The organism is Microbulbifer bruguierae (assembly GCF_029869925.1).
Lineage (GTDB): Bacteria > Pseudomonadota > Gammaproteobacteria > Pseudomonadales > Cellvibrionaceae > Microbulbifer > Microbulbifer bruguierae.
In genome coordinates this window covers 2030686-2088356 of the sequence record NZ_CP118605.1, presented here as the reverse complement: position 1 = coordinate 2088356, position 57671 = coordinate 2030686, and the positions used below count along the sequence as shown (strand labels likewise).

At 58.7% G+C, this 57671-nt stretch carries 30 protein-coding genes (2 of these 30 only partly in view); 4 read left to right on the top strand and 26 right to left on the bottom strand.

The annotated features are described in order from the left end of the window. The 16 genes from PVT68_RS08840 to PVT68_RS08765 form a co-directional block, all read right to left on the bottom strand. Positions 1 to 975, bottom strand: partial view of a sialate O-acetylesterase gene (locus PVT68_RS08840; RefSeq protein WP_280322372.1) — the 5' portion only. The gene continues 933 nt to the left of window position 1, outside the view; only the first 975 of its 1908 coding nucleotides appear in the window; it begins with the start codon at positions 973 to 975; the stop codon falls past the left edge of the window. Positions 976 to 1004: 29 nt separating this feature from the next. Further along, positions 1005 to 2549 carry a tryptophan 7-halogenase gene (locus PVT68_RS08835; RefSeq protein WP_280322371.1) on the bottom strand — a complete coding sequence of 515 codons (1545 nt, stop codon included), beginning with the start codon at positions 2547 to 2549 and terminating at the stop codon, positions 1005 to 1007. Then, positions 2546 to 4105 carry a tryptophan halogenase family protein gene (locus PVT68_RS08830; RefSeq protein WP_280322370.1) on the bottom strand — a complete coding sequence of 520 codons (1560 nt, stop codon included), beginning with the start codon at positions 4103 to 4105 and terminating at the stop codon, positions 2546 to 2548. Before PVT68_RS08830 ends, PVT68_RS08835 begins: the two co-directional genes overlap by 4 nt. A 125-nt stretch (positions 4106 to 4230) precedes the next feature. Then, complete coding sequence (locus PVT68_RS08825) at positions 4231 to 7554, bottom strand: TonB-dependent receptor (RefSeq protein WP_280322369.1); 3324 nt, start codon at positions 7552 to 7554, stop codon at positions 4231 to 4233. Positions 7555 to 8182: 628 nt separating this feature from the next. Continuing rightward, positions 8183 to 9937, bottom strand: coding sequence for a glycoside hydrolase family 43 protein (locus PVT68_RS08820; protein WP_280322368.1), 1755 nt, complete (start codon positions 9935 to 9937; stop codon positions 8183 to 8185). Positions 9938 to 9949: 12 nt separating this feature from the next. Further along, positions 9950 to 11923, bottom strand: coding sequence for a glycoside hydrolase family 9 protein (locus tag PVT68_RS08815; RefSeq protein ID WP_280322367.1), 1974 nt, complete (start codon positions 11921 to 11923; stop codon positions 9950 to 9952). A 60-nt stretch (positions 11924 to 11983) separates the two neighbouring features. Beyond that, positions 11984 to 12994 carry a DUF4380 domain-containing protein gene (locus tag PVT68_RS08810; protein WP_280322366.1) on the bottom strand — a complete coding sequence of 337 codons (1011 nt, stop codon included), beginning with the start codon at positions 12992 to 12994 and terminating at the stop codon, positions 11984 to 11986. 4 nt (positions 12995 to 12998) lie between these two features. After that, positions 12999 to 14579 carry a sodium/sugar symporter gene (locus PVT68_RS08805; RefSeq protein WP_280322365.1) on the bottom strand — a complete coding sequence of 527 codons (1581 nt, stop codon included), beginning with the start codon at positions 14577 to 14579 and terminating at the stop codon, positions 12999 to 13001. Between the two features lie 137 nt (positions 14580 to 14716). Beyond that, on the bottom strand, positions 14717 to 15673 hold the full coding sequence (locus PVT68_RS08800) for a 2-dehydro-3-deoxygalactonokinase (RefSeq protein WP_280322364.1): 957 nt from the start codon (positions 15671 to 15673) through the stop codon (positions 14717 to 14719). Further along, the gene (locus tag PVT68_RS08795; RefSeq protein ID WP_280322363.1) at positions 15673 to 15798 is read right to left on the bottom strand and encodes a hypothetical protein; all 126 of its coding nucleotides are present in this window, start codon (positions 15796 to 15798) and stop codon (positions 15673 to 15675) included. The genes PVT68_RS08800 and PVT68_RS08795 overlap by 1 nt, the downstream gene beginning before the upstream one ends. Before the next feature lie 12 nt (positions 15799 to 15810). Beyond that, positions 15811 to 17358 carry a tryptophan halogenase family protein gene (locus PVT68_RS08790; protein WP_280322362.1) on the bottom strand — a complete coding sequence of 516 codons (1548 nt, stop codon included), beginning with the start codon at positions 17356 to 17358 and terminating at the stop codon, positions 15811 to 15813. Positions 17359 to 17361: 3 nt separating this feature from the next. Beyond that, positions 17362 to 19326: a glycoside hydrolase family 97 protein gene (locus PVT68_RS08785; protein WP_280322361.1), complete on the bottom strand. Its 1965-nt coding sequence runs from the start codon at positions 19324 to 19326 to the stop codon at positions 17362 to 17364. A gap of 99 nt (positions 19327 to 19425) precedes the next feature. Next, positions 19426 to 22323, bottom strand: coding sequence for a TIM-barrel domain-containing protein (locus tag PVT68_RS08780; RefSeq protein ID WP_280322360.1), 2898 nt, complete (start codon positions 22321 to 22323; stop codon positions 19426 to 19428). Positions 22324 to 22533: 210 nt separating this feature from the next. After that, complete coding sequence (locus PVT68_RS08775) at positions 22534 to 24225, bottom strand: GH35 family beta-galactosidase (protein ID WP_280322359.1); 1692 nt, start codon at positions 24223 to 24225, stop codon at positions 22534 to 22536. Between the two features lie 65 nt (positions 24226 to 24290). Further along, complete coding sequence (locus PVT68_RS08770) at positions 24291 to 27290, bottom strand: TonB-dependent receptor (protein ID WP_280322358.1); 3000 nt, start codon at positions 27288 to 27290, stop codon at positions 24291 to 24293. A gap of 70 nt (positions 27291 to 27360) precedes the next feature. Then, entirely contained in the window at positions 27361 to 29925 is a 2565-nt protein-coding gene (locus PVT68_RS08765; RefSeq protein ID WP_280322357.1) for a glycoside hydrolase family 95 protein, read from the bottom strand. A gap of 435 nt (positions 29926 to 30360) precedes the next feature. Here PVT68_RS08765 and PVT68_RS08760 point away from each other — a divergent pair, with 435 nt between their 5' ends. Further along, the gene (locus PVT68_RS08760; RefSeq protein WP_280322356.1) at positions 30361 to 31095 is read left to right on the top strand and encodes a FadR/GntR family transcriptional regulator; all 735 of its coding nucleotides are present in this window, start codon (positions 30361 to 30363) and stop codon (positions 31093 to 31095) included. A gap of 138 nt (positions 31096 to 31233) precedes the next feature. Beyond that, positions 31234 to 32613 carry an alanine/glycine:cation symporter family protein gene (locus tag PVT68_RS08755; RefSeq protein WP_280322355.1) on the top strand — a complete coding sequence of 460 codons (1380 nt, stop codon included), beginning with the start codon at positions 31234 to 31236 and terminating at the stop codon, positions 32611 to 32613. Between the two features lie 81 nt (positions 32614 to 32694). Here PVT68_RS08755 and PVT68_RS08750 read toward each other — a convergent pair whose 3' ends face one another. From PVT68_RS08750 to PVT68_RS08705, 10 genes are all read right to left on the bottom strand, one after another. Then, positions 32695 to 33288 carry a L,D-transpeptidase family protein gene (locus PVT68_RS08750; RefSeq protein ID WP_280322354.1) on the bottom strand — a complete coding sequence of 198 codons (594 nt, stop codon included), beginning with the start codon at positions 33286 to 33288 and terminating at the stop codon, positions 32695 to 32697. Positions 33289 to 33872: 584 nt separating this feature from the next. After that, the gene (locus PVT68_RS08745; RefSeq protein WP_280322353.1) at positions 33873 to 35525 is read right to left on the bottom strand and encodes an alpha-amylase family glycosyl hydrolase; all 1653 of its coding nucleotides are present in this window, start codon (positions 35523 to 35525) and stop codon (positions 33873 to 33875) included. Positions 35526 to 35683: 158 nt separating this feature from the next. Then, the gene (malT, locus tag PVT68_RS08740) at positions 35684 to 38410 is read right to left on the bottom strand and encodes an HTH-type transcriptional regulator MalT (protein WP_280322352.1); all 2727 of its coding nucleotides are present in this window, start codon (positions 38408 to 38410) and stop codon (positions 35684 to 35686) included. Positions 38411 to 38522: 112 nt separating this feature from the next. Continuing rightward, positions 38523 to 40253 (bottom strand): glycoside hydrolase family 43 protein, encoded by a 1731-nt coding sequence (locus tag PVT68_RS08735; RefSeq protein ID WP_280322351.1) that lies wholly within the window; start codon positions 40251 to 40253, stop codon positions 38523 to 38525. A 114-nt stretch (positions 40254 to 40367) separates the two neighbouring features. Further along, on the bottom strand, positions 40368 to 41972 hold the full coding sequence (locus PVT68_RS08730) for a GH35 family beta-galactosidase (RefSeq protein ID WP_280322350.1): 1605 nt from the start codon (positions 41970 to 41972) through the stop codon (positions 40368 to 40370). Continuing rightward, positions 41965 to 43755, bottom strand: a complete 1791-nt coding sequence (locus PVT68_RS08725) for a glycoside hydrolase family 9 protein (protein ID WP_280322349.1) — start codon at positions 43753 to 43755, stop codon at positions 41965 to 41967. The genes PVT68_RS08730 and PVT68_RS08725 overlap by 8 nt, the downstream gene beginning before the upstream one ends. Before the next feature lie 45 nt (positions 43756 to 43800). Further along, positions 43801 to 44790 (bottom strand): aldo/keto reductase, encoded by a 990-nt coding sequence (locus tag PVT68_RS08720; RefSeq protein ID WP_280322348.1) that lies wholly within the window; start codon positions 44788 to 44790, stop codon positions 43801 to 43803. 29 nt (positions 44791 to 44819) lie between these two features. After that, entirely contained in the window at positions 44820 to 46850 is a 2031-nt protein-coding gene (locus PVT68_RS08715) for a sialate O-acetylesterase (RefSeq protein WP_280322347.1), read from the bottom strand. Further along, entirely contained in the window at positions 46847 to 49759 is a 2913-nt protein-coding gene (locus PVT68_RS08710) for a glycosyl hydrolase 115 family protein (RefSeq protein WP_280322346.1), read from the bottom strand. The genes PVT68_RS08715 and PVT68_RS08710 overlap by 4 nt, the downstream gene beginning before the upstream one ends. A gap of 164 nt (positions 49760 to 49923) precedes the next feature. Beyond that, a complete protein-coding gene (locus tag PVT68_RS08705; protein WP_280322345.1) occupies positions 49924 to 52542 on the bottom strand; it encodes an endo-1,4-beta-xylanase in 2619 nt (872 codons plus the stop codon). A gap of 525 nt (positions 52543 to 53067) precedes the next feature. On the opposite strand from PVT68_RS08705, the gene PVT68_RS08700 reads away from it, so the two are divergent. Beyond that, complete coding sequence (locus tag PVT68_RS08700) at positions 53068 to 56274, top strand: TonB-dependent receptor (protein WP_280322344.1); 3207 nt, start codon at positions 53068 to 53070, stop codon at positions 56272 to 56274. A gap of 213 nt (positions 56275 to 56487) precedes the next feature. Then, a protein-coding gene (locus PVT68_RS08695) for a tryptophan halogenase family protein (protein ID WP_280322343.1) crosses the window boundary here: on the top strand, positions 56488 to 57671 show its 5' portion. 325 nt of this gene lie beyond the right edge of the window; only the first 1184 of its 1509 coding nucleotides appear in the window; its start codon is at positions 56488 to 56490; its stop codon lies beyond the right edge, outside the window.

The following is a 57671-nucleotide window of genomic DNA, read 5'->3' as shown; positions in this document are numbered from 1 at the left end:
CTCCGCCAGTAAATGTTCATTGATCCAGACGAACGCCTCCTGCTGCAGGTCGCCGAGCTCCAGTACGGCCTTGCTGGGTATTTCATTGAGATCGAATTCATGGCGCAACCAGGCCAGATGCTCGAATTCCGCAGGCAGTGTCTGTTCGCTCCAGCTGGCGGTGGAGTAGTCGAAACGGTAGGCGCCCGCCTTCAGCGCATCTTGTTTGCTGGTGAGCCGCTGGTATTTTTCTTCGGCGTTGCGCTGGTTGCGGTTAAAACGCGCGGGCCAGTCGGTACCCGGCTGAAACAGTGCCTCGGTGCGTTCGCGATAGGCGGGCAACTGCAACAGTGCCTCTTTGCTCATCCAGGCTTCCGCCGGTGTGCCGCCCCAGTTGTTGTCAATGATACCGACCGCAACGTCTTTCTCCAGATGATTTTTCTGTGCGAACAGGTAGGCGACCGCGGAAAATTCCGCGGCGTTTTCCGGGGTGGCTTTTTTCCATTCGCCGCCATTCAACGTCGCTTGCGGTGTCGCGGCGATTTCACTGGGCACATCGAAGAACCGGATTAGAGGATAATCGGCGGAAGCAATGATCTTGTCGGAATCATTGATCTTCCAGCTCAGTTTCCACTCCATATTGGACTGGCCGCCGGCGAGCCACACATCGCCGAAGTAGACATCGCGAATCGCCGCCTCGCCGTCGCCACTCAGGGAGAGCGTATAGGGGCCGCCGGCCTTTTGCGCGGGAATGGTTATCCGCCACTGGCCATCGCTGTCGCTGCGTACGGTATAGCGGTGGTCGTTCAGCGCCAGATGAATATCGGTATCCGCATAGGCGGTTCCCCAGATGGCAACCGGCTGATTCCGTTGCAGTACCATGTGGTCGGAGAAAATTTTGGCCGGCTGGATCTCGGCGATTGCACCGAAGCTGAGGATCAGCAGCACAAAAGCTGTCAATGCGGAAACGGCGATGGAGGGGCGGGCTGTTGTCACGGTTGGTTTTTTCCGGTGAGTTTGAGTTATCACACCTGAGCGGCGCCATTCTGTGTGCGTTCCAGATCCGGCATCCGCTCCGCCTGTGCGGCAACGAAGCGCAAAATATCCTGGAAGAATTCGATCTGCTGTGTATCCGGCACCAGGTCGGCCAGTGGATGGTAGCTCTCGGGCATCAATCCACAGCCGGCAAACAGTGCCTGCCAGGCGGGTTCGTCGAAAGGTTCGTGTTCCTCCAGCGGAATATTTCCACGGGTTTTGAACAGATCGATCTTGTCGGCGAGGGGTTGCGGAATTGGTGCCCCGGCGCAGTGGCGCCAGAAGGGTTCGGGGCGCTGGTTCAGCAGATAGCCCGCCAGCTGGAAATCCCGCAGTCGCTCCACATGGCTGTAGAGCCGGGAGTTGTAGAGTTCGCGTTCGATTTCATAATCCTGATTGCCATGGGCCGGGAACAGGGAGAGCAGATAGGAAAGCGAAGTGTGCAGCACCTGCATCTGCAATCCCTGTAGCGGGTCCAGACTCGCTGCCGATGTGCCCACCGCGACACAATTGCCACGCCACGGCTTTGATCGCACACCGATGTTGAGTGTGCGTATCTGCGGTTGGATTAATTTTCTGGCGGTCATGCGTTGAACGGTCTGCAATATCTGCTCGGAACTCGCGGATTGTGAGTCGAATGGCACCAGTACTCCGGTGCGCGCAGCGAGCGGATAGAGTCCCATCCAGCCACAGGAAAGCGCGACAATCTGGTTGAGCGCCGGTTGGGGGCGCAGGCGCGGCATGGAGGCGACCAGTGCGCGGTCACAGGGAAACCAGTTATTCCAGGATTCGAAATTGTCCTGGTCCAGGCTGCCCTTGCTCAATCTGTCGATCAGCTCGCCAGTTCCGCTGGCATCGATAAACAGGTCGGCGTGTATCGATTCCCCGTTGTCGAGTAGCACGGATTGAATGCCGCCATCGCCGATACTGGCGGTCTTCACCTCAGAGATCCGGTGCGTCACGCCGGCATCCAGTGCGAGCCGCGCGATTCCTTTTACGTAGGCCGGTGCTGACAGGTTGTAGGCGTAAGTGGTGCCACTGAACGCGCCACCGGCAAAGTGGTGGATATCGTTGTTCAGTCGCAGCATCTTGCCCCTTCGCGCAGCGGCAGCGGCGAGCGAAAACTCGTCCAGATCGGTATTGAGCCCGCGCTGGCGCGCGCGATTCCAGTAGTGAAAAAAGGGCAGGCGATCGATACTGGCACCGGTATTGTCGTACAGCTGGAAACGGCCGGAATTGTGATCTCTCCAGCCGGCATAGAAGTAGCCCAGAGAGGGGGTTCCGCCGCTACTTTCAACAACATTGCTTTCTGACAAACCCAGTAATTGATGCAGCAATCGTTGCGTGGGCAGGGTAGTGATGACGTCCTGGGGCAGGGTATGGGAGGGCAGTTCCACCAGTGTTATCGTCAGTGGTTGCTCGCCGTTTTCCAGGTACTGTTTTCCCAGCGCTTTTCGCAATAGCAGCGCAGTTAGCCAGGCATCGCTGTCGCGGCCGATGATGGCAACGGATCGGATAGGGGAGGACTGGCTCATGCGTGCATCTCCTCCGCCGGCATCGAATTCAATTGCTGCACAAATTCTGCGCTTGATGGCATGGCCGCGATCTGTCGGCGAATGGTCTGCTCCAGCGAGCTCAGGGTCTGCGCGGCTTTGTGCGGATCGACCTGGTTGGCGAGTGGTTCGACCTGCCGGGGTTTAAGGCCCTGGCCCATGAATACACTCAGCCAGCTCGGTGGCGCAAACAGACCGTGCCGGTACTGTTCGATAAAGCCGCGCTTGCGGAAGGCTTCGATGCGCAGGCGCAGCTCATCGGGTATCGACATCGACTGGCAATGGCGCCACAGTTCCGAGTCTGTACGCGGGTTTAAATGATAATGGAGAATAATAAAATCCCGCGCGCGCTCGTATTCCAGATTCAGCAAGCGGTTGAATTCACGCGCCAGTTGCGGCTGTAGCGATTTTCCTGGCAAAAGTTTCAGGAAATTCACGATCGCTGCCTGAATTAAATAAATACTGGTGGATTCCAGTGGTTCCAGAAAACCCGCAGCAAGCCCGACGGCGATACAGTTTTTATGCCAGGAACAGGCGCGCTTGCCCGCCTCGAAACGGATAATGCGCGGGTCGCCAATGGCCGGTGTCTTTAGGCTGGAAGCCAGGGAGTCCGCCGCCTCGTCGTCGCCAATCAGGCTGCTCTGGTACACAAAGCCGTTGCCGCAGCGGTGTTGCAGCGGAATACGCCACTGCCAGCCCGCGGGCTGCGCGGTGGAGCGGGTCACCGGCGGCAGGTCTGCGTCGCGTGCGCTGGGCATGGCGACGGCGCTGTCGCAGGGCAGCCAGTGCTTCCAGCTCTGATAGGCGACGCCGAGTGTCTGTCCAAGCAGCAGGGAGCGGAAGCCGGAGCAGTCGATAAAATAATCGGCGCTGATCTGCTGGCCGGACTCGAGGTGCAGCGTCTGTATATCACCGCTGTGCGGATCTTGACTGACGTTGTGAATACGCCCCTCGATACGCCGTACGCCACGCTGCTCGGCATAGTCGCGCAGATAGCGCGCATAGAGCCCGGCGTCGAAATGATAGGCGTAGGCGTAACTGGATTCGATGGGATCAAGCGCAGATCCGGCACTGGCCTTTGGATAGTCAAATTTTCCCGCGCGGCACATCTGCACCGCCAGGGAGTACGCTTCCAGCGGGGGTAATTGCTGCGACAACCCCGCATTTTCCCGCAACGCAGAATCGGAAAAAAATCGCAGCCACTGCTGATGGAAGTCCGTGCCGGCGATGGGCTGACCGAAGGTGCCGAACGGATGAATGTAGGAGGTACCTGGTTTGCCCCAGCCCTGAAACTCGATACCGAGTTTGAAGGTCGCCCGGGTCTGTTGCAGCATTTCCGTTTCCGGGATGCCGAGCCGATCGTTGAATTCCTTGATGGCCGGAATCGTGGCTTCACCGACACCCACGGTACCGATGGCTTCCGATTCCACAAGGATCAGTTCACAGATTTTATCTGTGGCGATGCCCGCCAGTGCAGCGGCGGTCATCCAGCCGGCGGTACCGCCGCCGACAATGGCTATTTTTATTTTGTCTGCCATTTTTTCGTTTCGTGTTTTATTTACTGCGTTTTTATCACAAAAAATACTGAGCCGCGAAAACGCCACAGCTCAGCATTTTTATGTCCGGGCGCGGCAGCGGAACGGCCTGCCTGCGGTGCCGGTGATCAGAACTGGAAGCGCAGTCCCAGCGTATAGCGGCGGTCGTTGATGAACCAGGAGTTCGGCATCCGGGTACCGCCATCCTCCACATTGGAAACCTGCTGGGTCATCACGGTTTCCTCGTTCAGGAGGTTGCTGGCCTGGAAGGCAATATCCAGGTTGTCGGTAAGGCTGTACGCGACGGAACCGTCCAGTGATCCGAAGGCTTCCGTCCATACCGGGTAGGCCACACAGCAATCGATGGCAGTGACCATATACTCGTCGCGCCAGCTGTAAGCCAAACGCGCCTGCCAGTCGCCATATTCGTACATGCCCACCAGGTTGTACGCATTGTCACTGAGCCCTTCCAGGCGGTTGACGCTGATGGTATCCGGAGCCTGGGCGGTAACCGTGGTGCTTTCCGCACCCTGCGCCTGCACACCGGTATTGGTGATACCCTGGTTGTCGATAAAGGTATAGTTGGCCTGTACGCCGAGACCATTAAACGGTTCCGGCAGGAAGTCGAAGAAACGCTGGAAGGCAAATTCGAAGCCTTTGATCTCAGCGCCATCGCCGTTCAGTGGTCGGTTGACTTCTACCGTGCGGGTTACCCCGTTGTTGGTGAATTCGACATTCTGATTGCCGATCTGGATGTAGTTGTCGAACTGTTTGTGGAACAGGGTAAGGGTCATGGAACCCACGTCGGCAAAGTAGTACTCCAGCGCCAGGTCAAACTGGGTCGCCTCGATGGGGGAAAGATACGGATTCTGCGCGCCGCTGGTGTAGCGCACATTGGCACCGACAATTTCTCCTTCGGCATTTTTCACCCACAGAGGGTCACCGGGATTATCGGTATCCGGCAGGGTTTCACCGATGCCGGTGTAGTAGCGCAGGTTGCCGATATCCGGCCGCGCCATGGCTTTGGAGGCGGCGAAGCGCAGCAGGACTTCTTCCGTCAGGTCGAACTTGATATTGAAGCTCGGCAGCAGATTGTGGTGGGTTTTCTTGCTGCTACCGGTCTGGCTGGCGCCATTCATGAAGGCGACATCGTCCATGGACAGGTAACAACCCAACGTGAAGGGAATTGGCGGTTGTGGCTGTCCCTCAGGTGCGGTTACCGGGGCGCAGCCCAGGTTCTGGCGAGTCGGGTCGGAAATGCGCTCGCCGGTTTCTGGATCGAGGGTGAAAAAGTATTCATCACCCAGGCGCGCATAGTCGGTACCACCGTCTGCACTATTGATGGTTTTCACGTAGCGCAGACCAAAGTTACCGGAGACCGGTACGCCAAACAGCTCGGCGTCTGAGCCACCAAAGTTGAACTGGATATAGGCGGCCTGGGTTTCCTCGTTGACGTCAGCAATTTCCGAGGGGGTAAAGCAGGTTCCCTCGACTTCGCCGCTGCGATCGCCGGTATTGGAACAGATCGGGTCCCAGCCGACGCCGCCGGTCAGACCGAGCGCGCCGGCACCGAGCGCATTGGCCATGGCCTGTCGATTGGAGATCAGATCCATATTGGCAAAAACGAACTGGTTGAAATTGATATCGTGATAATTCGACGTGCCCAGAGAGCGTACGCCGTAGAAGTCCAGCGGATAGCCGGTGAAACCAGGTTGACCGCCGGCACCATTGGCGGGTTCGTGCCGGTCGAGGTTGTAATAGGCCGACTGGTTGTTGGTCCAGTCGTTGGCAACGTTCTGCCAGTTATACCCACTCCAGCGCACCTGCTGGTCGCGCTCCGCCCAGCGCACGCCGGTTTTGATGGATTCCATCCAGCCGTTGTCGATATCAAACTCAAAGTCACCGCGCAGCGCGAGCTGGTCGCCCTCGCTGTCTTCCACATGGTCCATGATGGAGTGGATACGGTAGTTGTTGGGATTGGCCCAGTTGCCCTCGGAAAGATTGACGTTGGTGGGATCGAGCAGCTGTATCGCCGGGCGTTTGCCGGTCAGGTCCAGGGCGAGATCCGCGTAAGACGCAAAGCCGGTTTCGATATCGTAGTTTTCTACCTTGGAGTCCACGTACTGTATGTCGAATTGCGAGCGCACGCGGTCGGTGATGGCCCATTTGACGTTGGTGGCAAAGTCCTGGGTCATGTTCTTGTTAATGCTGTAGCGCGTGCCGGTATTCATGTTGATGCCCCGCTGGTCGGCGGGCGTACAGCCGGCCCAGTCGTAGCAGGGGTTCACCAATGGTTGCCCGGCTGCGTTGGTGGCATAACCCATGGCCTCGGCATCATTGCCGCCCCACCAGCCGAGGCCGGTAACCATGGTGCCCTGCTGGAACAGACCATTTGAATCGAAGGTGAATGCTTCGGTACCCGGCGCAGGCCGCGGTATACCGCTATTGCCGGCGTCGACTTCGAACAGCACACTCTGGGAATAGGACAAATCCGCCGGTGAAGCCTGGACGATATATTCCTCCATGGCATTTTCATACTCGGAGCGGTTGTACTGGGTGGTGACCACCACGGTCTCATCGAGATTCTGGAACTGGAATGCCAGTGCGCCGCCTTGACGTTCGCGGTCGTAACTGGTTTCCCGCATGTTGATACCGGCAGGGATGTAGTAGAGGCTGTCCTCTTCGTAGACATCGCGGAAGCGGTTCATGCGGAACAGCTGGTTGCCCTCGGTATTGGTGTGGACGTCAGAATAGGCAACATTGGCGAGAACACCAAATTCCCCAACTCCGGTCTGCCAGCGGGTGCTGTACAGGCCCGAGGCCTCGGGAGTCACATCGCCGGAGAGGTCGCCGTAGTTGCTGCTTACGGTAAACGCAACCAGGTCGTCGTCCTGGTCGAAGGGGACCCGGGTGCGCAAATTCACGGTGCCGGCAATACCACCTTCGACCAGTTCCGCCATCTGGTTTTTATAGGTGTCCACGCCGCCCATCAGTTCCGGTGATACATCGCCCCAACTGAGACCGCGCGAGGAGTTGGCGCTGAAAGAGTCGCGCCCGTTCAATTCGTTGCGCACCTGGTTCAGTCCGCGCACCACCACGCCAGAAGGTTCCGCGGAGAAGTGTGCGGTATCCGAAGAGGCGGCAAATCGGTTCACGGTAATACCGGCCACCCGCTGCAGCGCTTCCGCCACGGATTTATCCGGGAAGGAGCCCAGGTCCTTGGCGGTGATAGAGTCCACCACCGTCGGGGCGTGGCGCTTGATGTCCTGGGCGTTTTCCAGGGACATGCGCATGCCCTGAACCACCACTTCCTCAATGGCTGCGTTTTCCTCTTCCGGTTTTTCTGTCGACTGACTTTCCTGTGCACTCGCCATTACGCTACTCAACACCAGTAGTGGGGAGGCGAATGAAATAAGTCCGGCCCTTGTGCCGGGCAAACGGATACGTTTCATGTTATTGATCCTCTCATCTTATTGTTGGTACTACCCGGTTTTCCCACCCGGGTTGCGAAACAACCGTGTGGAAGTCGTTGTTGCTGACCGCAACGAAATTTGAACGAGCGCGGATTCGCGTAATTAACGGATATCGGGAAAAGACACAGGAAAAGGCGCGGGAAAGAATGCAGGGATGATATGGGTGCGGCCGCACCGAAGCGGTTGTGGGGCACGTCGGTGCACACGCGGCTGCGCGCAGGATGCACGGCTGCTGGCTGGGTGGCATTCATCGCTAAACGGCTCGTTATTGTTATTGGTGTTGTTCATCAACGTGTTGTAGTAGCAAGCGTTAGAACGATTGTTACTACAACACGTTTTTATCTCGTCGCTGGCTTCGCCTTACCCTGAACCGGGATTTTCTTTACGGAGCCGGAGGGCCCAGCGAGCACTTGTTATGTTGTTTTTGCAAATGTAACCGGTTTCAATTTTAATTGACAAGGCCCCGAAGAAGTTTTGGCATCAATATAATCGGGCGTTCAGGGCAGTTTTTTCTGTATTTGCAGTAAAGTCCGCATGTGAGCGGATTTGAGGCCATTGCCGGTAAGGGCGCGCTCACAAGTGATTTTTTTCAGCTCGCTGTAACCCGTTACATTTGCTGTCGTTCCTGTATCCGGATTTTTTCTCCGGACTCGGCATACATCCCGACAACTGCTCCAACAAAGCCACCGGCCGCCGCTGTGGTCAGCACCCGGGCATCGTTATTTTCCACCAGGGGGGTGTAGTGTTCGGCATCCAGGCTGTAGGAGAAATCCAGTTCGGATTTGTCGATCTTCATACGCAGGTAAACCGGTTGCCCCTGTAGCAGTGGTATCGGCGTCTCGGCAATCACCTGACCCTGAATTTCGCCACCGTTCCCCGCTTTCCGGCGTACCCGCAGTACCGCCTTACCGGCGCTGTTACGCCCGAGGCCCAAGGCGTAGAAAAAGTCATCGCTCTGCAGTGCCAGTAATCCGGCCTCGTCGTCTGTTGCTTGTGGTGTGAATTTCAGCGCGGTAGTCATTTCCGCACGCATATGGGCGAGGCGGCGGCCGACAAAGGATGGCTGGCCGTCGCGGTCGCCGATGGCAACCGGGCGGGCCTGTAAAGACAGTCCTTCGTCGCCGGTTGCCCACCAGGGACTGTCCGGGGTACGGATAAACAGCCAGTGGGGGGCGAGCTTATCGGAGACAAATACTTCGCGCTCGGAAAAGTTACCGGTAGTGTGCCGCGGCGCGGGCTGGTCCTCTGGAAGGCGTGGCCGGTTCACCGCGTAAGGCAAAGCGCGGCCCGCTTCCAGAATGATTGGCCAACCGTCTTTCCACTGTACCGGGAGCATGAAGGTCTCGCGGCCAGTGTGAAAATTGCCGGGGTCCTGCGGGGCGGTGGCCAGATCGTAAACCCGGGTACCGAGAAACACCGCCCACCAGTCGCCGTTGCTGTCTTCAAACAGATCCGCATGGCCGGTGGCGGTAACCGGGTTGGGGCGGTCGTCCGGCAGCCCGAATTGGGTCAGTACCGGATTGTTCGGGTTGGCGGTATAGGGGCCGAATACGTTGTCCGCCCTGAACAGCAGCTGCTGGTGAAAATAGCCGGTACCGCCACCGGGGGCGGAGAGGTAGTAGGTACCGTCGACGTTGTAGAGGTGCGGGCCTTCCAGATAGTCGGTATTCCACTGGGGCACTGCACCGCCGTCCACCAGCAGTACATCGTCTGATTTTGCTTGAAACGTTTCCGGATCCACTTCCATCACGCGGATAGCGGTGTGTGCCGGGTAGCGTTTTTTATCCGGTTCGGCGTGGTGCACGATGTAGGTTTTGCCGTTGTCGTCGAAAAAAATCGACGGATCTATACCGTCGAGTTCGGGCAGCCAGATGGGATCAGACCAGGGCCCCGCGGGATTTTTCGCCGTGACCACAAAGTTGCCGCCGCAGCCGATGCAGGTATTGATCACATAAAAAGTGCCATCGCGATATTCGATGGCCGGCGCATAGACGCCGGCATTGGTCAGTGGCAGGCCGTTGAAGTTCACCTGGCCGGGCCTGTGCAGGGCATTGCCGATCTGGGTCCAGTTCACCAGATCGCGGCTGTGGAAAACGGGAATGCCGGGAAAGAAACCGAAGGTGGAGTTGACCAGATAATAGTCCTTGTCGACGCGCACGATACTCGGATCCGGATGAAACCCGGCGAGGATCGGATTGCGATACTCGTTTTCTTTCAGCGGCAGGTTGAATACTTCGTCATTGCCGTTGTATTCGAACCAGGAAAAGCGGGCAATTTTTTCTGAGGCGTCAGCGGGTGAAATCGCGGTCACCAAGGCAATCCCCAGAGCACTTATCTGTTGTTTGATTTTCACCGAATGCATATCGCCTCTGTTTTATTTGACGTAGCGCGCGAGCAAGCGAATGTACGCGGTCTGGTAGCCGTTGGAATTCTCGGTTACCGACCAGGAGTTGAGCGGCCAGCTGTTATTGAAATCCGTATAGGATTTCTGTGCCGGCTGGCCGTAAGGCGGCTGCGGTTGCGCGCTGCCGCACAGACTGGATACACCGGGGCAGCGCTCATCCCAGTCGTAGGATGGGTTGGGCCCGCCGACGAGAAATCCCGGAGGCGGGCCGTAGGCTGAGTTACTGACACTGTCCCAGAGCGCGCTGCCGTGGGCAAACCAGGTGTGGTAGAACTGGTCCACGGAGTTTTCCGCACCGAAGTCTCCCATATTCGACAGGTACACTTTGCCGAGCGGATTGACCCCATGCAGGTAATGCAGGTAGCCGGCAGCGGCGTTGCGGATTTGTGCCGTATCGCGCTGCCCCAGGTTGTAGGTTTGCTGGTCTGCGAACATACCGCCGGCGAGAGACGTCACCGCGTTGCTGCCCCAGGTGTAATCGCTGATAAAGGCTCCGTAGGGATCGCGGCGGTTGGTGGCTGCACCCCAGCCATCGTCGCCTTCCCACAATTCCACATAGCGATTGCGAATAGCGTCGGCGGTGGCGGCAGTGGCATCGTCCAGCGCGGTGTAATACAGCAGCGGGCGTTGAATACTGGCGCGGAACGGCGACAGCCACCAATTGGCAAACATTGGTGCAGTCTGGTAATTGGCATCGACGTAATCGCGATAGCTGATGTCACCAGTGAGATCGTAGAGATAGATCGCGGCAACCAAGCGCTTGAAACCGCGCTCGGTGTCGTCCACTTCCTGCTGGCCTGCCCCCAGTCCGGCGGTGCCCGCCGCTTCGTCGTTGTTGCGGAAAATCACCGCCGGGTTGGCGTTGGCCCAGTTCCAGGCCCGCAGCGCGCGCGTCCTGAGGTCAGCGGCATAGCTGTTGAATTCGGGTGTACTCAGGGCAGCAAAAACCTTTGCACCATAGGCAAACGCTGCGGCACTGGAGAGCGTGGCAGAAGTGCTGGCATCGCCGTAGAGACTCGCTCCGGTGGCGCTGGACGGCGGGCTGGCGGAAGCGAGGCCGACGATGGACAGCACTGAGCCATCGGCGTTTTGCATCCGTATCAGGGAATCCAGTCCCCATTTCACTTCGTCCAGCAGGTCCGGTACGCCGTTGCCGGACTCCGGAATATTGAAGTCATCGGTCCACACATGCGTATTTTCACGGTACGCATGTAACAGGTCGACGATATAACTCGCGGTCCAGTTGGTGTATTTGTTGTAGTCGCCGGCGTCGTACCAGCCACCGTGCAAATCCCGTTCACTGCCTTCGTCGTCGGGGCTATTGTAGCGCCGCGCGTTGGCATCCTGCAGTGGTCCCATATGACTTGCATCATCGGCCCAGCTGGCACCGGCAAATTGTTCCGTCTTGGTGTGGCCGGCGCGCTGGTAAAAAAACGTGCGCACCGCCTGTACCAGTACTTCACGGTAGACGTTGTCGTTAATCGCAAAGGCGGGGGAGCGAAGGTCCTGTTCGGTGTCGACGATCTGATAGTTGCCGGTGGCGGTTACGCTGCTGAAGTCAAACAGCCAGATGCGATCGCCGGAGGTGGCCGCGATTTCGCCATCCAGCCACGGCGTTGCGGAACCGGAAAACACCACGGAATTATCCAGCGTGTTCACCACCTGCAGACTGGCGCCCGGGGTGTAGGTATCTTCGCTGTCGAAGCCGGTAACCGGATCGCGCAACACCGCGATTTTTTTTGCATCCGGCAGGTAGCCGAACTGATCCACCACAATAAATGGCCCCTCACCGACGACGGTTACCGGTGGTTCTGGTTCGGGCTCGGGTTGCGGTTGTGGTATTGGTGTCGGAGCGGTATTTGAGCTGCCTCCACCGCCCCCGCAGGACACTAGTCCGGTAAGAATCAACAGGCACATGGCTGTGCGAAAGAAACCGGCAAACATTGCAAAACTCCATTTGTCTTTCTTGTTTTCCCCGCAAACCCGCGAGATGTGTTTGTGCTTTTATCGCCCGTATCCCAGGCGCTGCAGGAACGCGACTTTCGCCTGCAGGTTGTTTTCACCGCTATAGGCGATAGCCCGCCATTGCTCACTCGCGGACATCGTCTCGCCCGGTGCGAGTTGTACGTAAGGGCCGTGCACCTCCAGCTCCAACAGGCCGGCGGCGGGATTTTCTGGGTCGTAATCCAGATACAGTTCTACCTGTCCCTGCGCCGGGTGGATGGCGCTGCGCGGCTGCAGGGGAAATTCGATGATGAAAACCTGGTCCGCAGCAAACGCCGCGAGCCAGCCCGCCGCCGGTTGAATAAAAGCCTTGGCCTTGCTTTTACCGGTGCGCTTAAAATCGAAAAAGCCCATTTTCTGGACCTGCTGATCAGGCGCGGGGTTGCCGTCGAACTGTGCGATTCGCACATCGCCGCTGAAGTCTTTTACCGGAACCAGAACCTGTGTATTCGAGGCGACCCGGGAGTTGAACCAGATATCCCAGGCTACGGAGTTGTCGCGGGTATTGCTGGCGGTGACGGTATGCACAAGCCTGTCACCATCGAGCTTTGCATGCCGGGTCAGCTGCAGCCCGGTAACCGGGCTGGGGGTGGATGACAAAACCGCATGGGAGGGCGACTCCCAGTGCAGCGTATTTTCACCCAGCACGGTGTAGGGATCCGGTGGCCAGTCCGCGCGGCTGTCGCGGCGCGATGTATTTACCGATTGAAAACGCCACCAGTTTTGTTGCGGGCCTATCCAGACGATATGACCGAGGTAGCCAAAATTCTCACCCTCTGCAGTAACCGGCGGAATGGGCTGTGCCAAAAGCTGTTCATCCACTTTCAGCAGGTTGGGATACCCGGGTATCGAGAACGCGAGGCCGCGGCCGCCGATATCCGCGGTAAATTCGTAGCGCAGATAATCATTGGCGAGCCGCTGGCGCGCGGGCAGGTCGGCGGCAGCACAGTTGGTACTGTATGCACTGCTGCATAACAACAGCGCCGCCATCAAGGCACGGTAATCGCGCACGGGATTACCACCAGGTGGCGTAGAGCGCGATCAGAATGAGGGTGACACCGACCGCTGCGAGGTTGAAAGAACTCCCGGTGGCGAAATTAATTTCACCGAGCGAGACCACCTCACCACCGGGCAGGGCTTCCCGATTGCGCTGTTCCCACAGGGAAATGATCACCGCAACACTCAGGCAGACCAGGAATACAATGCCGACGCGATCCATAAACGGCAACTCCGGCCACCAGAGTTTTAAAACCAGTGACAGCACCGCAGAACCGATCGCCGCGACCAGTGCGGAATTGGCGGTGGCCAGTGGCCAGAATACACCGAGCAGGAACAGAACAGTAATACCGGGAGTGAAGAAGCCGGTAAATTCCTGAATGTACTGGAACGCCTGATCAAACTGGCCTAGTAGCGGTTGTGCGCAGACCATACCCAGCACCAGCGAGACCAGCGCCACAACACGACCCACCCGCACATAGTGTTTTTCACTGCGTCCGGGCTGGTAGCGGGAGTAGATGTCCATGGTGAAGATGGTGGAAATACTGTTGGTCATCGATGCCAGCGAAGACACGATGGCGGCTACCAGTGCTGCGAAAATCAGTCCCTTGAAGCCGACCGGCATCAGGTTCATGAGTTGCGGATAGGCTTGGTCCGGGCGTTCCAGCTGGGGCAGTAATACCACCGCGGCGATGCCCGGCAGAACCACAATCACTGGCATCAGCAGCTTGAGGTAGGCGGCGAAGGCGATGCCCTTCTGGCCTTCCTCGATACTCTTGGCCCCCAGAGCGCGCTGGATGATGTACTGGTTGAAGCCCCAGTAGGCGAAATTCACCACCCACATGCCGCCAAGCAATACGGAAAGTCCCGGCAGGCTCATATAGTGGGGGTTGTCCTTCGAAAGGATCATGTCGAATTTTTCCGGTGCGACCCGGGTCAGCTCGCTGAAACCGGCCAGCACGCCGCCGCCATTCTGTTTACCGATCAGGTCTAGCGCCAGATACGACAGCATCAGGCCGCCAATGACCAGCAAAACGACCTGAATGATATCTGTCAGCGCCACCGCCTTGAGGCCTCCATACAGGGAGTAAGCCGCCGAGAAAATACCCAGGAACAGGAGGCCGAACAGCAGCTCTACCCCGGCAATCGCGTTGATGGCGAGAGCACCCAGCCACAGCACCGACGTCAGGTTTACAAATACATAAACCCCCAGCCAGAAAATGGCGAGCACGATTTTCACCCGGCTGTCGTAACGCTGCTCAAGAAACTGCGGCATGGTGTAGATGCCCTTGCGTACGAATACCGGCAGAAAATATTTGCCGACCAAAATGAGCGTGATGGCCGCCATCCATTCATAGGAGGCGATTGCGAGGCCGATGGCGTAACCGGAACCGGACATGCCGATGATCTGTTCTGCGGAGATATTCGCCGCGATCAGCGATGCGCCCACCGCCCACCAGGGCAGTCCCTTGCCGGCGAGAAAATAATCGCTGGTATTCTTTTCATGCCCTGCTTTTTCCCGTGATACCAGGTATCCAATGGTGATCAGCATGGCTACATAAGCAATGAAGATTGCCAGGTCGGTCGCTGCCAGTTGCATGGTGTTTGCCTCTCATCTGCTGTTTTTTATTGGTCTTAAGGTTGGTCTTTAGGTCAGTTTTGATTGTCGTTGTCGTATTGGTAATTGGCTGTTTATTTGATCCAGCGTTTTGTGTATTTTCCTCGGCTGTCGAAAATCTAAGAACTGGGTTGTGGTATCGGTGACATGGGACGATCGCTACAGGTGAAATCCCGGGATTCCTTCTCATCGGCACTCGCACAGATTTTTGCCACACCGTGTACGACCGCATACGCTGCGTCCAGGGCGCGCTGTTCCAGGCCGAAATGTGCGGCGGCCTGTTGATACAGCGTTACAAGCTGCTTGTCGCCCACTAGCAGGATTTCCCCCTCTGCGGCAAACAGCTGCTGGCCGTGGATAAACTCACTGCCGATCAGGATGCCGGACAGGTACGCTGACATGGACTGGCCAGTGACGTCTTCGCACAGGGTGCGGGAGCGTGCGGTAAATACCTGATTCAGCAAACCACCGAGACCGATGCTCTCCGTAAGGCCCCGCTGAAAGCTTGCCCGGTTGTGACCTTCCTGTTTTAGTACCGCACCAATCGAGCTGTGGCTGTGCAATAACGCGTACATCTCACCGGTAAAGAATGTGGCGAAGTCGTAGATCCTGCCGTCTCTCACCCGCACCCATTTACTGTGGGTTCCGGGGAGAATGACCAGCGCATTTTGGATATTGCCCTGGGCGATCACACCCAGTACCTGAGATTCCTCCCCGCGCATGACGTCGGGACTTCCCGCCGGCGTGATGCAGCGAACGCCGGGAACTACGAATACGTTGTTTTCTCCGGGCACCGGTACCAACCCGCGATACAGCGCTTCGGGGCGCGCGGGGCTGCCTACATAGGGCGCTTCAACCCACCCGGTACGGCTGCCAATCATGCCGCAGAGATATACCGGAATGCCCGGCCAGCGGATTTGCCAATCGCCGCAGTATTCCCGCAGTACGTCACTGAAGTTGCCATCGCAGTTGTGTACCCCGCGCGGTGCGTTGCGGCTTCCGGCGATGCCGCCATCGCTATCAACGAGGTGGGCGCGGATATTGGTTGTGCCCCAGTCCACTACGATCCGCTGCATCAACGACGCTCCCTGCCAATCAACTGCGCCCTGGCGAGACCGGTAGGCTCATTATCGGCAACGTTAATGAACTCGTTGTGGTGCAGGTATAGGAAACTCGCGGTATTCACGTTTTTGGCTCTCATAGGTTTTCCGCTTCACTCCGTTTCCGCGCAGGCTTCCTGCGGTTGCAAAAATGCTTGTCGCAGGAAGGTGTGATGCGGCGGCGCGTGGGTTGCCGCTGTGGCAATGGCATGGCGCATATTTTCCATCGCCCGAATTACTTGTTTGTTGTCCAGCTTGTCGACCTCCGCCAGGTAATTCCGTGGACGGAATTGAAAACCGTCGTAAATGGCCAGCCAGCTCGCCTCCTGAAAGGACTCCTGCTCGAAACTGAGCAGGCGACCATCCTCGGTAAACGCATCCATCTTCTGCTGCAAGGTGTCCGGTACTGCCATGTCGCGCATATCGCGCCAGAACTGTGTGTCATCGCGGCCGTTGAGTTTGTAGTGCAGGATGATGAAGTCGCGCACCCGTTCGTATTCCTGGCGGTTCAGACGGTTCGCCTCGTCGATATTTTTTTGTTCTGGTATCAGGTCCGGTAAAAATTTCAGAATTTTTTCGACACCTGTCTGGATCAGGGAAATACTGGTACTTTCCAGTGGCTCGATAAAACCGGATGCGAGCCCCAGGGCCACGCAGTTCCTGTTCCAGAATTTTTTGCGCATGCCAGCGGCAAACCGGATGACCCTCTGTTCGCCCAGTGCACTGCCTTCGAGATTTTTCAGAAGCTCAGTACTCGCCTGTTCGGTGGTCATATGCGCACTGGAAAAAACATGGCCATTGCCATTGCGGTGCTGCAGGGGAATGCGCCAGCGCCATCCGGCAGCGGTCGCCGTCGCGCGGGTATAGGGCGGCGCAGGGCCAGCGCGTTCGCTCTGTACTGCTACAGCGGTATCTACCGGTAACCAGTGACGCCAATCTTCATAGCCGGTAGCCAGCGCCTGCTCGATCAACAGGCCGCGGAAACCGGAACAGTCGATATACAGATCTCCGTGCAGGATCTCACCGCTTTGCAGGTGCAGGCTGCGGATATCGCCGTTACTGCTATCGAGTCTGACCTCAACGATTTTCCCCTCGATGCGCCGCACGCCGTGTGACTCTGCTATGCGTCGCAACAAGGCGGCATAGCGGCTGGCGTCGAAGTGATAGGCGTAGTTGTAGAGTGCGAGAGGATTTTGGGTATCCGGGTCCGGCTGTGCGAAGCGTCCACCTTTCGCAAGTGCGGTAGCGAGGCTGTACTCCGAAAGCGGCGCGGCGTTACCGAGTTTGTACTGCTTCAGCCAACAGGGATAAAAAGGTATCCCGCCCAGGGGGGCGCCAAAGTCTGCAAATGGATGGAAGAAGCTCTCCCCGGCGGTGTACCAGTCGGAAAATTCAATGCCGAGTTTAAAGGTGGCACCGGTAGCGGCGATAAAGTCCCGTTCACGGATGCCGAGGTAGCGGTTCAGGTTGAGAATGCTCGGTACCGTGGCTTCGCCCACACCGATGGTGCCGATCTGCTCGGATTCCACCAGCCGGATCGACAGGTCGTGACCGCGAAAGTGGCGGGCCAGTGTGGCCGCCGCCATCCAGCCCGCAGTACCGCCGCCGACAATATTGATGACTTTGATCGGGCTTTTAGGGTCTTTAGCTCCTTGCTGCATGGGTTAAAACCTCAGTACCACGCCGCCGTTGGCGGCCATGGTAATAGTGAGCGACTCGCTGGATTCCAGTTTCAGCTTGCGCGCAGCAAATGGTTCGTGGCTGTCGTCGTGCAGCATTAGCGCACTGTCGGCGAGGCCGCCGAGTTGGCTGATATTCAGCTGCAGGGTTTTTGCTTCCGCCTCACCATTGATACCGGCGATATACCAGCGCCTGCCACTACGCCGGGCAATGACCGCGTGCTCGCCGGGATAACCTGCGAGCAGGTGGGTTTCATCCCAGGTGCTGGGCAGGTGGCGCAGGTAGTCGCGGTAGTCATCGGGCAGATTCAACAGGCTTTCGGTACTGTCGCCGATATGCTGGATACCAGTTTCAAACAGCACTAGCAGCGCCGCTTCATGGGCGCTGGTGGTCTTGCGTCCCGCCAGAGGCTGGGAGAAATATCCGGGGGTGTAATCCATCGGGCCGATGACATTGCGGGCGAAGGGCAGGATGCTGTTTTGCCGCGGCGCCTGATCGTCGTAGTCGGTCTCCGCCTGGAAGGTGTAGAACTCGCCTCCGCGCACTGCTTCCATGGAAATCAGGTTTGGCCAGGTGCGGCGCCAGCCGCGGGGAATGGTACTGCCGTGAAAGTTGACCAGCAGCTGGAAGTCCGCGGCGTCCGCGAGAATTTCCTGGTACAGGCGAATAATGTCCTGTTTGTCGCTCTGAAAGAAATCCACCTTGATACCGGCGACGCCGAGCCTGTGCAGGCGGGCGAACTCCGCGCGACGTTTCTCGCGCTCGGTAATGCGGTTGCGCGGTTGCTCGGTGATAAAGTTGTGGCGACCGCCAGAGTTGTACCAGAACAGCAGCCGCACATTTTTCTTTTCGGCGTGGGCCAGCAGCTGCTCCATGGCGTCGTCGGCAATGGTGTTCCAGTTGGCGTCGATCAGGGAATAGCGCCAGCCCATTGCCGCGGCGGTGTCGATAAACTTCTTCAGGGTGTCGAGGTTGCGGCTGCTGTCGTGATCCGACAACCAGCTCCACGACGAAATGCCAGGCTCAATCCAGTCGGTGTTTTCGATGCGGGCGGGTGGTGCGAGGTGGGTGGTGAGGTTGCTTTCAACCACCTCGGCCAGCGCCTCACCGGTAATCACAAATCGCCAGGGCATCTGCCAGGGCAGCGTGGAAGCGGCGATGTTCATCCCGTGACCGAGTGCGGTGCCGGCAGAGGGTGGCGCTATCCGGTAGTTGCCGCCTTCTGCCTCGGGCTGCAGGTGCGAGCCGTGAAAACTTTCATCCAGGCCTGCCTCATGCAGCAGCGCCCAGGCGCCATCTTTTTCGATCAGAGAGGGGAATCCCCAGCCGACACCGAGATTTTGCGGTGCCGCGCTGCCGCTTGGAAGTTGCAGCCAGGCGGTTTCGTAAGAGGGGTGGAAGGCGGTGGTGAAGTCGTAGGGTTGTCCCCAGAAGGTCGCGCCCTGTCCCACATTGAACGCGGTTGTTTCGGAAACCATCTGGTAGTGGCGATCGCTTGTTTCCGGCAAAACATAACGGAAGGCGAGACCATCGTTGTAGGCGCGCAGTTCCAGATCAAGATGCATTGCAGTTTCCATATCACTGAAGGACAGGGTCAATGCGCGATACGCAGCGATGTTATGTTTGCGTTTGCCGGTTGTCAGGGTGTACTCGTCTTTACCCTGTGCGTTTTTTTCGCCGAGAAATTTTACCGTAGTGGAAAAATCGCTGATTTCCGCTTCGAGCGGATTCTGGCTTAGCTGGAAGCCCTGGATTACCGGGCCAAGGTGTGACCAGCCGAGAATTTCCCGTTGGTTTTTGCCATGTAGAAGAATGCGGTATTCGAGGCCTTTGGTGCTGTTCTGGCGTACCTGAATTTCGCGGGTAGCGTCGGGCGACATTACTGACCAGTTGGCAAGGGCCGGGCTGGCAATGAACAGTAGCAGGGCTGTGGCTATGGGGCGTTTCATGGTTGGCCTTTTTATTTTGTATTTTTATTTATTATTTTATGGGCACCGGCAAGGCGGGCGTCGCCGAGCTGGGGCTCGGCGTTCCCGCGGGTACCGGCGTCAGCCGCGTTTCAGGGTGATCGGGGTACCACTGTATTGCAGGGATAGATCCGCGGTGCCGTTCAGGTCCGCAGGTTTGTCGCCCTGGTCAATCCAGCGCACACTGATTGCCCGCTGTTTGGCCATGCCATCGAAACTACCAGTGCGTTCACCGATGGTGAGTTCGCCGCTGGCTTCGTTGTAGCTGACCGGAATTCGCGACCACTGGCCTTTTTCATAGCCGTAGCTTTTGCCATCGTCCTCGTAGATTTCGAAACGGCCGTCGGCGCCGGTAAATACGTTCAGGGTCAGCGGGGTGTTGATGCTTTCCGCGGTGCTCTGGATTTCCGGGCCGGTGGGCAGGATGCTGCCGGCTTTTACGAACAATGGCATCTGCGTATAGGGTGCCGCTGCGTCGATGGTCTGTCCGCCGCTGTATTTCTCGCCGCTGTTAAAGTCGTACCAGTCGGTACCTGCGGGCAGGTAGACATCTCTTGAACGTGCGCCGAACTCGGTGATCGGATTCACTAGGAGCGAGGGGCCGAACATGTACTGGGTATTGATATCGCGTACTTTCGGGTCCGCGCCAAAATCCATCGCCAGGCCGCGCATCATGGTGCCATCCTTGTGGTGGGCGTCTCCGGCCAGAGTGTAGATATAGGGCATTAATCGGTAACGCAGCTTGGTGTAGTCCACCATGCTGTTGTAGGTGTCGCTGCCCTCGTCCGCCAGATTGTAAATCTCGCGGTAGGGGTTCTGGCCGTGGGCGCGGAACAGTGGCGTGAAGGCGCCGAACTGGAACCAGCGCAGGTTCAGTTCCTGCCACTCCTGCTGTTCGCTTTGGGCCATTTCCTTGTAGTTACCCACCACCACATCGCCGTTGTAGCGGTAGCGGTCCTCGGGAGTAAAACCGCCGATATCGAAGGTCCAGTAAGGCATGCCCGCCATACCCACGCCAATACCCGCGGCAATCTGCTCTTCCAGGTTGGACCAGCGGGACACCACATCGCCACTCCAGATCGCCGACGCGGTGCGCTGGATGCCACCGAAACCGGAACGGGTGAGGATAAATGCGCGCTTGTCACCATCGGTTTTGCGCTCGCCCTGGTACACGGTTTCCGCGTGGGGCAGGGCATAGGCGTTGAACACTTCCGCACCGGTTCCCATGGCGTTCGGAGTAATCAGATCCTTGCGGTGTTTGAAACTCAGGTTGGAGTGGATGTCCGGTTCCACCGCGTCCAGCCACCAGGCATCAAAGCCGACGGTGTTGAGCTTGTCGCGGATCTGGCTCCAGTAAATTTCCCGGCACTCGGGGTTATAGGCATCGTAGAAGGCATTCAGGTAACCGGCGCCGATCCAGTCCAGATTCTTCTCTTCGATGTTCTTGTTGAACATACAGCCCTTGGCATTGAGCTCGGCGTAGTTGTCGGTGGTGGGATAAAACTTCGGCCACACCGAAATCATGATGTTGGCATCCAGTTCGTGTACCCGCTCCACCATGGCTTTGGCATCGGGGAAGTGGGCTTTGTCAAAGTCGTGGCTGCCCCAGGCGTCTTGCGGCCAGTAGGACCAGTCCAGCACGATATTGTCGATGGGAATTTTGCGCTCGCGATACTCCTCAAGCGCGCCCAGCAGTTCGTCCTGGGACTTGTAGCGCTCGCGGCTCTGCCAGAAACCGAAGGCCCACTTGGGCAGCATGGTGGCCTTGCCGGTGAGTTCGCGGTAACCGGCGACCACGTCGTCCTGGTTGTCGCCGGCGACGAAGTAGTAATCCACCGCCTTGCCGGTGTCCGCGGTAAAGGACAGTTGCTGTTGCTCAATCGCCGGTAGCGGACCGTGTTGCAACAGTCGCATATAACCGCCCTGGGGTTGCCAGTCGAGGCTCAGCGCGTATTTTTCACCGGCTTTCAGATCCACTTCCGCATTGTGGTACCAGGGGTTCCAGTTCATGCGCCAGCGGTTCAGCAGCTCTTCGCCGTCAAGGGAGAGGCTGGCATAGCCGCTGGAATACATTTTGAATTCGTGTTCACCGGAAACTGTGGGTTCGATGCTGCCGATCCACTGGATGCGCAGGTCCTGGGCATTCGCGACTTCTTCCGGCAGCGGGATTTCACGCACGCTGGCGTGGGACAGGAACTGGTAATTCAGGTCTGCTTCGGAGCGCTCCAGTTTCAGTTCATCGCCGTCGTAATAGCGCGCGGTGAGGCCGCCGGGTTCCCCGTTGGCATCGTACAGTTTGAAGCCTTCCGGCAGCGGCTGCGGCGGCAGCGGGTCGCCGAGGCGGCTGACCCCGGCGTTGTTCCACAACAGGCCGTAGTTGTGGCTGGAAACCAGGTAGGGAATGGTGATTTCCATGTTGTAGGTGGTGAGCTCGATATTTTCACCGCGGTAGTTGACCCGCCCGTCCTGTTGCTGGCCGAGGCCATAAAACGCTTCATCGGATTGCGGCTGAAAGCGCTGGCGGAACGAGTGGGAGTCCGCATCGATGGGACCCGGTTCATCCATCACGCGCGCCATGCTGCGGTCCGCCTCGCTGAGCAAAACCTGGCCCGCCGCGTTTTTGAATTCCACCACGCCACTGGCTAGAGAAATTTCTGCAGATATTTCCGCGGTTTTGACGATCAGTTCGCCGTTCTCTTCGGTGATGGAAAAAGCGACGTCCTGTGGTTGCGCGGTGACCATCAGGGTATCCGGAAGATTGCTGAAATCCTCCTGCGGCGTGGCGGTGACACGGATAATATCTTCATCGATTACCTGCACGCGGACTTTCTTGAAATCGCTGTTCTGCAGGGAGACAACCGCACCGTGGGCTGTTTTTTGCCAGCTCGTAGTCTGGGTATTCTGCTGTCCATCGCAGGCGTAGAGTGTCGGAAAGAGGGCAAGTGCCAGGAGCGTGCTTTGGGGCTTGAAGTTTTTCATGGTCTTGTCCGTATTTATTGTGTGTTATGCCGATCGTGATTCTTATTTTTGTAGGTTGGGCAAAGGCGCGTAGTGCCGTGCCCAACGGAGGTTTGTTGGGCACGCTGCGCTTTGCCCAACCTACCGTGCTACCGTACCTGTAGGAGCCTGCCTGCAGGCGAATGGCCCGAAGTGCAGTAATGTTCGCCTGCAGGCAGGCTCCTACAGGGGTCAATTGGTTTTGTAGGTGGCCAGTTTTACCTTGAGCACATGGGGGCGATAGATAAAATTTAGTCCCCAGTCCGTCTGGTCGCCATTCCACACCCGCTCAAATACCCACTCGCCATTTTCAAAATGTCCTTCCTCTACCCGCTCGAAGGTGAACTGCTCGTCTTGCAATTCCTTGCTGGGTGAAAAGCTGACTCGCGCGTGATAGCCCACAACAAGAAATTCATCCCTGCTCAATTCCGCGATGACTGCGCCACCGGACGCCGGGTTGTTGCCCTTGGGGGGATCTATCCAGAACGCCGGGCGGCCGTAGGTGATTTCTGCGGTCCAGTCGCCGAGGTCCTGGCGCTGGGTAAAGTCTTCCGGCCCCCTCTGCTCCTTCACCTCCTGATCACTGCCCTTGGCATTCCACAGTTCCTTGTCCGGGGAATAGGTATCCACCGGCTCGGAAAAACCCCAGGTGCGGTTGTTCAGGCTGATTTCGGCCCACTCGGAATCCATCGCCCCGAACACCCGGTACAAATCCGCGAAAGGCTTGATCACCTTTTCATCCATGGTTTCCGCACCCAGCGGGTAGTTGGAGTACTTGGTGTTGTCCATACCAAAAGGCGCGAAGCCGAGAGCGCCGTGGCCAATGGCATCGAAGAAATAGCGCACGTAGGGCTGGTCATTGCCGATCTCGGCGATATACAGCGGGTTATCGTTGCGGGTGTACAGTTCCATGACCCGGGTAGCGGTCTTGTGGTCGCGGAAATAGATGTCCGGCGCGATCAGGTCGATATTGGGTGCCGCGGATTTCCAGATATGAATTACATTGTCGGTAGCGCCGCCGCTGGAGTACTGGCCCGGTTCACCGGGATGGTAGGGGTTGCGCAGGGCCACGTTCACATACATGGGCAGGGGATATTCCCGTTTGCCCGCCTCGGTAATTTCATCCACAAAGCGGCCGATGTGCCAGGCATGGAAAAATTCATCGGCGTCTTTGCCGAAGACTTCACTCCAGCTACCGGATTTTTTACCTACGTCCGCCAGCAGTTTCTGCGGAACCGCTTGCTGGAAAATTTCTTCTGCGTGCGCGGAATAGTCCCGGGCGGAGCCGTAAGTGCCCACCTCATTCTGCACCTGCACCATGATCACCGTTTTCTGCCTGTCGACTTTTTTCAGGTGACGCATCAGTTGCACAAAGGCTTTCTTGTCCGCCTCCAGGGTGCTGCGGTGATGGGGTGAAAGGGAATTCAGGGTTTTGCCGTCGCGGGTTTTTACCCGTGGGAAACGCTGGTTATCCAGCTTCACCCAGGCGGGCGCATAGTGCGGTGCATTGTTTTTCCAGGTGGCAAACCACAGCAACACCAGACGCACCTGTTTTTCCCGCGCCTGTGCAATCAGTGTGTCCACAAAGGAAAAATCGAATTTTCCTTCATCGGGTTCTACCTGTTCCCAGGCCACCGGAATGACCAGGGTATTCGCGTGCATCTGCTCCACCACCGGCCACACGTCGGGCAGGGCTGCGGGGTAATTGGCGGAATTGTTGGTCTGGGCGGCAAGCAGCAGGTAGGGTTTGCTGTCTACCAGCAGTGCATAGCGGCCGTTGTTGGAAATGATCTGTGGGAAATCGTCATCGACCTTGGCGGACGCCATGCCGCTCACGGAAGACAGAAAAATAAGAACAATGACGCTGAGTGACAACTTTTTCATAGTCGATTTTTCTAGTTGGCAAAGTGGGGCGGGGCTCTTGGGAGCCCCGCCAGGTACAGTGCGGATCAGAAGGTGATACGAACACTGGCCGCGTAGCGCACATCCTGGGAGTAGGTGTATGCGTGACGCTTGCCGATTTCACCCTGGTCCATCAGACCAACGGTCTCCTCCCTGGTGAGGTTGGCGGCCTCGAAGTTGACGGAAATGTTGTCGGTAATGTTGTAGCCCATGGACAGGTCCAGTTGGCCGTAGTCGTCGTTGTACACCGGCAACCGCCAGTTGACGTTATTGTTGGAACCATTCCAGCCGTTGGCTCCCACGGCCACCAGGTACTCGCTGCGCCAGTTCCAGGCCAGGCGGGTGTAGAAACCATGCTTCTCGTACATCCCCACCAGGTTGTAGGCATTTTGGGAGATACCTTCTGCGGGCAGGTCGCCGTAGCCGGAACCGTCGGTGTTGGTACCTTGCGGCCCTTCCAGGCTGCTGTCGATATAGGTGTAGTTGGCCTGCACGCCGAAGCCGTTCCAGGGTTCCGGGAGGAAATCGAAGAATTTCGTTACCCCGATTTCGGCCCCCTGAATACGAGCCTCACCGTCGTTACCGACCCAGGTACTGACGGTATCGAACCCTTCGACCTCCGCGTTTTCCACCACGGTGGTGAAGTAGTCTGAGATGTCCTTGCGGAAGATACTCAGGTGCGCCATCCCGCCGTTTTCATCAAAGTACCACTCTGTGGACAGGTCGTATTGGTTGGCCAGCATCGGCTCCAGGAACGGATTGGTGTCATTGGAGCTGAGGTTGAACTGGAGTTTGTCCTGCAGAGACTCCAGGGTGATGTCATCCGGGTTGCCATCGAGAGTGACGCCGTCCTTGAGTCCTGCAGAGAGATTCAGGTACGCCTTCATGCGCCAGAACTCCGGTCGCCAGATGGCTTTGGACGCGGCAAAGCGCACTACAACATCTTCCGATGCCGCCATCCGCAGGTTCAGACTTGGCAGCAGGTGGTCATAGTCATTCTTCGCCGGGAAATCATAGGTTTGCGCCGGCAGCACCACGATGGTTCGGGAATTGCCTTCTTCTTCAGAGCCCACGGTGATGGTGGACTGCTGCATATTGAAGCGGCCCTGCGCGGTATTTTCCGTATGTATGTAGCGCAGACCCAGGTTGCCGTCCACAGGCATGGCGAGGTCATCGAATGCAAAGTTGACCTTGGCATAGACCGCCTGGGTGGTTTCCTCCTGGCTGTTCAAATTGGCCGGGTTGGAGAGATCCAGGGCATTCCAGTCCGGTCCACAGCAACCGGCGGAGTTCGCGACGATGCGATCCGTGGTGCCCCTGAAATCCCGCAGTAATGCCGGGTCCAGCAGATAGGCGGTGAGCGGAACATCGGTATTGCCGCGCTGGAAATCATTGAACGAGAATTCGACCAGATCGCTTTCCGCAGCACCGGGGAAGGGGTACAACCAGTTGGTCCAGGGCTGGTAGCGCGCGGACCAGTGATTGGCACTGCGATTGGTCGCGGATTTCTCGCTGTAGCGGGCGCCGGCCTGTACCGAACGGATCAGGCTGTTTTCGAATTCGTACTCCAGGTCCAGCCGCGCGCTGGTAGAGTCGCCTTTGTTGTCTGAAGGCATCGACATCATCTGGCCGTAGCTGTAGGCCGCGGGATTTGCCAGGTCGGTTTCGTGCTGGTCGAATACGCCGATTACCTCGTCACTGACCTGTGCACTGCTGATGCCGAGACTGGGTTTGCCGTTGAGGTTGCCAACGCTGACCGAGGAGGGAAGCGCAACCAGACCGAGGGTGTAATCCTCGGTAGCGGACTCGGATTCGACACGCTGCAAGTCGGCCTTGATGCTCAGGCGCTCGGTGGCCTGCCAGTTCATCCCGAGGGAGAAATCGGTGGTCTCTGAAACATTTTGGGAGTAACGGGTACTGGTGCCGAACGGCATCCCCCACCACTCTCCGGTTTTGGTTTCGTTTACGCCGTCGCCGTCCAGGTCTACCCAGGACTCGTTGATTTTACCGGTGAGGGTACCCGACACCAGCGCCCCGTTATCGTCGAACACCCAGTCGTTGTTGGGTGAGGCGATGGAGTAAACGTCCAGCGCATCGTTAAAGAAAGCGGCTTCGTCCCAGCGCTGTTCGTGTTTGGAGCGAAAGGCGGTGGCATAGACTTCCATCGCGTCATTAGGGGCCCACTGCAGAGCGAGGTATTGGCCGTCCCGTTCACGCTGGTAGTCGTTGCGGCGCCAGTCGACACCCCGCGGCACCCATACGGTGGAATCTTCCTGAACGTCGTCGCGCGGGAAAAATGCACGGGTATAAATATTGTCTGCGCGGCTGGAAAGGTCGGAGGTGGACAGATTCACCAGCACGCCGAATTCGCCAATGCCGGTATCCCAGCGATCGCTGAATAGCGCTGAATATTCGCCATTGGTTTCTTTGATCTGGTCGCCGTAGTTGCCTTTTACCGTGGCGCTGAACAACTGGCCATCGCTGTCGAATGGCATACGGGTGCGCAGATTGACCACACCGCCGAGACCGCCTTCAATCATATCGGCGGTCGGGCTTTTGTAGGTATCGACACCGGCCATCAATTCTGCGGGTACATCGTCAAAGCTCAGGCTGCGGCCGCCGTTTGCCGCGAATACATCGCGACCGTTGAGCTCGCTTCGCACCTGACTCAGGCCGCGCACGGCGACCCCGGCACCTTCGCCGGCAAAGTGTTCCGGGTCTCCCATATTGTCGTAGCGGGTTACCGTTACGCCGGGCACCCGTTGTAGCGCTTCGGTGATGCTGCGATCCGGAAGTTTGCCGATATCCGAGGCGACGATAGAGTCTACGATCTGGCTGGCATCGCGCTTGATGTCCTGTGCAGACAGGATACTGGCGCGCTGTCCGGTGACCGTGACCTCCTCCATACTTTCCGTTTCGTTACTCTCGTCTTTGGCTTCTTCCTGAGCCCAGGCTACAGATCCCAGTGCCATCAGGGAAACCCCGGAGGCGACGCGGATGTAGTGGGACAGGCGGCTTCTGACAAATGTTTTTTTATTGTTATACATCTCTCTCTTCTCCCATCATTTATGGTGAATTGTTATGTGCACTACTTAAGACGTTTTACTGCTGCTAGAACTATCTCCCTGCCATTCCGGATTGCGGTACTGCATTGCGGGTCAGGAGGTAGCCGTTTCCGGCCCGGGCGGAGAAACTACGGCGTTTGCCTTTTCCGTTGAGCGCGAGACTTTTGTCACTGCCGGTTTCGCGCAGGGTGTAGTCACCCTCTGCCGGCAGTTGAATTTCAATGATCCTGTCGATACCACTGGTCAGTCGAGCGGTGTCCAACCGGTTTGCACGCCACTGCAAATCCACGGTGACGTCGCCGCGGGCGCGCAGGCCGCTGATGCTGCCATCTGTCCAGGTGCTGGGCAGGGCGGGTAACAACTGGATGCTGTGGTCGTCGGATTGGATCAGCATCTCGGCGATGGCCGCGGTCGCGCCAAAGTTGCCGTCGATCTGGAAGGGTGGATGGGTGCTCCACAAATTGGGGTGGGTGCTGTCTTTCAATTGGGCGGCGAGAATTTTGTGCGCGCGGTCGCCGTCGTTCAGGTGTGCCCAGAGTGCGGCTTTCCAGGCGCGGCTCCAGCCGGTACCGGCATCGCCGCGGGCTTCCAGTGAGGTGCGCGCAGCATCCAGCAGGTCGGGCGTGTGCGGACCGATTTCATCGCCGGGAAACAGCGCGTAGAGCTGGGAAACATGGCGGTGCTGATTGTGTGAATCATCGAGGTCTTGTTTCCATTCCTGCAGCTGCCCCCAGCTGCCGATGCGCAAACCGGGATCGAGATTTTCCAGCGAGGCGTTGAGCGTGTTTGCGAATTCGGTATCGCCGAGCAGGCTGGCGGTATCGCGGGTATTTTTGAAAAGCTCGTGCACCAGTTGCTGGGACATGGCGGCGCCGATGGTGAAGTCGCCGTGTTCCGGGGAATAGCTGGGAGATACTACCAGTTTGCCGTCCCGAGGGTCTTTCACCAGCGCGTCCAGCCAGGTTTGCGCAGCGCCTTTCATGATCGGGTAAGCGCGCTCGCGCAGGAATTCTTTGTCGTTACTGAAACGGTAGTGTTCGTAATAGTGGTCCGCGAGCCAGGCCCCGGCTTCCGGTTGCCAGAAGGCGGTGGGCCAGTCGATAACGCCGGTAAATCCCCAGATGTTGGTGTTCAGGAACAGCGTCCAGCCGCGGGCACCGAGGAGTTTCTCTGCAGCGATGGCGCCGGGTTTCTGCAGCCCATCCACAAAGTCGAACAGCGGGCCGGTGGTTTCGGCCAGGTTGGTGACTTCCGCCGGCCAGTAATTCATCTGCAGGTTGATATTGACGTGGTAGTCGGCATTCCACGGTGGGGTGGCGGAATTATTCCAGACACCTTGAAGATTGGCGGGTAGCGAACCTGCGCGGGAGCTGCTGATCAGCAGGTAGCGGCCGTATTGAAAATAGAGGGCTTCCAGGGCGCGGTCTGCCTGAGCATCGCCGCGGCCGTATTGTTTCAGCCACTGGTCTATGGGGGGAGTGTGTTTTGTAGGAGCCTGCCTGCAGGCGAATTCATTGTTCACTGATTCTGACGGTTCGCCTGCAGGCAGGCTCCTACAGGATGAGGGGGCAGACGAGGGAGCAGGAGAGGGCTTTAAGGAAAAATTCACGCGGGTGAAGAGCGCGCGGTAGTCGGCGATGTGGGCAGCGCGCAGGACCGGGTAGCCGCCAGTGCGCACTTTGCGACTGGCCCGGTCCAGGCGTGCCTGCACCATCCTGTGAGGATTTTGTCCGCGATACTGCGGGTACTCCAGGGCGTAATTGGTGCCTGCTGCAATCAGCAGGGTGGCGCTGTCGGCGCCGGTGACGGTAAGTGCGTTTTCGTTGGCAGTCACTTTGCCGCCTTCGGTGATCAGCTGTAGCTGGCCTTCGTAGCCGAGGCCGTTGTCGTGGAGATCGCCGCTGACGGTGATGCGCTGATCCCGGATAACGACATTGGCACTGCGATTGTCGGGAATCGAAAGATGGCTGCTAAAGGAGAGACTGCCAGGGTGGTCCGCGGTCAGGTGCACGGCGATCACTTCATCCGGGTAGCTGGCGAGGTATTCCCGGGTGTAGCGCACGCCGTTTGCCTGATAACTGACAGAGGCGGTGCCATCCAGCAGGTTCAGGCTGCGTCGGTAATCGCGGGCTTGCCCCTGGGGGGCGAATTCCAATATCAGGTCGGCGAAGCTCTGGTAGTTGCCGTAACCGGTGATCTTGTGGCCGAGCCGGTCGGCAACCTGTTGCGGGGACAGGCCGTCGCTCGCGTGCAGCTGGTTGCGTATTTCCTCAAGCACTGCGCTACGGGGCTCGCGGGGTAGGCCGTAGTCGTAACCGCTTGCGGGGTTTTCCCTGGAATCGGGGCCGCCGGTCCACAGGGTTTTTTCATTGAATTGCAGGATGTCGCGGGCGATACCTCCGTGCACGGCAGCGCCGAGGGCGCCATTGCCGATGGGAAGGGATTCGGTTTCCCAATCCTGGGCGGGGCGGTCAAACCAGAGTGTCAGCGATGTGGTTTCCGGCAACCGCGCGTCGGCCACGACATGCATGGTGGCGAACAGGCACAGGCCGGCCAGAGGAAAGGCATAAAGGGCGCGCGGTATTTCCACCCGCGGGCGGAAGGTTTCTCGTTTCATCGCTGTGTCACGGCTTTTGTTATTGGTTGTGACTGCTATTTATTGTTGCTTGTTATTGTTGTGTCTGGCGCCTCAGCGCCGACTCGAGTCATTAAAGAGGGTTTTACCCGAGTCTTTGTGGTCTTGTGGAGGCTATTTGCGCTGTCTCGGCGCCACTTCAAAATTAAGTTAGCACCAGATGTAATCGTTTACAATATTTATCGCAATTATATGCTAAATACGTGGCGGCTAATCCATTTGTAGTGGTAACTAGTTGATTTAAAAGACGTTTTTCGCGTGTGAGCGCCCACTATTTGTTGGGCTGAATGTCCATTTTTACGCGCCGCGGTATGCGGCCATATTGCGTTTTGGGCACTGTTTTCACACATGTGCTTGGCGTGGGTGGTAACATTTGTCATATTTATCAAACATTGATTTGGAAGCAGGTGGGGAACCGTGGATCGAGAGCACAGTGGACGTAATCTGACCCAGCAACTGGTGCATACGCTGGGCGAAGCCATTACCGGTGGCCGCTATAGCCCGGGGGATGGACTGCCTTCAGAAGCCAGCCTGTGCGAGGAGTACGGAATCAGCCGCAGTGCGACCCGTGAGGCGATCAAGATGCTCACGGCCAAGGGGCTGATCACGTCTCGCCCGCGCCAGGGCATTCGCGTGCAGGTGCGCGCCCGCTGGAATCTGTTCGATCCCGACGTGCTTGGCTGGATCCTGCGTGCCAGCCCGACTCTGGAAATGCTGCGTGAATTTATGCAGCTGCGTATGGCCATCGAAAAGGAAGCCGCGGCACTGGCGGCGGCAGAGCAGGACCGCGAGGCGATTGCCGCTATCGACGAGGCGCTGCAGCGTATGAAAGCGGCGGAAGACGGACTCGGAGACTCGGTGGGCGCGGACATCGATTTCCATATCAATATCCTCAACGCCACCAACAATCCCTTCTATATCCAGCTCAGCAGTTTTATCGAAACCGCACTGAGGGTCAGTATTCGCTACACCAACCGTCTCAAGGGTGTGGCAACGGCAAGCTACGTCAATCACAAACGTCTTTATGACGCTATCGAGAGTGGCGACGCGGCGGCTGCGAGCAGTGCCTCCGCGGCGATGCAGTCGGAGGCACTGGCATTGATTGAAGGCGAGTTGGTCTCTCGCCATGCCAAGGTTGAAGCTGCGGGATAAGACAAAACGGCAAGGTCTGTCTGCTTCAAACGCTCCCTGATTCCTGATCGCGCATTGCTGTGGATTTGAGATTTTGTCTCCAGTGCGCGAGCATAACCGGTTTGTTGTACAAGACTGGTTGTGCCAGGAAAATCGCTTATGTCCTTTCTCGATTCCGTTGAATCCGCCCTCGAAACCTTCGTCGCCTATGCTTGGGGCACGCCGCTACTGGTGTTGCTGGTAGGGGGCGGGCTGTATCTGCTGATCAGCTCCCGCGCGCGCCCCTATCGCCACCTTGGCCACAGCATCGATTTGCTGCGGGGCAAGTACGACAATCCCGATGACCCGGGCCAGGTTCCCCACCGCCAGGCACTTTCCACTGCACTTTCCGGCACCCTCGGCCTCGGCAATATTGCCGGGGTGGCACTGGCCATCAGTACCGGTGGGCCGGGGGCGATTTTCTGGATGTGGGTGACCGCACTGGTAGGCGTGGCGACGAAGTTTTTTACCGCCACCCTCGCGGTGATGTACCGCGGTCGCGACGCTGCTGGTGAGCTGCAGGGCGGGCCCATGTATGTGATTCGCGAGGGACTCGGCAAAAAATGGCTGCCGCTTGCCTACCTGTTTGCTCTCGCCGGCCTGTGCGGACTTTTACCAGTATTCCAGTCCAACCAGACGGTGCAATTGTTGCGCGAATCCTTTGCCCTGCCGCTGGGCTGGGTGGGTGCAGAAAACGCGCTGGCTTTCGATCTCACGCTGGGCGTTGTGCTCGCCATCGCGGTGATGGCGGTCATCGCCGGGCGTATTCAGCGCATCGGTCGTTTTGCGGTGCGGGTGGTGCCGGCAATGGTGGTGTTTTATATGGCGCTGACGCTGATCGTGATCGGCTATTTCTGGCGCGAGGTACCGGCGGCGTTCGCGTTGATATTTACCGATGCCTTCACCGGCAAAGCGGCGGTGGGGGGCGCACTGGGTACGGTGATTGCCACCGGTATCAGCCGCGGGGCCTTTTCCAATGAGGCCGGGATCGGCTCGGAATCCCTCGCCCACGGCGCTGCGAAAACCACCGAGCCGGTGCGCGAAGGTGTAGTGGCGATGGTGGGGCCGATTGTGGATACCCTGGTGGTCTGCACCTGTACCGCACTGGTGATTCTGCTGACCGGGGTGTGGCAGCACGGTGAAGGAATCGCCGGGGTTTCCCTGACCGCGGATGCGTTTTCCCAGGTGTTTGGTGGCTGGGGGCCGCTATTGTTGCTGGTGATGGTGATACCGCTGGCGTTCAGCACCATGGTGACCTACTGGTATTACGGGGTTAAATGTTTCAACTTCCTGTTCGGTCCCCGCTGGCAGACTCTGTACACGGGTATTTATATTGTGTTGATCGTGGTTGGTGCAGTGGCATCCCTCAGCATTGTTAACAATGTCATTACCGGGATGTACGCGCTGATGGCGATTCCCACCATGGTTTCGACGCTGTTACTGTCCGGCAGGGTGAATCGGGCTGCGCGCGATTACTTTACGAGAACGCCCGGCGCGTGACCTGAAATCGGTTTAATCACCAGAAAGGGCAGCGTAAGCTGCCCTTTCTGGTTTTACGGGATGTCGAATGCAGCTAGTACGTTAATGACGTACCGTGACCTTGGTGCCCATGGGCGCATTCTCGTAAAAAATCTTGGCCATATGCCAGGGCAGACGGATGCAGCCGTGGGATTCCGGGCGCCCGGTGACCTTGCCGGCGTGCATACTCACAGCACCGTTAATACGCATGAAAAAGTCCATGGACGCACCGCGGAAAACGGTACCGGCGGGGCGTTTGTGTACGCGTACATCCACACTGCTTTTACGCACGAAACCGGCGCGATCCACATAGTGGCCGTAGAGGTTTGAGCGGTGAAACAGCTCTTTTTCGGAAACGCGGAAACTGCCGGTGGGAGTGCGGTTGCCGGCAACGCCGGTGGAGATTGGGGAAATACCGGCGAGCTGATCACCCTTGTAAAAATACGCGCGCTGCTCACTCAGGTCGATGATGATATGCGCCGCACCGCCGTACACATCCCGGCGCCACCAGGCGCTGCCATCGGTCATCGATCTGTGCTGCTGGTAGGGGTGGGGGTAGTCACCGGCCTGGGCGACAGGTGCAATGGTTGCCGCTGCGGCAAACAGCAGACTGCTGCCGAGAAGAATTTTGTTCAACCAGGAAGAACAACGTTGCATATGTACCTCATCTGCTCTTGCGAGCGAATTGCAGGTGATTGCTGCACGGCGGTGTGGTGACCGCTAGAGTCTCCGGATCAGTTTCCAGAGCTGCGGAAGCCTTCAGGACAAACCCGCAGGGCAAACGAGCCCCTGCAGCGGCCGTGCATCAATTGAACCTGTGTATTTCCCCAAAGCGGCGCGCCGGTGTACCCCGGTTAGGCCGCGGGATGAGCTTGCTGCACCGCGACATGGAAATGGCTACGGGCGGCAAGTGAGAGGCATGTTAGGGTCGGCTTGTGGCGCTTTTTACATTGAAATGGAATGACGGGCGGAAGTGTTATTGCCGACAAGTTGATCCGGACAGAGAGGTGCTGGAAACGCGGGTTGGGATGGCCGATGGCAAACCGCGGGCAAAAAAAAGCCGGCTTGTGAGCCGGCTTTGAAGGATTCCAGAGACCTGGAATTTGTGCTTTGACGAGAGAGCAACAAAGCTTGACGATCTTATTGAGAGGTAGCCCTTTGAGTATTTTGCGTTTTGGGGGTTCGGCACGAACGAAAATACGCGTGCCAATTTCTCAATAACCGTCGAAATTTTACTGGCTTCAGCTGTTGCGGAAGACCCTGGCGCCGGCAACCGGCAGCTCCACGGTGTTACCGCTGACACTGCCGCCAAATCCTTCCGGGGTAATGTCTTCGCTGCCCTGGTACTGTGCCGGCAGAGTAAAGCTCGCCGCATCGCTACCCAGATTCAGCGCCACGAAATAGCCTTCCTTGTCGCTGGTGCGCTCGAATACCATCAGGTCGTTGCCGGTTTCGATAATGGTCTGCGCTGCGGTGGCGAGGGCCGGGTTGAGATTGCTGTGCCACTGCAGCAGATCGCGGAAGCGATTCAGCATCGAATGCTGGTCGTCTTCCTGCACCGATACCGCCAGGTGGTAGTGTTCGTCCGCGACCGGCAGCCAGGGTTTGACCTTGGAAAAACCGGCATTGATCTCTCCGCCGTTAAACCAGGGCATGGGGGTGCGGCAGCCGTCGCGACCCTTGAATTCCGGCCACAAATTGATGCCGTAGGGGTCCTGCAGATCCTCGAACGCCACGTCCGCTTCCGGCAGTCCCAGTTCCTCGCCCTGATACAGGCACACACTCCCGCGCAGCATCAGTTGCATCAGCAGGAACAGCGGTGCGCGGGCCATGGCGGTTTCGCGTTCGAAACCCCTGTTCCAGCGGCTGAAGGAACGCGGCACATCGTGGTTGGAAATGGACCAGCAGGGCCAACCTTTCTCGATTACCTGACGGTTTTTCTCCAGGGTGTCGCGCAGGAACTGCGCGCTGCAGTCTTCTGACAGCAGGTCGAAGGAGTAGGCCATGTGCAGGCGCTGGTCGGTGGTGTACTCGGCCATGATTTTGTGGGTATTGTCATCGCCCACTTCACCCACCGTCATGGTGCCCGGGTATTCCTCCATCAGCGCGCGCACCCGCTGCAGGAACACCAGGTTTTCTGGCTGGGATTTGTCGTGAATGTGCCACTGGTATTCGTAGCTGTTCACCGGCGGCAGACCGTTTTTGTCCAGTTTCACCGGGCGCGCGGGGTTGTCCTGCAGGGACTGGTTGTGGAACGCGTGGTTGATGGCATCCAGGCGGAAGCCGTCGACACCGCGGTCGAGCCAGAAACGCAGGTCGGCCAGCAGCTGCTCCTGAACGTCCGGGATGTGCAGGTTCAGGTCCGGCTGTTCTTTCAGGAAGTTGGTCAGGTAGTACTGGCGGCGGCGGGTGCACCAGCGCCAGGCGCTGCCACCGAAGTTGGACATCCAGTTGTTCGGTGCGCTGCCATCTTCTTTGGCATCGGCCCACACATACCAGTCCGCCTTGGGATTCTCGCGGTTCTGGCGGCTTTCCTCGAACCAGGGGTGCTGGTCGGAGGTGTGGCTCAGGATCTGGTCGATGATCACGCGGATACCGCGCTCGTGGGCGCCTTCGATGACCCGGTCGAAGTCTTCCAGGTTGCCGAAAATGGGGTCCACGTCCCGGTAGTCGGAAACGTCGTAGCCGAAGTCAGCCATCGGCGACTTGAAGAAAGGCGAGATCCAGATGGCGTCCACGCCGAGGGATTTCACGTAATCGAGTTTCTGGCAGATGCCCGGCAGGTCACCGATCCCGTCGCCATTGGCGTCGCAGAAGCTGCGGGGATAGATCTGGTAAATGACGCCATTGCGCCACCACTCGCCGTTTTGATTCGTGATTTGGTTACCGCTCATGCCTTGAGTCCAACTGGATACTTATTAGGTTAGGGTCAGTATGGCGATGCCGGTGTCGCCTTACCTCCTCCCCCGACAGGGGGGGAGGGGTGGTCTGGGGCAAGTTCCGGGAGGCGTACAGACGCCACCTGTGGCGGCGGTTTGCATGCGAATTCCAGCTAGGGTTTGTCCTGCACCGAGCGCAGCAGCTGTTCCGCCAGGGCGATGGCCTGCTGGCGGTCTTTCACGTCCAGTTTTTGGTACAGGCTGCGGATGTGGGTCTTGATGGTACTGGGTGCCACCTTGAAGTGCCGGGCGATGCGCTCGTTGGACAGGCCGGAGTGAATGGCGTTCAGCACCTGCCATTCCCGCGGGGTCAGCGGCGAATGGCGCAGGAAGTCGGGGAGGGCGTCACTGGCAAGGATTTCGCGCACGATGGTTTCATCCAGCTCGATACGAATTCCGCCGCCCAGTTCCGGCTGCTGCTGGGCGAGCTTGATCAGTTGCTCGGCTTTTTCGGCCTGCGCCTCGCTCAGTGCCGCTTCCCCTTCTTCTTCCAGTGCCGCCTTCAGAATCACGATCAGCGGCTTGCCGATTTGCAGGACGCTGGCAGTGAGGTCGCTTTCCAGCATGATCGTCAGCGCCCCGCGGATATGCTCCAGGGCCTGGTCGCGGCGCTCGCGCAGCCACGCCAGGTGGGCGGCGAGTACCCGGTTGCGCAGCTGGTCGGTGACCAGGCCGCACTCCTCGGCAACCTGCTGCAGGCGCCCGAGCAAACGGTTGGCGTCGGACCAGCGGTGCAGGGAAATCAGCGCGCGCACATGGTTGCGGCCATAGCATTGTTCGAAATGATTGCTGGGGCGGTCGGCCACCGGTTCCGCCTGTTCCTGCCAGCTGGCAATAGCGTCGGTATTTTCCAGTGCCTGCCACACCCGCATACGCGCGGCGTCGGCGTTGGCCACCCAGTCGCGGTGGTACTGCTCGCCCGCCAGCAGGTGCTCCACCCGCTCCAGCCACTCCAGGCTCTCGTCCTTGTCGCCCCGCGCCAGCGCGACTTTCAACAGCAGAGTGTATTCCGGCAGCAACCAGCGCTCGCCGACCTTGCGGTTGATCTGCATACCGCGGCGGGCGGATTCGGCGGCGCCGTCCAGGTCGCAGGCTTCCCACTGCAGTTGGCCCTTGAGTCGGTGAATGAATTCGGAAATGGGCAGGCCTACCAGGTGGTGCTCCTCCACCAGGCGCTGGGCGCGGGCCTGCAGCGCTGCGGCCTTCTTGAGCAGCCCTTTGGCGAAGGCGATTTCGGTCTGCTGGCACAGGGCCCAGGCGGCATTGGGGATGTCCTGACGGGCGAGGGTGGCTTTTTCCACCGCTTCCATATGGTGCATGGCCTGGTCCAGCTCGCCGAGGCAGAAACTGGTTTCGCCGATCACCAGCTGTGCGGCAATGCGCTCGCTGTCCTGCTCCGGGGGCAGCAGTTCGAGGGCTTCCTGGGCGTACTCCTTGGCCTTGAGGATCTGCCCGCGGGCGACGGACACCTGTGCGCGCATGGCCGCGAAGGCCCCCTCAAAAGCCTGCCACTGCTTGGGGTCCTGCCGTTGCAGTGCGCTTTCGGCGGCGGCCAGCAGCTTGTTGCAGCGCTCGTAGTCGAAACTGTCGCGGGCGAGCCTGGCCGCCAGCAGAGCGAAGGGCGCGTGGCGCTTGAGCTCGTCTTCACCCAGCCAGTTGAGGCTGTCATTGAGCACCCGGAACTGGCCTTCGCGCAGAAACTGTTCGCCCTGCTCGGCGATCAGCCTGTGTACCCGGGTGCGGTCTTCGGCGGCGAGGGCGTGGCGCAGGGCTTCCAGCGGTTGCCCCAGCTCCTGCCAGCTGTCACTGGCGATCTGGTGCAGCCGGGTGACCTCGTCCCCTTCGGTGAGCTGGCGCTGCAGAAAGCGCGCGAACACCGGGTGAAAGCGGAACCACTGGCGGCTTGAATCCAGCGCCTGCAGAAACAGGCCGCGGCTGGCCGCCTGCTCCAGCTGTTGCTGGCCGCCGCTCTGGCCGCTTAAACGCTCCGCCAGCAGGCCGTTGACGCGGGTGAGAATGGAGGTGCGGGCGAGTAATTGCCGCAGGGGCGGGTCGAGGCGCTCCAGTACTTCCTCCGCCAGATAGTCGAGGATGTGGCCGTGGCCCTGTTCCAGCTCCCCCAGATAGCGGTCGACCTCCTCCTGGTTGCGCACGGAAAGCGCAAACATCTGCACCGCCGGCGGCCAGCCCTCGGAGAGCTGGTGCAGCTGGGCCACGCGGTCGCTGCCCAGGTTGAAGGGCAGGCGCTGGGCGAGCAGCCCGGCGGTTTCCTCGAGACTGAGGGCGAGATCGTCGGCGCCGAGCTCCAGCAACCGGCCCTGCAGGCGCAAGGCACCGAGTCCCAGGGGCGGCTGGCTGCGGCTGGTAATGACCACACCGATACCGGCGGGGGCATGGCGCAGCAGAAAGCGGGTAGCGTCGTGGATTTCGGAATTGTCGATCTGGTGGTAGTCGTCGAGCACGATGCGCAGTTCGCTCGGCAGGTGACGCAGCTCCGCGAGCATCTGGCTGATTACCAGGGCCGGGTCCGGCACCTGCTGGGGCGCGAGAATTTTGCGGGTTTCCGGTACCCCATTGCCGGTGGCGCGGTGCACGCTTTCCACCAGGTAGCGACAGAACTGGCCGGGTTCGTTGTCGCCGCTGTCGAGGGAGAACCAGGCCACCGGGTTGTCCTGCTCTACTGCCCAGGAAGCCACCAGGGTGGTTTTGCCGTAGCCCGCCGGCGCGGTCACAAGTAACAGCTGGTCACTCTGGCTCTGCGTCAGCAACGACAGCAGCCGCGGCCGCTGTAACGTATGTTCCGGGCAGTCGGGAAGGCTGTACTTCGAGGCTAGTAGCATGGCGGTGACCGGTTCTGCTGAGCAAGGCACTGAAATTTAAGGCGCAATTGTACAACTCTAGTGTGTCAGCCCGGCAGTTCGCTCGCGTCCTCCCCCTCGGGGGAGGAGCTGCTCAATGCCCGTCGGTAAACGCGTAGAGGCCGATCACAGCGCCCACAAAGCCGCCGGCGCGGCGCGTGCTCACTACGCGGCCGTCTGCCGCCAGCAGCAGCGGTTGCCAGGTCATTTCAGTACTGTCAGTACCGGTGCCGAGACGGTAGTGGAAGTCGTATTCCGGCCCGCGGGCCTGTATGCGCAGCTGGATATCCACAGGTTGGCCGACAGGCAGCTCCAGTGCCCGGCTGGCAATGGTTTCTCCCTGCACTTTGTTGTCGCCGTCCCGTCGGCTGACGAGCAATTGTGGCTTACCGTTTGCGCTGCCGGTTACGCCGAAAAAGTAAAAATGCTCGCGGTTCTGGAATACCGCCATACCCGCACGATCGCCAGCCCGCTGTGGCTGGTAGTGCAGGCGCGTGCTGGCGCTCGCCTGCAGGTGTTGCTGGCGACGGGCGAGGAATGCCGGGTTGCCGGTGTCGCCGAGGGCAATGGAGGTGGGGGTGAGAGTCAGGCTGCCCGGCGATTGCTGCAGGCTGTACCAGGACGAGGACGACGGGTTGCGCAGTTGCAGCCAGTGCAGTGGCAATTGGGGCGTGTCGAATTCCTCCCGCAGGGAAAAGTTGCCGGTAGTGGGGGTTGCGGCTGCGGCTTGCGCGGGCAGGGCAGGCCGTTTTGCCACATAGGGCACCGGCTGGTCGTCGCGGGTGATTCGCGGCCAGCCGTTATCCCAGGTCACCGGCATCAGGAAGGTTTCGCGGCCGGTGTTGTAGTAGTCGCCCTGGTAGGGGCGGGTGCCGAGAAATACCGCCCACCACGCGCCCTCGCCGTCCTGTACAAAATCCGCGTGGCCGACGGAGGTGACGGGGTTTACCCGCGCCGGATTCAGGTGGCGTTGGGTCAGGATGGGGTTGCCGCTCCACGGGGTAAAGGGCCCGAAGGGTGTGTCCGCTTTGAACACCACCTGAGAGTGATTGACGCTGGTGCCACCCTCGGCGGCGATCAGATACAGCTGGCCATTTCTGCGCAGCAGGTGCGGGCCCTCTATCCATACCGGCTTCTCCGCGATATCCACCCCGCCATTGACGATCTGTTGGCGCGGGCCGATCAGGGTGAGTTTCTGCGGATCAAATTCCTGTACCCAGATGGCCCTGTGGCCGTCGTAGCGCGGCTCCTCAGCCGGTGCGTCGTTGTTGACGATATAGGCCCTGCCGTTGTCATCGAAAAACAGTGAAGGATCTATGCCGCCCATGCCCGGCAGCCACACCGGATCGGACCAGGGGCCCGCGGGGTTTTCCGCGGTCACCACGAAATTGCCCCCGCAGTCCACGCAGGTCGTCACCAGATAAAAGGTTCCGTTGTGGTAACTGATGGCGGGGGCAAAAATACCCCGGGAAATTCCCAGTCCGGAAAAGTCCACCTGATCCGGGCGATCGATGACGTTACCAATCTGGGTCCAGTTGACCAGGTCGCGGCTGTGGAAAACCGGGATGCCGGGGAAGTGCGCGAAGCTGGAATTGACCAGGTAATAATCCCCGCCTACCTGCTCCACGCTCGGGTCGGGATAGTAGCCGGCGAGTATCGGGTTGCGGTATTCATTTGCGGCGAGAGGTTGCTCGAAGACGCGGTCGTCACCGCGGTATTCGAACCAGTCGAAGGTGGCGGTGCTGGTGCTGATATTTTCGGCGGTGGCGATACAGGAAAAAACCAATCCGCCCAGCAACAGTTCAAATTTTGTTTTTGTTTTCATTTTTTGTTCGCACCTGTTTTGGTAGGAGCCTGCCTGCAGGCGAATCGAAGGAAGTTTTGACCTTGGATCTGTTCGCTTGCAAGCAAGCTCCTACAGAGTGGAGTTTCCGATCAATCAGTAGCGATACAGTTTCAGCAGCTGCACTTCCCAGCTGCCATCGGCAATCCGCAAATGCCGACCCTGATGGCTCTGGTCGCCGTTCAACACCCGCCCCGGATACCAGCTGCCGTTGATAAATTGCCCTTCGCGAATGGTGTCGATACCGGCGCGGCCTTCCGGGTGATCGAAGGTGAGCACCACACCGGTACCGGCGACGATAAATTCCTCGTCGCCGGTCTGGATAATCGCGGCCCCCGCCTCCGGCCAGGTTTCCTCACTCGCGCCGGGCGACCAGCCGAGAGTGAGCTCGTGGCGGGCGGTAAACTGGTAGTCGCCGAGGGTGAATTGCATTTGTGGATTTTCCTTGCTCAGCCAAACGCCGGCGCGGGGCAGTTCGCTGTTGGTAATACCGGTGTGCACCTGGTGCAGGAGGTTGTAGCTGTGGGCGAGGCTTATCATGGCCTGGTCGCTACCGGTTTCCACAGAAAAGGGGGAAAAGCCCAGGGTGTTGTAATGTCCGAAGGCATAAAGCGCCTTGGCCCCTACATCCGGATCGAAGCGGATTTCCGGAATCAACAGTGGGTCGCCCTGGCGGGTGTAGCGGTCGTTCCAGTACTGGAAGCGCGGGTTGTAAAAATCGGGCACCAGCAGGTCGATATTCGGCGCGCCCGCCTTCCACACATCCATCAGGTGGGGCAGGGGACCGCCGCTGGGATATTCGCCAGGTTCCTTGCCGGGGCGATTGAGGGCGGCGTTGACGAACATCGGCAATTCGTATTCCGCCTTGCCGGCGCCCGCCACCCCGTCGGCGTAGCGGGCGAAGTGCCAGGCAATAAACACTTCTTCTGCAGCCTTGCCGGTACCGAAGACTTCTTCCCAGCTGCCGTTGCTGCGGAAATTGCTGTTGCTCCACAGTGCCCGTAATTCCGGTTCGAGATCGTCACCGCGCTGCTGCAGATACTGCATCAACGGTTGCGGTACCGGAGCCTTGAACGCGGTTTCCGCCAGCGGGTGGTGGTCGCGGGCGCTGGGCAACATGCCGATCTCGTTTTCCACCTGCACCATCAGGACGGTGTTGTGGCGGCGGTCGGTTTTTTCCAGAAACTGCATCATCGCGGCAAACGCTTTCTGGTCTGCCTGCAGGTTGGCGGGACTGAACGGGGTGAGGATTTCCTGGGGCTTGCCATCGGCACTGAATGCGCGCGGGAAACGCTCGCTATCGCGCTTGACCCAGGAGGGCACATAACAGGACATGCTGTTTTTCCAGCTGCCAAACCACAGCAGCACCAGTTTTATCTCCTGCTCCCGCGCCCGTTCGATCAACCCTTCCAACAGATCGAAATCAAAGCGCCCTTCCACCGGCTCCAGCAGTTCCCAGTACACCGGTACCAGCAGGGTATTGATGTTCATGGCGCTGGCCTTGAGCCACACGTCATCCATATATTCGAGGCTGGAGGCGCTGGAGTTGCCGAGCTCGCCCCCCAAAATCAGGAAGGGCTTTTCGTCTACCAGCAATTGTGTCTGGCCGTTCGTTTCGATCAGTTGCGGCAGTGCGGCGAAGCTGCACAGCGGTGACAGCAAGACGGCGGCGGCAAGGAAATTCCTGAGTCGTTTATTCATGGTGGGGGCAGCCCTCGCTGTGCTGACTTTCGATGGCGTTGAGGCCGTTGATCAGGTACGCCAGTGGCGCATTCCAGTTGATGGCGATTTCGTTGCTGGCGTAGCTGCAGACGTGGTCGGTGTAGGACAGGTCGGCGACTTTGCTGGGGTATGTGCAGCCGTCCGGTTGCGACGGGTTGGGGCCGCCGACTAGAAAGCCTGGCAACGGCGGCAGATCCGGGCGTGCGGCGGCGAGCCTGTGGTGGGGGTGCTGCGGTGTCTTGTCGCCGAAGCCGGTAACAAAGGAATAACCGGTGGCGTTGCGGCCCAGAAGGTAGTCGCGGGTGTCTTCGGCACTGCGCAGAAAGTCCGTATTGCCGGTGATGCGGAATGCTTCCAGCAACAGAATGCCCTGATTGGCCGCCACCGCATTACTGCCCCAGACAAAGTTGCGCGGCTCGCTGACCATCGGCACCCGGTAGGCGCTGTTGCTGCCGGCCTGTTGCAGCTGCGTGGCGGCTGACACCAGGCTTTTTTCGATGGCACTGCGCCAGGAACCGCTGCTTTCCGGCAATCGCTGCTTGTGTGCCAGCAGGCTGTAATAACCCAGCCAGCGCACGTTACCCCAGTTGGGTAGCTGGTACTCGGTAGATGCGGACTCGAGGACGGACCAGAAGGTCTTTTCTCCGGTGGCGATATAGAGTTCCGCCGCCGCCCACAGGCGCTCATCGCCAAACTGCTCGTCGCCGTAGGCGCCGGTGGTCACGTCCGGGTCGAAGGTTTTGTTGAGCTGCTCCTGGCGGTAGGCAACGTCAGGATTCTTCTCTGCCCACTGCCACGCTTGTTGCGCGGCTTGCAGATAGCCCGGCGTTTCACTCGGGAAATAGGGCTCGAAGACCCGCGCTGCCTGCGCCATCACCGCGGCAAAATCCAGCGCGGCGGCGGTGGTCTTTTGCACCATATAGCGCGGCTGTACCGCCTCGTGGGCCGCCACCATGCCTTCAAAACCTGCGGTGGTGAGTTTGTGATAGACACCGCCATCTTCCGGGTCCTGCATGGCCAGCAGCCACTCCAGGTTGTAGTGCACCTCGTCCAGAATATCCGGCACCGGATTGTCGGACTCCGGGATATTCAGAACTCGGTTGCGGAAAAAATCCGGATAGCGCTCGTAGGCACTCATCAGAGTGCCCATGGTGATACCGCTGTTGACCACGTACTTGTTGTAGTCACCGGCGTCGTACCAGCCCTTGGGGGCGGATACCATTGTGCCCGCCGGGCGCTTTGGGCTGGCGGCGGAGGGGTGGATCAGCACGCGGTCGTCCGGGTGCGCCGCCGGTCTCTCCCAGAGGTCGGCATGGGTTTTGTCTAACGCTGTGGAGGCGCGCTGAAAATAAAACGCCTTGATACTGGCATCCGCCAATGCATCGTAGATGGAGGGTGCCACGGTAACCACGCGGGTTATGTCCAGCACAGGAATTTCCAGCAGATAATCTCCGCTGGTTTTTACCTCGGAAAAGTCTGCAATCCATGCGTGTTCACCGGCGAGTGTCTTTTCCTTGGCCGCTTGCAGTTCGATGCGCGTCACCAGCTGGTTATTGTCCCGGCGCTTCACAATGAGTTCCGCTTTTTGCAGTGGATTGCCCGCGGTAATCACTACCGTTTTTTTGCCCTCCGGTAAAAAGCCAAGCTGATTGAGATGCAGCTCGGCAGCTGAAGCCGCTCCGCTTGGTATAAGCGTGACAGCGACTAAAAATGCGAGCGCATCCCTGCATCGATTGGGAAAAAACCGGTGTAGTGAGGACATGGCAATCTCCATGAGGACTATTGGCGGCTGGGCCTGATGTATGTGTTATATGTTTCCGCGAATATCTGGTCTCACCTGGCGGCGATAAAATTCAGCCAGCTGCTCGTGCGTGGATTCCGTCAGTGGCGGACAGCTGGAGGCATGCGCGTTGGCGAGCACCTGTTGCGGGCGGGAGGCGCCGGCGATTACCGTAGAAACTGCCTCGTGGTCCAGAATCCAACGCAGTGCCTGGGTCGCCATGTCCGTGGTTTGTGGCAGGTAGCGGCTGAGTTCCCGTACCAGCGCCAGGCCGGGTTCAAAAGGAATACCGGAAAACGTTTCGCCCACAGAAAAGGCCGCGCCGTCACGGTTGTAGTTGCGATGATCGCTGGGCGCAAAGGTTGTTTCTTTCGTCAGCTTTCCGGTGAGCAGTCCCGAGGCAAGGGGCAGACGCACGATGATGCCCACCTCGCGCTCGTGTGCTGTATCCAATAGCGCCTCTGCTGCATCCTGGCGGAAGAGATTGAAAATAATCTGCAGCGACGCGATCCCCGGCTGCTCAAGGCAGGTAAAGGCCTCGGCGATAGTCTCCACACTGGCGCCCCAATGCCGGATCAGCCCTGCGCGTCGCAAGTCTTCCATCCAGGTAAAAATATCACCCTGTTGCAATACCTGTGGCGGAACGCAGTGCAGTTGGGCGAGATCAATGGTCTCAACCCCCAGCCGGTCGGCGGAGCTTTCCAGGCTAGCGCGCACGCCGGCGTAGCTGTACTCGTCCGGATAGAGGCCGTCGCCACGGCCCACTTTGGTGGCGATGATCGGCGCGGGTGCGCCATCACCGGATGCCTGCAGAAAGGCGCGGATACGCCGCTCACTTGCGCCGCCGCCGTAGACATCAGCGGTATCCCAGAAGTTGATGCCGCTGCTGAGCGCGGTGTGAAGAATCGCGTTTGCGGTGTCATCCTCTACCGGACCAAAGTCGCCGCCGAGCTGCCAGCAGCCGAGGCCGATTTCGCTGACCTGATACCCGGTTTTTCCCAGTGTGCGTGTGTGCATGTTGCGGCCTTATCGTTTTACGAATTGTTTTAATGAGTCGTTTTCTGATTTGACGTGTCAGGGGGTGGGATGTGAACCGAGAAGGGCGCGGCAGGCAGCCCCGCGCCGTTGTAAAGATCCGCTCCCGCGGGATTGTCCGCCCATGCGTAGCGCACGGTTACTGGCGCGGTAACTTCTTCGCTCCAAACCTCAACGGCATGGCCCGCAATCCGTGCATTGGCCCACACGAATTTGCCATCGACGCCGGCGATGGCGAACTCATGCAACTGCGAATCTGGTCCGCGATTGTGTGAATCGGAGCCGCGACTGTCGGCCATCAGACCGCCGTAGGTATGGGAGAAATCCAGACGTACGCGACCCTTGTCAGGTTGTGCCGAAGCGAGGATTGGGCCGGAAACGGGGATTTCGCGGTGGCCGTAAACCAGATTTTCCGCCGCCATTGCCAGTCGTTGGCCCACGATCTTTTTGTCCAAAGGATGAATGTCGTTCCACTCGCCCGCATCAATTACCACCGCCATGGCAGTATGCGGTAATGCAAGGGCGCTGGTTTGCGCCTCGCGCAATTCCGCCCAGGCGCTTTCTGCCGGGATGCTCTGGGGTTCCAGAAAATTGGCCAGTTGCACGAACAGGAAAGGCAGGGAATCCTGGTTGGCGTGTTCCTTCCAGCCGCTGCGCCAGTCGCGGATCAGGGCCGGAAAAAGTTTTCTGTATTCTTCCGCCCGTCCCACATTGGACTCCCCCTGGTACCAGAGTGCGCCGCGGATACGGTAGTTCTGTAGCGGGTGCAGCATGGCGTTGTAGAGGCCGCCCGGCTTCCAGCGTACAAAGGTCTGTCCTGGCAGCGCCGGCATTTGCGCGGCCTGGCGGAATTGCCAGGAACCGCGCAGGTCAAAGCGTTTGCCCGCTACTGTCAGGGCATAGGGTTTGTCCGGCACAAAGCCGCCGCGACCGCTGGAATTGGTGACGCGGATGGCAATGGTGTTTTCGCCGGCTTGCAAAACCCCCTCCGGAATGCCGTAGCGACGACGGGGATAGAGGTAAGTGGTGTTGCCCACCTTGTGGCCGTTGATCCAGGTTTCGTCCGCATCGACGATGCGCCCCAGTTCCAACAGCGCGGCCTTGCCAGCGAGCGACGGCGGCAGAGTGAGTGATTTGCGCAGCCAGAAAATTCCATTGTCGTCATTGCCGGTCTGCTCTGACCAGTAGCCAGGTATCTGCAATTGTTGCCAGTCACTGGTATCCAGTGCTGGCGTGTACCAGGGGGTTTCACCCTGTTGCAGGCCGAGATCGTTTTCCGCTGCGCTGGCGTACCAGCGGTCGCTGCGGCGGCGATCTTCCCGTTCGATTTGTTCGATCAGATTTCCGTCTTCGAATTTTTTCTTTTCTGCCAGATGTACGGGAAACTGCTGCAGGGTCTGCTCACTTACCCAGGCTTCGGCGGGCGAGCCCCCCAGGCTGCTGTTGATGATGCCGATGGGTACCTGCTGGCTGGACTGGATTTCTGCGGAAAAGAAGTAGGCCACCGCGGAAAAGTTCTGGATATTTTGTTGCGTAGCGGGCAACCACTGGCCACCTGCGAAGTCCTCTCGGGATGTGGTGAAGTCGTAAGTCTGTGGCACCTGGAACTGGCGGATACGCGGATTGTTTACCGCGGCAATTTCTCGCGGGAAGCGGTGTGCAATCCGGTTGACGGGATACTCCATATTCGACTGGCCGGAAGCGAGCCAGACATCGCCGATCAGAATATCCTGCAACGCGATACGGTTATCCCCGCGAATCACCATCTGGTGAGGACCACCGGCAGGCAGCGGTGCCAGTGTAATCGACCAGTCGCCACCGTCACTGGTTTCGGTGTTGTATTCCTTCCCGTGGAATTCCACCTGTACCTGTTCGCCGGCGTCTGCCCAGCCCCAGATTTTTACCGGCGCGCCCCGCTGTAACACCATGCCATCGCTTACCAGTTTGGGCAGGGTGACTTCGGCGTTGGCAGCGGCACTGCACAGCAGTGTCGCCAGCAATGCTCCGTAGGAGATGGTCATGGAAAGAGCTATGGGTTTCATCGCGATTGTGCCTCCACAAATGGGCTTTCCGGCGGGCCCAGGTAACTCGGTTTGAGTCCGTCGGTATCGATCAGAATTTTTTGCAGGGTGATGCCCGGGTCCACGGCGAAAATTCGCAGCCTGTGTCGCCCCGGTTGCAGAACCTGGTGCAGGGATTCGGATTTGCGCACACCGTCTTTTACCGCGGTTTCCCAGGCGCTGGCAGACAGATCCTGAAGAACATCGATTACCTGCGGTTCTTCATCGTTCAGTGCAACTGCATAGCGCAGGCCGCGCCCCGGCTGAACGTTGAGGCTGGGGGCAAACAACCCCTGAACACGAATCCGCCCGGCAGTGAACAGGTTCAGGTCGTATTCCACATAAGGGGCTTTTGCCGGGTCTTCATAAACCCGATCGCTTGCGGGAAATACCGAGATCGATGAGCGGGTGCGTCCGTGCAGGGGAATTTCTTCCCAGCCTGCACCTTTGGTATCTCTTTTGCGGCTGAAACTGGCGGCTTCGATGGAAATGTAGCCAGAGGTTTCCACAAACCCGTTTACTCCTCGGCGGCTGTCGGTATCCGGTTTGAATGCGGTCACTGCAATCCTGGCACTGCCCCAGCCTGTGCCCTTGATCTCCACATGCCCGCGATGCCGTCCCTCCGGGGCCTGATCCCAGTCAATGGCAACGCGCAAGGGGCGGGTCATACCTGTCACTGTGCCCTCGCGGTCACTGAGCTGAATCCAGGGAGCGCTGGTGGTGGCGGAAAACGCAAACGGCTTGCTGCCGCGATTGAATAGTTCGATGCGCTGACTGGCGGCACTGTACGGACTGAATTCCGGCAGGCTGAGATTGCCGGTGGCCGGCCAGAAACCGGTATTGCCGGCAACCGCAACACCCATGTCGGCTTCGCTGTGAGGCTGGTAACGGACGAGGGCGGGCAGAGTATTGGCAGGGGGGTTGTTCCAGTGGGTATAGCCAATATGCGGCTGTGACATCATGTGATTCCACTTGTCGTCTTTAATGCTGTGATATTGCGTGGTGAGTTCCGCATCCTGTGCAAAAAGGTGTTCGGCCTGGTCTGCATAGTCGTTACTTTCGCTGCGCCCCTGGCTGGCGTAGAGCCGGTTTTTTGCGGTGGTGATAGAGAGCTGGGTAACCGTCACGCTGGCTTTTACCGGGTGCAGCACCAGCTGAAAAAAGGCATCCCGGTATTGCGGATCCAGTTGCCGGTAGAGTTCCTCCGCATGTATTGACAGTGCTTCCAGCTCGGCGTAAATCCGCTCGGCTTCACCGTAGTGCTGCAGGCTGTAAGTATCTGCATCCATCAGCTCCGGCTTGCGGCGGCCGTTGTGGCGGCTGTAACCGTGAACCAATGCGGCAATTTCTTTCGCGTGCTGTTCACCAAATTCCCGCGCCGCCCAGCGCTCGGTGAATTCCTGCAGCCGCTCTTTCGGCCACGCCTGTGGGTTCCAACCCATACGCAGGAAAAATTCCGTGGGAAATTCCTGCGGTTTCAGGTCCCCCACATTGACCAGCCAGATACGATCGGCGCCGTAGGCGTAGGCCAGATTCATCTGCTCCCACACCTTGGCAATGGGGGTCACATTGATCCATCGATAGGAGCGCGGCCCACCCACATAATCAAAATGGTAATACACCCCGGCACCGCCACTGCGCGAGCGCTCCTTGGGTGTGGGCAGCCGCCGGATATTGCCCCAGTTGTCATCCGCCCACAGCAGCGTCACATCTTCCGGTACCCGCATACCACCCTCGTAGTAACCCTGCACTTCTTTATACAACGCCCACACCTGCGGGACTTCAGCGAGCGGCCGGTCGCTAAAGGCGTCGGACAGAATCCTGCGCTGATCCCTGACGATGGTTTCCAGCAGAGAGATGTTCTGCTCCTCGCTCATGGGGGTATCTTCCTGCCCGCGCATACCGAGGGTATAGATACTGTCGTAGGGCTTGTTGCGCTCTGCCCCCTCAACCCAGAAATCGTAGAGTCCGTCGGGGTTGCGCTCGTAATCCCACAGCCCTTTGCCCGCTTCGGAACCAAAGTCGTTGCCGTAGCGGTTCCACTCCTTGTCCGCGCGCATCATCGGCTCATGGTGAGAGGTGCCCATCACGATGCCGTAGTCGTGGGCACGCTGCATGTTCAGGGGATCGTCGTCACTGAAGGCGTTGTTCCACATCGCCGGCCACAGATAGTTGGCTTTAAGGCGTAACATTAGTTCGAACACTTTCTCGTAGAACTGGTGGTTGTAATCGCCGTACTTTTCCTTCACCCAATTCGTCAGCGCCGGCGCCTCGTCGTTCAGAAAAATGCCGCGATACTTCACCCGTGGCCAGTCGACCACTTGAGTGTCGGCACTGACATAAAGCCGCTCAGACTTACGCACCGGCACATCCGCCCACCAGTACCAGGGGGAAACACCGATCTGCTCACTGATTTCGTAAATTCCGTACACCACACCGCGCCGGTCGCTTCCCGCCACCACCAGCGCCTTGTCGATGCCTGCCGCAGGATTGGAAACCACCTGAATCAGATAGCCTTCCCATTTGTCGGTAATCGCACTTACATCAATACGTTGCTCGGCGATCAATTGGTCGATCAGCGGGCTTTTGCCGATTTCTCCGGCAATCACCACCTGCGAACCTGGCTGCGAAACCTCGTTTACCAGTTCAGGCGTAATTCCCGATACTTGCTGGATATCGTCTTGCAGATTGTGTAGTGCTAATTGAATTGCCGTATCGGAATCGGCGTCTAAGAAAAGTTGCGCAGAATGTTTTCCATCTACAAGGCGAAAACTACTGGAAACTGGAGAGTTCGAAACAAACGAAGGATTACCCAGTGCAAACGCATGGGAAGAACAAAAAAGGGAGGCGAGGACAAAAGCTGCCCAATTCAAGAAAACGTTCTTGAGCATTTTTATTATGTAATTTGCGCAGCACAAAAAGCTACGAAGTAAAAAAAACAATGCGAAGGCAGAGCGCCCAGGGATGGGTTCACAGCGGTCCCGAAAACCCGCGCCCGGCGCTCTGCCGCCACCGGGCTTAACTACGAAGCTATTCCTAACTACGGAGCAAAAACCTACTGCGGAGTAACAGAAAACTCATCGATATACAGCGTTTCCACCGTATCGGGAATTCCCTCGAAGTAGGCCCGCAGCTCGGTTACCGTGCAATCGGCGGGTACTTCCAGCGTACCGGTCAACTCGGTCCAGCTGTTCGCAGCCACACTTTCCGCAGAAGCTATCCCTGAATAACTGTCATCCATGCCGTCACAAGCGAGCTTGCGGGTCAGGCCCACCGGCGCCGCATCCGGCCCGGAATGATGCACCCACACCGATACATCGTAAGTGGTACCCGGCACCACCGCCGCCGTCAGATTGTATGAAGGCATGGAATTCGCAGCCCGCGCGGAAACCTTCAGACTCTGCGACCCCGCCTGCGCCTGCTCGTTGCTTACCGCCAGGGAAGTACCACCACTCCACCAGGCACTCCAGTTGCCGGACAGTGACGAACCTTCAAAGCCACCATCGTTCACCAGGTTTGGATCCACTTCTTCACCGGCGCCGGGCGCAATCACCTGCACATTGTCGATATACACATCGGTGCCGGCGGTCGTATTCTCGAAATACATCAACACTTCGGTCGGCTCACAGGTGGCGGGAATCTCCAGCGTTGCCTGCAGCTCCGTCCAGGTATCGGCGGGAATATCCGACTTGTCCACCAGCCAGCCGTAACTGTCGGACTGGCCGGCGCAGGCCAGCTTGCGGGTAATGGTCACGCGTCCCGCGGCACTCAGATTCACCCAGGCGCTTACCGGATAACTGCCACCGGCTTCAACCCCTGCGGTCAGGTTGTACAGCGCATAAGCGCCACCGCCGAAACCGGACGCCAGCAGGCTGCGGGATCCACTCTGGGATTTATCTCCAGAAGTGGACAGCGCACCGCCGGCCCAGCCGGCGCTCCAGCCATCGGCGCCCTGTTCAAAGTCGCCGTTGCTCACCAGGTTGTTGACCGGCTCCGCACCGGCAACGCCAAAGCGCAGCCAGTCAATATTGCCCACACCACGCACATCGTTGAAGCGCACATACACATCGCGGCTGCCGGAAATCGGCGCCCAGTCGGCGCTGGCGGTGGTGTACTCACTCCAGCCATTGGTGGGTGGCAGCTCTACCCGCAGGGTGTTGCCACTGTCGAGGCTATCGAGGCGGATCGACAGGCTGCCGGTATCGCCGGAACCCTTCGCATAGTTCACGCTGAAGCTGTCCCAGGACTCCTTGAACTCCACCCCCTGGAACAGAATCCAGTCGCCCACGTCGGTTTTGGCCACCACGCTGCCCGCCGACTGCACCCCGCGGCCTTCATCGTAGAGTTCCGCTTCCAGAGTGATCAGATCGTCGCTGCCGCTCCAGCCGCCGGGAATATATTCCGGTACCAGGACATCACAATCTTCACCTGCGGCGAGATAGCAGTTCAGCCACTGCAGACCGGCGCGCTCACTGCCATCGCTCGCCAGCAGCCACGCTTCACTGCGCCACATATGGCCTTGCAGGTAGCCCCAGTGGGTGACACCCGCCACCGCCGGATGCTCCCAGAATACGGTGAACAGCTCGCGCAACTTGTTGGCGTGACGGGCATCGTCGGCGTAATTCACGTCCAGCTCGGACACGTAAATCGGCAGCCCGGTGGTGGCCAGCTTATCCAGATTGTCTTTCACATCGCTGCCGACGGACTGCTCGAGGAAATGCGCCTGTACGCCGATGCCGTCGATCAGGTCACGGCTCTGCAACAGTTCCACCAGTGCCAGATATTCGTCGGTGGCTTCCGCCAGATTGAGAATGTTGTAGTCGTTGAGGATGAGTTTTGACTCGGGGAAATGCACTCGGGCCAGTTCAAAGGCCGTAATCAGCCAATCCCAGCCTGTTTCTCCATCGCCGCCCAGAGCCTCTTTATAGGCGGGTGGGGCGTGCAGAGGTTCGTTGACCACATCGATCATCTCTGGCGCGGGAGAGAGGGCGGCAACGGCCTCCAGCCACTCGTCAATTTCCGCCTGCTGCTCCTCAACGCTGAGCCCTTCCAGCCAGCCCGGCTGTTGCTGGCCCCAGAACAGAGTGTGGTATTTGAAGGCGAGGCCGTTGTCCGTGGCGAAGGTGTGGGCGGTATTGAGCGCGGTCCAGTCCATGACATCCCGGGTGGACTCCACCGATCCCCACTTGCCCGCGTTGCCGGGAGTGATCTGATCAAAGTAGGTGGTGAGCTGGTTGTAGTCGTCGGCGTGTTCTACCGCGGTGCCGAAGAATTTGTTCAGTACCGGCAGTACGCTGACGGTTACTGAATCCGCGGCACTGGTTGCTCCGCCGTCGTCATTCACCCGCAGCTCGAAGGTCAGGGTAATGGCTTCTTCCGTTGCCGGCGCGGTGAAACTGGCGCTGCCGCTGCTGTCTGTGCTCAGGGTTACCGACGGGCCGGAGGCCTGGCTCCAGGTGTAACCGGTAATACTGCCGTCGCCATCACTGCCGGCGCCTTGCAAGGTTACGGTACTGCCGGCGGAAACCGTCTGATTCGCACCCGCTTCCGCGACCGGCGGGGTATTGTTATCGGTGGTAACAGAGGCATTTGGTCCCCTGACTTTTTTCTCGGTACAGCCGGCGGAGGCAATCGCGAGCGCCAGTACAGCGATCGGAAACAGTGTGTTTTTCATGGTCGATACCCTTCCCGTTGGCCCGGTTTTCCGGACTTTTTTGTTGTAAATACGGTATGTAGCGGACGCTCAAGGGGCGTCTGCGGGCTGTTGACGCAGAACGGTCACACGGGGGAGGGGTGTGTCATCGCTCGTGTCATCGCTATATCTCGGGGGCATGTAGTGGCGCGCGGGATTATTTTTTTCCACAGGTTTGCTTTGCCTGTATTGCCGCGCGCGAGCCCGGTTCGGTCTATGCCGATTTACGGTAACGCTACCATTCGATGTAAACGTTTACAACATCTGGCGTAACAATCTTCTGTGTGTCTGCTCGCTCCAGTATTTCCGGGGGGTGAAAGTCCTTGACAGAAGCCCGCCGGGTGAATAATTCTAGAAATTGTTAGCGGTAACAAAATAATAGCCGGGCGGTATTAGCCGGCAACAATAATTGACAATAACAAGCCGCAGCAGCCGCCCCGAACACTCTACCGATCACTCGTGTATAGCAACGGGAGCGCCGGCGGCCAGCGAGATGGGAGCACGCCCGTGTTCAGAAAAAATCCGTTCAAGAAAAACAGGCTTTCCGAAGTGATCATTGCGCTGGCGGCAACCGCCTTCAGTGCCCAGCAGGTAATCGCGCAAGAAGCGGAAGATTCCAGTGAGGAGTCGTCCGCAGCACTCGAAGAGGTGGTGGTCAGCGGGGTGCGCTACAACCTGCAGAATGCCCAGGACATCAAGCGTGAGGCCGACACTTTCGTCGATTCCATCTCCTCGGAAGACATGGGCTCGCTGCCGGACCGCAGTGTGCTGGAAGCCATGCAGCGGATGCCGGGTGTTTCCATCGAACGTTTTGCCGGTGCCGATGACCCTGACCACTTCGGCGTCGAGGGCTCCGGGGCCATCATCCGCGGTATGACCGCAACGCGTTCAGAATTCAACGGTCGCGATTCCTTTACTGCCAACTCCGGCCGCGGGCTGTCGTTCCAGGACGTGCCACCGGAATTGATGGGTGGTGTGGATATCTACAAAAACCAGTCCGCAGATATGGTTGAGGGCGGTATTGGCGGCACCGTGAGTCTGCGCACCCGCAAGCCGCTCGACATGCCGGAGCAGACCTTTTCCGTTTCTGCGGACTACTCCCAGGGCGACCTGGATGAAGATGGCACGCCCAGCCTGTCGGCACTCTATAGCGACCGCTGGAATACCAGCGCCGGTGAATTTGGAGTGCTGTTGAACGTGGCGCATTCGGAACTGCTGGGCACTTCCCACGGTATCCAGTCGGACACCTACCTCGAATACGACGCCTCCGGTATTGCCGGTGCGGAAAATTTCGATACGGTGTGGATCCCCAACGCCTCCAACTTCTTCAAGAAAAATGACGAGCGTACCCGCAAGGGCTATGCCGCCGCGTTCCAGTGGGCGGACACCGAAGAAACCATGCTCGCCACCGCGCAGTTTATGCGCTCCGATTCCCGCCTCTCGTGGGCGGAGAATGCGGTGAAATACCAGGGCGATGCCTACAGCGGTGACCGCCGCGTAGGGCCGCTTGCGGGTACCGAGTTTTCGTTTGATGACGACGGCATCTTCGAGCAGGGCGCGATGGTTACCGAGGCCGGCTGGCGCGGCGGCTATGCACCGGGAGACGGTCAGTACGGTTCCAAATTCCAGACCGACACCCGGGTCAAAGATACTCAGACGGTGGTGGACGATTTCGCCTTCAACCTGACCGTGACCCCGAATGAAAACTGGGAATACAGCGTTGACCTGCAGTACATCCAGGCGGAAACCCAGGACGACGATCTGCAGATCGCCCTGGGCCAGTGGCTGACCCAGACTTACGACGCCAGCGGTGATACCCCGACCCTGGTGGTACGGGACCCCAACGTTCCCTACGATGGTAGCAGCGACCCCAACTGGTTTAAAAATCCCGACAACTACTGGTGGCGCTCGGCCATGGACCACTACGAGCGCTCCGAAGGTGAGTCCTTCGCCACGCGTTTTGATGGCACCTATCACTTCAGCGAAGAGCCGCTGGGATTACTGCGCGCTGCCAAATTCGGCGCCCGCCTCGCGGAGCGCGAACAGACGGTGCGCACCACCTCCTACAACTGGGGCACCATCGGCGCCGAGTGGAATACCCCTTATTACCTGACCGACCCGGAAGTGGCGGGGCAGCCATATGAATTTGTGAGTTTCACTGACTTCCATCGCGGCGGAGTGCTGAGCGTCCCCGGTGGCGGCTTCCTGTTTCCTGACGCGGATTATGTAAAAGGGGTGATGAAGGGCTATCGGGAACTGTTTATTGGTCCGACAGCGGATCCCTGGGAACCCTATCCGTCCCGCGACGATATCGTGGCTGAGGGCATCTTCCAGGCGCCGGAAGTGTTCGACACCACCGAAACCAACCGCGCCGCCTACGTGCGCCTGGATTTCGGTTCCGATGACACCGCCCTGCGGTTCTCCGGTAACGTCGGTCTGCGCTATGTGGAGCTGGAGCGCGAGGCGCAAGGTTCGGTGCAGTACCCGGATCTTGTCGGCGTGCCCTATCCAGATGGCGCACCGGTGGATCTCGAGGATCACGAGGCGATGGGCAACTGGGCAACCCAGGCAGTATTGAGTGGCCAGTTCGCCACCGCGAAAGAAGCCATTGCCTACGCACTCGATGCCAACAACTGGCTGGCTGCGGATGAAAAAGCCTTTGGCAACGATGCCTTTACCCTGGAAAAAGGCTGGAGCAAATACAGCACCGTGCTGCCGAGCTTCAACCTCAAACTGGAACTGCGTGACGATCTGCTGGCCCGCTTTGCGGTATCCAAGGCCATTGCTCTGCCGGATATGTCGGAAGTGAAAAATCAGGCGGTGATCGGCGCCCGTCAGCTGGGAGTGGTGCGCTTCTCACCCGAGGATATGCCACCAGATCTTCCGGTCTCCGAGGGTGACGACGAGGAGGGGATCAACACCTATATCCAGTCCGTCGCCGAAGTGGACTGGGTTGGAAGCGGTGGCAACCCCTACCTGTGGCCGATGGAGTCCATCCAGTACGACGCCTCGCTGGAATGGTACTTCGCCCAGGTGGGCTCCTTCACCACCTCGCTGTTTTACAAGGACCTGAGCGATACCTTTATCACCGGTGCCTTCCCGCGTGACTTTGCCAACCCGGTGACCGGGCAGGTGCAGACCGTGGACTTTGAAACCACCGTGAATGGCGGTGATGGATTTATGCAGGGTGTGGAGCTTGCCTACCAGCAGTTTTACGACTTTTTACCGGCACCGTTCGATGGCCTCGGCCTGCAGCTGAACTACACCTGGATTGATTCCGGACTTACCAATAATGGGATCGGTAGCCGTGCGGAACCGGCCACCGGTGAAGAAGCCGCCGCAGACCGCTATCCGCTGCCGGATATCACTTTGCTGCCACTGCGTGGGGTTTCCGAGCACACTTACAACATCGTCGGCATGTATGAAAAGGGACCCTGGTCTGCGCGTCTCGCCTATAACTGGCGTTCACGCTACCTGCTGACTACCCGCGATGAAATCAGTAAGTACCCGATCTATAACGACGATGCGGGCTATATGGACGGTTCGCTGTTCTATAACTTCGATAATGGTGTGACGGTGGGCTTGCAGGCTTCCAACCTGCTCAATACCCAGACCGAAACTGTCATGCAGCTGGATAATAACGGCACCGAAGCGGGACGTTCCTGGTTTATCCAGGATCGTCGCTACGCGCTGATTGTGCGTGCGAATTTTTAATCTTCCGCACAAAATTCCGCTGGAATAGTAGTGCTTTCTCGTCGGCGCACTGTGCAAGCAGTGCGTCTTTTTTTATGCCGGTCTTACAAGCGAAACACCAGATGCAGGTAAGGCTGACACGTCTGCCGGTATCGCTGCCGTATTCCGATTGCAGGTTGCTGTGGCGGGCGGTAATGTTGTGAGCACGCCGTGCAGTAAAACCGGGTGAGAAGAATGAACAATAATAATATCCAGAGAATTGTCATCGTCGGCGGTGGTACCGCTGGCTGGATGGCGGCCGCAGCGCTGTCCAAAGTGCTGAAAAACCGCTTCTGTGAAATCGAACTGGTGGAGTCGGAAAGTATCGGCACCGTCGGTGTGGGTGAGGCCACCATCCCTCAGATTCAGGTGTTCAACCATATGCTGGGGCTCGACGAAGACGAGTTCCTGCGCAAAACCTCCGGCACCTTCAAGCTGGGAATCCAGTTTGTGGACTGGGGGCGAAAAGGCGATGCCTATATTCACGCCTTCGGTGAGGTGGGCAAGGATATGGAGGGCATTCCGTTTTACCACTACTGGTTGAAAGAGCATCTCCGCGGCGGCAGCGCTGACATCGGCGAATATACGTTGACTGCGCTGGCGGCTTTACAGGGGCGTTTTATGCGCTCCATCGATGCCGGCAACTCGCCGTTGTCGAATATTACCTATGCGTTCCATTTCGATGCCGCCCTTTATGCGCGCTTTCTGCGGGATTATGCGCAGCAGCGTGGGGTGATTCGTACGGAAGGGGTGGTGACAAAAACGCAGCTGCACCAGGACAGCGGATTTATCCGCGCACTACAGCTGGACGACGGGCGCACCATCGAAGGTGACCTGTTTATCGATTGCTCCGGCTTTCGCGCACTGCTGATCGGTGAGGCTTTGGGGGTCGGCTACGAAGACTGGCGCCACTGGCTGCCATGCGACCGCGCCTGGGCGGTGCCCTGCACTGGCGACGAAAACCCGATTCCCTACACCCGCTCTACGGCGCGCGAGGCAGGCTGGCAGTGGCGTATTCCGTTGCAGCACCGCATCGGTAACGGCCACGTGTTCAGCAGCCGGTTTATGGGCGAAGGAGAGGCCCAGGATATTCTTATGCAGAATATCGACGGCGCGCCTCTGGCGGACCCAAAACTGTTGCGTTTCACCACGGGCAAACGCAACAGCTTCTGGCACAAGAATTGTGTGGCACTCGGTCTCGCCAGTGGTTTTATGGAACCGCTGGAATCCACCAGCATCCATCTGGTGCAATCTGCCATCGCCCGCCTGCTGAGCCTGTTTCCCAGTCGCCATTTCGACCAGGTCGACATCGACGAGTACAACCGCCAGACCCATTTCGAAATGGACCGCATCCGCGATTTTCTGATCCTGCACTACCG

What these genes read in the sequence shown, in the direction of transcription:
- PVT68_RS08735 (WP_280322351.1), bottom strand. Translation starts at nt 40,253, where the DNA reads ATGAAAACAAAAACAAAATTTGAACTGTTGCTGGGCGGATTGGTTTTT.
- PVT68_RS08720 (WP_280322348.1), bottom strand. Translation starts at nt 44,790, where the DNA reads ATGCACACACGCACACTGGGAAAAACCGGGTATCAGGTCAGCGAAATC.
- PVT68_RS08800 (WP_280322364.1), bottom strand. Translation starts at nt 15,673, where the DNA reads ATGCAGCGGATCGTAGTGGACTGGGGCACAACCAATATCCGCGCCCAC.
- PVT68_RS08805 (WP_280322365.1), bottom strand. Translation starts at nt 14,579, where the DNA reads ATGCAACTGGCAGCGACCGACCTGGCAATCTTCATTGCTTATGTAGCC.
- PVT68_RS08745 (WP_280322353.1), bottom strand. Translation starts at nt 35,525, where the DNA reads ATGAGCGGTAACCAAATCACGAATCAAAACGGCGAGTGGTGGCGCAAT.
- PVT68_RS08725 (WP_280322349.1), bottom strand. Translation starts at nt 43,755, where the DNA reads ATGTCCTCACTACACCGGTTTTTTCCCAATCGATGCAGGGATGCGCTC.
- PVT68_RS08770 (WP_280322358.1), bottom strand. Translation starts at nt 27,290, where the DNA reads ATGTATAACAATAAAAAAACATTTGTCAGAAGCCGCCTGTCCCACTAC.
- PVT68_RS08785 (WP_280322361.1), bottom strand. Translation starts at nt 19,326, where the DNA reads ATGAAACGCCCCATAGCCACAGCCCTGCTACTGTTCATTGCCAGCCCG.
- PVT68_RS08775 (WP_280322359.1), bottom strand. Translation starts at nt 24,225, where the DNA reads ATGAAAAAGTTGTCACTCAGCGTCATTGTTCTTATTTTTCTGTCTTCC.
- PVT68_RS08790 (WP_280322362.1), bottom strand. Translation starts at nt 17,358, where the DNA reads ATGCAGCAAGGAGCTAAAGACCCTAAAAGCCCGATCAAAGTCATCAAT.
- PVT68_RS08715 (WP_280322347.1), bottom strand. Translation starts at nt 46,850, where the DNA reads ATGAAACCCATAGCTCTTTCCATGACCATCTCCTACGGAGCATTGCTG.
- malT (WP_280322352.1), bottom strand. Translation starts at nt 38,410, where the DNA reads ATGCTACTAGCCTCGAAGTACAGCCTTCCCGACTGCCCGGAACATACG.
- PVT68_RS08780 (WP_280322360.1), bottom strand. Translation starts at nt 22,323, where the DNA reads ATGAAAAACTTCAAGCCCCAAAGCACGCTCCTGGCACTTGCCCTCTTT.
- PVT68_RS08750 (WP_280322354.1), bottom strand. Translation starts at nt 33,288, where the DNA reads ATGCAACGTTGTTCTTCCTGGTTGAACAAAATTCTTCTCGGCAGCAGT.
- PVT68_RS08705 (WP_280322345.1), bottom strand. Translation starts at nt 52,542, where the DNA reads ATGAAAAACACACTGTTTCCGATCGCTGTACTGGCGCTCGCGATTGCC.
- PVT68_RS08765 (WP_280322357.1), bottom strand. Translation starts at nt 29,925, where the DNA reads ATGAAACGAGAAACCTTCCGCCCGCGGGTGGAAATACCGCGCGCCCTT.
- PVT68_RS08820 (WP_280322368.1), bottom strand. Translation starts at nt 9,937, where the DNA reads ATGCATTCGGTGAAAATCAAACAACAGATAAGTGCTCTGGGGATTGCC.
- PVT68_RS08730 (WP_280322350.1), bottom strand. Translation starts at nt 41,972, where the DNA reads ATGAATAAACGACTCAGGAATTTCCTTGCCGCCGCCGTCTTGCTGTCA.
- PVT68_RS08835 (WP_280322371.1), bottom strand. Translation starts at nt 2,549, where the DNA reads ATGAGCCAGTCCTCCCCTATCCGATCCGTTGCCATCATCGGCCGCGAC.
- PVT68_RS08710 (WP_280322346.1), bottom strand. Translation starts at nt 49,759, where the DNA reads ATGCTCAAGAACGTTTTCTTGAATTGGGCAGCTTTTGTCCTCGCCTCC.
- PVT68_RS08815 (WP_280322367.1), bottom strand. Translation starts at nt 11,923, where the DNA reads ATGTTTGCCGGTTTCTTTCGCACAGCCATGTGCCTGTTGATTCTTACC.
- PVT68_RS08755 (WP_280322355.1), top strand. Translation starts at nt 31,234, where the DNA reads ATGTCCTTTCTCGATTCCGTTGAATCCGCCCTCGAAACCTTCGTCGCC.
- PVT68_RS08795 (WP_280322363.1), bottom strand. Translation starts at nt 15,798, where the DNA reads ATGAGAGCCAAAAACGTGAATACCGCGAGTTTCCTATACCTGCACCAC.
- PVT68_RS08825 (WP_280322369.1), bottom strand. Translation starts at nt 7,554, where the DNA reads ATGAAACGTATCCGTTTGCCCGGCACAAGGGCCGGACTTATTTCATTC.
- PVT68_RS08830 (WP_280322370.1), bottom strand. Translation starts at nt 4,105, where the DNA reads ATGGCAGACAAAATAAAAATAGCCATTGTCGGCGGCGGTACCGCCGGC.